Raw genomic sequence first — 57,671 nt, 5'->3', positions numbered from 1 at the left:
GGGAGGGGCGTGGCAGTACGGGAGTTCACGCTCGCCACCGGCCGCGCCGACTACGTCCTGTACGTGGACGGGAAAATCGTCGGCGTGGTCGAGGCCAAGCGCGAGGGCGACCATCTCTCCAGTGCCGTCGAGCAGAACGACCGCTACGCGGCCGGTGTACTCAAGGAGCACCGCCTCGCCGTCTGGCACGAGGCCGAACCCTTCGCCTTCCGCTACGCCACGACCGGCACCGAGACCTATTTCATCAACCGCCTCGACCCGGACGCCCGCTCTCGCGAGGTCTTCTCCTTCCACCGTCCCGAAACGGTCGCGGCGTGGATGCGCCGCACTGAGGAGACGCCCGACGCCCCGACCTTTCGGGCGGCCCTGCGCCGGCTGCCGACGCTGGAGCCGAACGGGCTGCGCCTCGCCCAGGTCGACGCGATCACCGGCCTCGAGGACTCCCTGGCACACGACCGGGCGCGGGCACTGATCCAGATGGCGACCGGCGCGGGCAAGACCTTCACGGCTGTGGCACAGACGTACCGGCTGCTCAAGCACGCCAAGGCCCGCCGCATCCTCTTCCTCGTCGACCGCAACAATCTGGGCAAGCAGGCCTTCGACGAGTTCCGGAAGTTCACAACGCCCGACGACGGCCGCAGGCTCTCTGACATCTACAACGTCGACCGGCTCGGTGCCGCCGGGCTTCAGGACACCTCGTCGGTCGTCATCTGTACGATCCAGAAAATGTACTCGCTGCTGCGCGGCGAAGCCCTCGTCGACGACGATCCGGCGGACGAGGCCGCGGACAGCCTGGCCTACGAGGACACCTACGCCACGGACCAGCCCATCGAGGTCTCCTACAACCCATCCGTTCCGATCGAGTCCTTCGACCTGATCATCGTGGACGAGTGCCATCGCTCGATCTACGGCCTGTGGCGGGGCGTGCTGGAGTACTTTGACGCCCATCTGGTCGGCCTCACCGCCACCCCCACGCTCCAGACGCTCGGGTTCTTCGGCCGCAACCTAGTCTCCGAGTACACCTATCCGCAGGCTGTCGCAGACGGCGTCAACGTCGACTTCGATGTCGTACGCATGCGGACCGACCTGCGGGAGAGGGGCGCCGCGACAATCGAGTCGGGAACGACGGTGCGAGTCAAGGACCGCAAGACGCGGCGGCAGCGCTACCAGGAGCTCGACGACGACTTCACATACTCGACGCGCCAGATCGGCCGGTCGGTGGTCACGGTGGACGAGATCCGGGGTGTGCTCACCGCGTACCGGGACAACTGGCGACGCTGGTTCCCCGGCCGGAGTGAACTACCCAAGACCCTCATCTTCACAGTTGGCGAAGATCACGCAGAGGATGTCCTCGCCCAAGTCAAGGAGGTCTTCGGGCGCGGGGACGAATTCGCCAAGAAGATCACGTACAAGAGCCGGCAGGCGGGTGAGGACCCGGACGAGCTGATCCGCGCCCTGCGGACCTCGCCCCGACTTCGGGTCGCTGTCACCGTCGATATGATCGCCACGGGGACGGATGTGAAGGCCCTGGAGTGCGTGATCTTCCTGCGCGAAGTGCGCAGCGCGGTGCTCTTCGAGCAGATGAAGGGGCGCGGGGCGCGGACCATCGGCCAGACCGAACTGCAAGGGGTCACCCCGGACGCCGATGGATCGGTACGCAAGGACCGCTTCGTGCTGGTGGACGCGGTGGGCGTCACGGACTCGTCCCTGGTCGACGCCAAGCCGCTGGTGCCGGCGGGCGAACGGCAGGTCGCGCTGTCGAAGCTGTTGGACAAGGCCGGTACAAAGTCCATCAATGCCAATGAGGCCGAGATCCTGGCGGGACGACTCGCCCGTCTCAATCAGCAGCTGACAGAGGAGGAACGGGACCAGCTGACGCGGGCGGCCGGTGGGAAAACTCTCTCCGAGATCGCGAGTGCGATCGTCAAGGCCGTCGACCCCGATCGGCAGGAACGGGCTCTGGAAGACGGCGGCCCGGCGGCGGCCCGACAGCTGGTGGAGAACGCGATTGCACCGTTGACGGAGAACCCGGAGCTGCGGCGGCACATCATCGAGATACGCCGTGACAAAGACTACGTTATAGACGAGTTCACGGCCGTGCGGGTGACGGATGTAGACGAGGTCCCCCGGGAGGAGCGTGCGCGGGAGGAGGTCGGCCGCTGGAACAAGCTCCTCAAGGAGGAGCGTGACCGCATCGCCGCGGTCAATATCGCGCTGACCAGCCCGCGTTCGGTGTCCCCTGCGGAGGCGTACACGGCGTTGCAGGAGCTGGCGCTGGAGATCCGGCGCCCGCAGTACGCGTGGACGCCGCATTCCCTCTGGACGTTCTACGAGGACCTGGGCACGGCGGTTCACTACCCGGGCCAGGAAGTGGGCGTCCCGGACCTCATCTCCCTGATCCGGTACGAGCTGGGCGCGGACGATGAGCTGAAGCCGTACCGCGAGACAGTGGAGGAACGTTTTGAAGCGTGGCTGCTGAAGCAACGGCAGGCGGGCGCGGACTTCACGGACGAGCAGCTGTGGTGGCTGCGGGCCATACGTGACGTGGTCGCGAGCGACGTCGGCATCAGCACGGCCGAGTTCAACGCAGAGCCCTTCAAGGGCAAGGGTGGCGGACGCGGCTTCGCGCATGCGTTTCCGAGGCGCGATGTACGGTCCCTGTTGAGTGAGCTGAATCGAGAACTGGCTTGAGTAACGTGGAACTTCCAGTGGGGTGGGCGTGGTCTCGCCTGGGCGACCTCGGCGAGTACATCAATGGACGGGGGTTCAAGAAGGCCGAGTGGTCGGATACTGGTCGCCCGATCATTCGCATCCAGAATCTCACCGGTTCTGGCGCTACTTTTAACCACTATGCAGGCGAGCTCGACAAGCGGCACACTGTCTTTTCTGGTGATCTTCTCGTCTCATGGGCAGCCACTCTTGGCGTATACATCTGGCGAGGGCCAGAGGCCGCCTTGAACCAGCACATTTTCAAGGTCGAGCCATTCATCGACCGTGACTTCCTTCGCTACCTGATCGACTACAAGATTCAGGAGCTTGTGGCGGCTAGTCACGGATCTGGGATGGTGCATGTCACGCGGTCCAAATTCGATGCGCTCGTGGTGGCTATTCCTCCATTGCCTGAGCAGCACCGCATCGTCGAGGCCCTCGAAGACCACCTCTCCCGTCTTGACGCGGCCGTACACATCCTGAGAATCGCACAGAACCGGTCTAGCTTCCTGAAGAAGTCCGTTGTAGAGAAGGCCATGCGGGGCGATCTGGCCCTGCAAAGCGATGAGGATGAGTCGGTCTACGACCTACTCGAGCGGGTAGAGTCCGACATCCTGCTTGCCGCCGATAGAAAGCGCCGCAAAGTCGTAGCTCCCGCCACACTGAGCGTGTATGCGAATCCACCATCGCACTGGTCTGTGCAGCCGCTCGGCGCGCTCTGTCACAATATCGAGTACGGAACGTCAGCCAAGGCGCACACCGATCCCGTCGATGGTGACGTACCCGTCCTACGCATGGGCAACATTCAAGACAGCCGCCTGGATTTGCGGAATCTGAAGTATCTACCAGGCGAGCACTCAGAAGCCGCGAAGCTACTCCTCCAGGACGGAGATCTGCTTTTTAATCGCACCAACAGCGCCGAGCTTGTCGGGAAATCAGCCGTCTACCGATCCGTCATGGGACCTGCTACCTTCGCCTCTTATCTCATCCGCTGCCAGCTCGCACATGGCGTCGAGCCAGAGTGGGTGAACCTATGCATTAACAGTCCCGAAGGGCGTCGCTATGTTGCATCGGTCGCCGCTCAGCAGGTCGGACAGGCGAACGTGAACGGCGCCAAGTTGGCTGCCTTCCCAATTCCGCTACCACCACATGGTGAGCAGCTCAGGATTCTCACTGAGTTGCGCGATTGGGACGAGACCGTGGATCGCACCACGAAAGTCACCGGTCGCGCTCTCCACCGCTCCGTTCACTTGAGGCAAGCCCTCCTCCACCGCGCTTTCGCTGGCAAGCTCGTTCCCCAGGACCCGCTCGACGAACCCGCTTCCGTCCTCCTCGACCGCATCCGCGCCAAGCGTGAAGCGCAGGACAGCGCCCACAAGCGCGCGCGCCGTCCCCGCAAGGCAGAGTCCGCGCTACCGCCGCCCTCTGCCTCAGCCCCAATCCCGACTACCGCCGTTCAGCAGGAGTTCGAGCTATGACCCCCGCAACCCCCGCCCAGGCGAACGCGCAGACCAACACGCTGGTCGCCAAGCTCTGGAACTACTGCAACGTCCTCCGCGACAATGGCCTGTCCACCATCGAGTACGTCGAGCAGCTCTCGTATCTGCTCTTCCTCAAGATGGCCGATGAGATCGCGAGCGACCCGTTCACCGAGGCCGAGGCCCGCACCGTCGTACCAGCCGCGTACGACTGGCAGTCCCTGGCGTCCAAGAAGGGCATCGAACTCGAAGTCCACTACCGCGAGATTCTCACCAAGCTCGCCAAGAACCCCGGCACCACCCTCGGCAGGATCTTCGCCAAATCCCAGAACCGCATCACTGAGCCCGCCCTCCTCGAAAAACTGGTCGTCGATCTGATCGGCAAGGAGGACTGGACCATCCAGGGAACCGACCTCAAGGGCGACGCCTACGAGGGTTTGCTCGCCAAGGGGGCGGAGGACACCAAGACCGGCGCCGGCCAGTACTTCACGCCCCGCGCACTCATCGACGCCATGGTTGACGTGATGCAGCCGCAGCCGACCGACACCATCACCGACCCCGCCTGCGGCACCGGGGGCTTCCTGATCGCCGCGCATAGCTACATTCGCAAGCACCGCATGCGGGACCTTTCCCGCGAGCAGCGTCTCGCGCTCGGCTCGGGCAAGATCTGGGGCAACGAGTTGGTAACCGGCACCGCCCGCCTCGCCGCGATGAACATGCTGCTGCACGGCATCGGTGACGCGGACGGCCCCAGTCTCATCACCGTGGGCGACGCTCTTGCCGAGAGGCCCGACCGGCATGCCTCTCTGGTCCTCGCCAACCCGCCCTTCGGCAAGAAGTCCGCGATCACCGTCATCGGCACGGACGGCAAGGCCGAGAAGGAAGATATCTCCTACGAGCGTGACGACTTCCGCGCCACCACCACCAACAAGCAGCTCAACTTCCTTCAGCACATTATGTCGCTGATGGAGATGAACGGCCGTGCCGCCGTCGTTCTCCCCGACAACGTCCTGTTCGAGGGCGGCGCGGGCGAGAAGGTCCGCCGCCGTCTACTCGAAGAATTCGACCTGCACACGATCCTCCGGCTTCCTACCGGCATCTTCTATGCGGGCGGAGTCAAGGCGAATGTTCTGTTCTTCGAGAAGAAGCCGCCGCGCTCCGGCGGTGCGCCCAACACCTCGAAGCTCTGGGTCTACGACTTCCGCACCGGCAAGCACTTCACCCTCAAGCACCACCCGCTCCGCCGCGCGGATCTGGAGGAGTTCGTCGAGGCGTATCTCCCGGGCAAGCCGCGTACGGAGCGAGTGGAGTGGGAGCGCTTCAAGTGCTTCGACTACGACGAGCTGATCGCCCGGGACAAGGTCAACCTCGACATCACCTGGATGAAGGATCCGGCGCTCGACGACGCCGACAGCCTGCTGTCGCCCGAGGTGATCGCCCAAGAGATCGTCGAGGATCTCCAGGCCGCGCTAAGCGAGTTCGCCGCGATCGCCGAGGCGCTCGGCGGCGAGGTTCCGGCCGACACCAACACAATCCAGCCAACCGCAACCGACTGATCCCCAAAAATGTTGCCCCTCCCCCGCTCGCGCCGGAAACCTTGGTGTCGACGTACAACAGCACGGCGAGACGGGGCATTCGTTGGCGATTCCGCATCCGCAGACACGTGAGTTCCAGGCGTTCAGGACCAACCTCGAGTACGCCCGGAAGATGATCCTCGCCGGCCAAAGTCTGGCCGCCTTCCAGTCCCCCGTCTTCGACATCGGCGACTTCTACCGCGCCGCCTGGGTACAAGCGGTCTCCGCGATCGACCACTGGTTCCACGAGGAGCTGTATCGCAGAGTCGCGGACCTGGCCGCCCAGGACAGTCCCGGCATGCCGTACCAGCTGACGAAGTTCGAGCTGCCACTGGCCAAGGTCGAGGACCTGCGGCGGGGCACCACCACGCTCGCCGACGCCGTGTCCGAGCACGTCAAGGCGAAATGGGCCAACGCCTCGCTGCAGAACCCGCGCAAGATCAGCGAGGCGCTGAAGCTGGTGACGGAGGAGGACATCTGGGCCAAGGCCGCCGTGCAGCTCAACGCCTGGAACCACGATCGGACTTCGCTTACAGCGCAGTCACTGAAGAAGCAGTACGTGGCGATCATGGAGCGCCGCAACAAGATCGCCCATGACGCGGACCTGCTGGACGGCGACCTCAAGCGCCGCCGCCCGATCACCGATGCGGATGTGACTGACGCGATCGACTGGATCGAGCGCATAGCGCTCGCCATCGCGAGTGTTCTCGGGTGACGGTGGTCGTCATCAACCAAATTCCGGACGCCCAGACTTGGTCAGTGCTCACTGCGGAGTAGGCTCGGCCCTCCTCATTCTCGAGACCCTTATCCGAAAGTCACGGGTAGGTAAGGGCCCTCATATGGTGGTGCGCCTCCGGAGACGGACTGTGTAGCCCCTCCACTGAGTGACAACGGGGAACTAGCGAGCCCCAGTGGTTACCAGCCCCTTGCACTTTCCTTCCAGGGCCGTTCCCCGGACATCAGACTGGACGGAAGCCGTCGGCCTTCACCTGCGCCACGAACGAGGACCACGCCTCCGTAGAGAAGACGAGTGCGGCGCCCTGCGGGTCCTTCGAGTCCCGGACGGGGACTGCGCCTGGAAGGCCGACGGCGATCTCGATGCAGGCACCGCCGTTCTCGCCGCTGTACGTGCTCTTGTGCCAGACGACACCAGAGATGTTGTGTATGTCGATCACGGATTCAGTTCCTTCATGACGGACGCGATCAGATCGGTCGACTCACGGGGCGGCAGAGCGACAGCCCTCAACAGATCATAGGTTCGATTTGCCTCCGCGACAGCCTCCGGTTCGCCCAGCAAGTAGTCCTCGTAGAGGCCATGTTCAAGGAGCACGTCCGGACCCTCAGCGAACGACAGCGTGTTGAAGGACGCCCTCAGCGAGGGATGCTCTTCTACGTTGAAGGGGACGACCTGGACAATGATTCGGGGAATCTCGGCAGCCTCAAGCAGGCGGCCGAGCTGCGCGCGCATGACACCCGGTCCCCCGATGCTCCGGCGCAGCAATGTCTCATCCAGGATCGTCCACAGCTGGGGCGGGTCGTCCCGGGTCAGGATTCGTTGGCGATGCATACGCGCGAAGAGCAACTGCTCAAGACAATCCGGTCGTCCGCTCTTGAGGACAGCGCGTGCATAGTCCTCCGTCTGGAGCAGCCCTGGCACGAGTTGGTTCTCGAACCACTGCAGGCCGGTGGCCTGTTCCTCGAGCTCGATGTACGGCCGGAACCACGCCGGGTAGGCATTCTTGATCACCACTGGCCACAGGCGTGCGAAGAAGCCATCAGTGCCGAGTGCCGCATCGAAGGCGACTGCTAGGTCGTCCTTGGGGACACGCTTCGCCGATTCGATCTTGCTCAACAGGGATGGCGCGCAGTGCACCTCCTTCGCCAGCTCCGTCTGCGACAGCCCAGCCAACTCACGCCGCAACCGCAGCTCCGCGCCGAAGAAGGCGAGCGTGGACGTGGTCGGATCGAACATGGGATCAAGTTCGTTCTCAGCAGCCACCGTTGGGCCTCCGGTCTTGACAGCCGCTCCGTCACAGCTGCACCCCTGTTGAGGGTAGCGCCGCTGCGCAACGCTGTTGACACGGAACGTAATTGACCACGTGCAAGTGGCGCGTGGCATGCACCAGGGAAAGGCGCACACGCCCATGACGACGACTGGCCAGCGCATCGCGGCAGCCGAGAGGATCAGAGCGGCGGAAGAGGCTCGCGACGAGTTGCGCTCAGCGCTCGCCGGGGTCGGCGTGAAACTGCCGTCGCTGCGTATCGATCTGCCGTCGTGCACGGGTGACCGTCCCCGGCCGCTCGTCGACCTCGGGCGCTGCAACGTCGAAACGGCCGTCGCTCTGGCCGCGGCTCTGCGGGGTTGCGAGCCGTGACGGCGATCGAGGCCGGTGCGATCGTGATGGACACCGCCAAGTGCGCGGTGGCTGTACGCGCGGCCAACGGCGACTTCCTGCATCTGGTGCGGCCCAGCGGCATCTCCTGGGAGGCCAGAGCGAGCGATGTCCGCCCAGCGACGGATGCCGAAGCGCTGAGCGTCAAGGTTGCCATCGCCAACCGCAACAGCCAAGGGAAATGGGGCCGGTGAGCCCGTGCCCCATCACCCACCCCCGATAACGCCCGCTCCCCTGCCGGACCTGGCCCGGGGCCCCCGACCATGCGCCACCCTCGGCAGGGGAGCGGGCCCAAGCGCCACCTCGTAACACCACCCATGGCGACCGATTCGGGTCAAGGGTCGCACCGCATCACCACCCGCACGACACGGCAACAGGACGGACGTTTATGACTGCCACTGCACCCAGCCGTCCCACCATGAAGCATCGCGGCGAGCCAGCCAATGGGCTTCGCTCGCAGCTGCTATCTCGGGATCGAGCTTGCCCAGGGTGACGCTTGATGCCTCCACTACCAGTCGGACATGCTTTCGCTGACGATCCAGTACTCGTACTCCTCCGTTGTTACAGCGCAGAGTGTCTGCCTGTCTGGCGACAGTGCGATGAACTCGATCCCCCCCTGGTCGTCGGTCAGCGCGGAAACATCGATTTCTGGCGTACGCCGCACCCTGACCCAGCCGACTTGCGAACATCCTGTCGTTACCGCTGTGATGAGGAATTCGCCATTAGTCGAGAATACGCCGGCTGATTCAGCCTGTGATTGCCAGACGGTGTTTACGGACTCGCGGCCAACGTGATCTCTGGGTGCTTTCGCTTTGGGTGAAATATTAATGTTGGCCACCACTGTCCATGCATCGTCGACGGTGGGGCCCGGCTGGTTCCCCTGGATTTCAAGGACTTCGAGTCGGCTTGATTGGAGCTTTCTGATCAGAATTTCCGCTGGGATCCCCATTATTCATCCTTGTAGAAGAAGTGGTGATCGCCGCCAGGTTTGTTGATGGCTCGGTAGCGTTCCATGGACTTGTATCCATCGCTGGAGTTGTCCCAGCCAAAGTTTACGAGGCTGCGCGTCTGGTCTTCCAACGTGCTTCCCTTTGGAGACCCGGCATGGAAGTGAAGGCCCGCTGGATCGTGCGTATGCTCGACGATTACGCGCGACCCGTTCGGTGTTTCGAACTGACGGAAGTTACCCCAATGTGTTGGGTCTGGGGCGTAGACATGCCCCGGCATGTTCTTGAGGGTCTTGTCCCCCATAACGACCCATTCGGCGTCCGGCGTCGCTCCGTAAGGCACTCCGGCCGCTTCGAAGGCTGCCCGCTCCGCGTCTCCCCGTGCGTCGAAGGGATTTCCTTGCTCACCCTTCGGACATGGTGAGAGACCGAGAGGGTCGGACCAGGTGTGGGGGTTGTGGACGTAGGTTGCGGGGTTGGGATCGGGAGCCAATCCCAGGGGGTCGGGGGTGGTGTAGCGGGCGGTTTCGGGGTCGTAGTGGCGGTGGAAATTGTAATGGAGGCCGGTTTCGGGGTCGGCGTATTGGCCGGGGAAGCGGAGGGGGGTGTGGGCGATGCTGGTGGGGTGCCAGGTGGTGGTGCCCCAGAGGGTGGTGTGGGTGCGCCAGGCTATGTCGCCGTTTTCGGTGAGGAGTTCACGTGGGGTGCCGATGAGGTCGGTGACTATGGCGAAGAATCGTTCGTCGACTTCGGTGTCGGTGAGCTGTTTACTCTCGCGCTGGGCTAGCGGCTGCAGGCCGTTGTGGTCCCAGGTGAGTGTGGTGGTGCCGGTGGTCTGTTCGCAGAGGGTGGTGCCGTCCCAGGTGAAGTCGGTTTGGGAGAGGACGGTTTCGCCGTCTTCGGCGAGTTGCTGTTTGGCGATCCGGCGGCCGAGGGGGTCGTAGAGGTAGCGCCAGTGCTGCCCGTCGGGGGTGGTGCAGGTGGTCAGACGGTCTTCGGCGTCCCAGGTGTAGCGCCAGGTGTCCGGCTTGCGCGAGAGGCGGGACTTTTGGCGCAGGGTGGTACGGCCGGCAGCGTCGTATTCGTAACGGACGTGTCCGGCTGTTTGGATGCGGGTGCCGGTATAGGTGCGCGGGCCCACTGATTCCTGTGGCCAGGGGGCGGACAAGGTGGCATCGGTTTGGTTGCCTGCCTCGTCGTAGGCGTAGCGCTCGGTCCAGCCGTGGGCGTGGACGGCGGTGACGCGGCCTGAGCGGTCGAGGTCGAAGCGCTGGGTGCCGCCGAGCTGGTCGTGGATGTCGGTGAGGTGGCCGTCGGCGCGGTAGGAGTAGCTGCGGCCCTGGATGCGGCGGCCGTCGGAGCCCATCACCTGCTGGTCGGTGAGGCGACCCAGTGCGTCAAAGGCGCTGGTGATGCTGATTTGGCCGAAGTGGCGGGTCAGTTCATGGCCTACCGCATCGAAGGCGAAGGCCAGCTCGTGCCCACCGGCGTTGATCGCGATCCGGCGGCCTAGTTCGTCGTAGCGCCAGGTGCTGATCGCGCCGGTGGGAGTGGTCCGGCTGGTGCGGCGGCCCAGCTGATCGTAGTCGTAGGTGATGGTGCGGCCGTTGACGGTTTCGGAGCGAAGGCGGCCGTAGCGGTCCCGGAGTTGGGTGAGGGTGGCGTCCGGGCCGATCGCTTCGGTCAGGGCGTCGGAGTAGTCGTACGCGTAGGTGGTGATGGCTCCGGCGCTGTCCTTGCGGGTTAGCTGGCCGAGTGCATTGCGTTCGTAGCTGATCTGCTGACCGAGGGCGTTGGTGCGGGTGGTGAGGCGGCCGGCGGGGTCGTGGGTGTAGGTGAGGGTGCGGTTGTCGAAGTCGGTCTCGGATATGAGGTGGCCGGCCGGGTCGTACTGGTAGTCCCAGGTCAGGCCCTGAGGGTTGGTGACGTGGGTGAGGCGGAGTTCGGTGTCGTGGGTGAACTCGTAGCGCGCCCCGTCGGGGCCGGTGCGGGCGGCGAGTTGGTCGAAGTGGGTGTACTCGAAGCGTGTGACCTGGCCGAGCTGGTCGGTGTGGGTGGTGCAGTTGCCTTCGCCGTCATAGGTCCATGTCTCTCCCGTCCCGTCGGGGGCGATCCGGGCGGCGAGCTTGCCCTCGGCCGTCCACACCAGGTGGGTGGTCTCGCCGAGTGGGTCGGTGACGGAGGTGACGCGGCCGAAGGCGTCGCGGCGGTACCAGGTCACCGCGCCGAGCGGGTCAGTGACGGAGACCGGCAGACCGGCCTCGTTGCAGTCGATACGCGTGGTGTTGCCCAGCGGGTCGGTGACCGCGATCAGGTGGCCGCGCGGGCTGTAGGTGAAGTGTGTGGTGTTGCCGTCCGGGGTGGTAAGCGAGGTGCGGTTGCCGTGGGCGTCGAAGGCCTGCTCGGTGATGTTGCCGTCGTAGCCCACCAGGCGTATGGGCAGGCCGAGTTCGTTGTACTCGGCGGTGGTCTGCCGCCCGTCGGGACGGGTTACGGCAGTGAGGTTGCCATGCTCGTCGTAGGTGAAGTGGGTCGTTGCGCCGAGGGGGTCGGTGCGGGAGAGCAGCCGGTTGTAGCGGTCACGCTCGAAGCGGGTGACCGCGCCCAGCGGGTCGATCTCGGCGACCACTTGGGAACGCTCGTTGATCAGGTAACGGGAGGTGCGGCCAAGCGAATCCGTGATGGTGGTGACGCGGTGGCCGGTCTCGGGATCGGTGGCGTCGTAGGAGAAGGCTGAGCGCAGATGGCCTTCCGTACCGGACTGGAAGACACAGCGGTCCTGCTCGTCGTAGACGTACTCGAAGCGGCTGTTGTTGGTGTCCGTCCAGGACGTGATGCGGCCTTGTTCGTCGCAGCCGAAACGCAGGGGTCGGCCGGAGGAGTTGGTGACGGACGTGAGGTGGCCGTCGGTGTAGCCGTAGCGCACCAGCAGCTGCTCGCCCAGGTACAGGGCGGTGATCCGGCCGTCCTCGGTGGTGAGGTTGAGCTGCTGGCCGCTGCTGTGGGTGATGGCGGTGGGGGTGCCGTCGAGATCGTGGTCGAAGGCGATCCAGTTGCCGTTGCGGTCGTCGATCTGCTCGAGCAGCGCCAACTCGTCGCTGTGGTCAGTGAAGTGCCAGGTCCGGCCCGCGTCGGGGTCGGTGACGGTGTAGCCGCCTGCCGGGTCGCGGTCCAACGGCCAGCGCTGCCCCTCCACCGGCAGGACGGGAACACCGGGCGCGGGGTGCGGGTAGGCCAGCAGCGAGCGGTCCTCCCGTACGAAGATCACGCCCTGGGCGTCGATCAACAGCCGCTGGTCGATGGTGGACGCCCAGCACGGACCGAACCAGCCGCCCGAGCGGAACGACGATTCAAAGGTGCGGGAGAAGACCAACGGCAGCACACCAGGTAGCGCCACATCCCGCTGCTCCAGCAGCATCCGCCCCGTGGCTACATCGACCGGATCCCCCTCACACCTCTTGACGCCCCTCTCCTGCGCCTCCGCCTCCGGCTTGTTCCCCACTGCGTCTCGCGCCTGTCTGCCCGGCGCGGATTCGGCGAGTTCCTTCCCGCCCTTCATCGCGCCGCGCAGGCCGCCGCGCACAGCGCCTGCGCCCTTGGTGCCGAGCAGTTCGGGGATCAAACGGCCGGCGAACTCCGAGGGATCCTTCTTGATCGCATCGGCGATCTGGCCCGGGATCTTCTCCGGGTGGCGGGCAGTGGTGACCAGGCCAGCCGCCATCAGGTTCACGTTCTGCGCGTACTCGGCCGGGTGGGTGAGGTTGTACAGGGACATCGGGTTGGTCGAACGGGCGAAGGAAACGATGCCCGCCCCGCCCTTGACCACCCCGCCCAGCAGGTGCGTGCCCTCCACGATCTGCGCGCCGGTAAGGTCCAACAGCTCTATCTCGGCCCGGTCCCAGCCCGACGGCTCGGCCGGGGCGTGCTCCAGCGCAGCTCGAACCTTCCGCGCGGCGTCGGCGCCCGCGTCGTTGCGCTGCCTGCGGGCCTCCGCGAGGATCCGGGCCGCCTCCTCGATGTCAGCCTTGCCCGGATCGGTGAACGCACCCGGCCTTGGCCCCGGGTCATCCCCGGCCTCCAGCGTCGCGTTGTACGCGTCGACCTTGGCGTTGTACGCGTCCACCGCCTGCTTCGAGGCCTTCGTCCCGGACGCGTACAACTCGATGGCTTCCCGCGCCTGCCCCTGCGCCCACTTGACCGTGTCCGCGTACGCATCCAGCGCCCTGGCGGCGTCCTCGCAGGCATCCGCCGCGTGCAGCCACTTCTTCGGGTGCACCCCGAACTTCTCGCGGAAGGCGTCTGCGGCCTTGCCCTGCCAGTGACCCGCATCCAGCTTGCGCAGACCCTGTCCGACCCGCTCGAATGCCCGCTGGAAATCACGCAGATGCCGGATGCTCTCGGCCAGTGCCGACAGCTTGCCGTGGACCAGCTCCTCGGGCTGATTCGTCTCGCCGAGCTGCTGCTCGCCGACCGAGGCACCCAGGTCGGAGGCGACACCATCGCCGAAGTCCTGAACAGCATCGGCCGCGCCCTCCGCGCCGACCAGGTCCAGGCCGTCCCCGACCACATCAGTGGTGGCGTCGACCGCCTCGCCCAGACCCTGCTTCGCCCCGTCCCACGCGTCCCCGAGCGCGCCGAACACCATCAGCCCTGAACCCCGTCCTCGTCGTCGTCGGCCAGCGCCGCATCCCACCCAGCCTGGGTGTTCGCTGCGGACCGCTGGAAGGACTCGGCGCTGTAGTCAGCGTCCGACCCGTGCCCGGAATCCCAGATCTCGCCCCAGGAGCGCGCGGTGGTCTCTTCCTCCGTCGCGTGCGGATTGCCGAACATCGCATTACCCGCGACCTTCACCGTGCCCGACACGTACTCCTCGTTCTCGTGGTACACCCCCGCCGCCAGGCCCAACTCCTTGGCGAACTGGTTGCCCTCGGCCATCAGGCCGCGCACCCCCCACTCCCAGCGGTCACAGAACTCGCCCAGCACCGACGTGAGCCCCTGATGCCCCACCTCAAGGCCCGACAACGCGATCTCGGAAAAGCCCCGGCCCATACTGGCCGAGCCCACCATGCCCAGCTCCTTCAACTCCGCCAACGCCGCGTCGATGCCCTTCGCCACCTGCGCCAGAGCATCCGGATCCGCCTCGAAACCCCCGCTCACGCCACCACACCCCCCATACCCGGCGCGTCCACCGCGACCGCGTCCGGCACGATCCCCGCAACCGGCGGAAACAACACCGCATCCACCCCGTCCGCGACATCCACCGCCACCCCACACGGCACACCCACCGCCGGGATCACCGCATCCAACAACCGCGCACCCAGAATCCGGCGGTACGCCCACTCCCGGCCGCCCTCACCCCGCGCCGCAGCCCACCGGGCCAACGCCCCCTCATCGGTGAACGCGTAAATCCAGCGCAAGCCCGCCGACTCCGCCGACCACAAACCATCCCCGTCAACCAGCGGCACCAACACCGCCGTACGCCGAAACTCCCCCAGCAACACCGCGAACTCACGCCGAGCGCTTGCTATTTCCCCGTCCTCGTCCCGGTCAGCCGCCATGCCAGCACGATCCCAGCCCACGATTCCCCACCGCAACGCGCGACACGCACCCCGAGTCATGTCACGCCTCACACGACCAACAGGCAGGCCTGAACACGTCGTTCGATCCCCATGCAGAAGCCCGCGCTGATCATCCGAAGCCGACCCGCTCCAGCCAGAAGTCGAGCAGCTGCACGTCGCCAAGGATCTCAATGCCCTCGCCGCGGGCGGGGCGCCGCCGGTAGATGATCAGAAGCAGGTCGATCAGTGGACCGCGCACGGCGACGGCAGCCTTCTCATGTGCGCGACGCCAGACGATGGCGTCGCCGGTGAGGTCGATCACCCACTCCGCTGCCGCGTCCGGTGCGGTGTCGGTGGCGTGGAAGTGCAGCGTGCGGCCCGGACCGAGCAGGTCGCGCATCCAAGGGTGGATCTCGAAATGCATCGGCAGCGAACCGAGCTCCATCCACTCGTCAACGGCGTCGAGGGCAACCTCCTCGTCGACGGTGAACTCCGCGCCGACGGCCAAGGTTGCGTCGGTCCGATGGATGACCGTCTCGTGCGCAAAACGGCGGGCGAAGAACTCCGCGGTCCGTCCGGGGATCGGGGTCCACACCTCCGCACCGGGCCCGGCGGCGCGCAGCGTGTCCCCCAGTTGCGCGGCGCCCTCGGCGAGCCAGGGGCCGAGCACGGCGGGGTCCTCGTCGACGTAGCCGGAGAGGTCGCGGAAATGGTCGTCGGGAAGGGGCCGCGTCGCCCGGGTCCGTACGATCGTCTCGGCCCAGCGGTGGCCGCAGCCGAGATGCCGCAATAGTTGACCGACGTTCCAGCCGGGGCAGGAGGGCACGGGGGCCGTCAGGTCCGCGCCCTCGATGCGGGACCTGAGCAGGTCGGTCTGCGCGACGATCTCGGCACAGTAGCGGGCGTGGCTCAAGAGAGTCATGACGCCACGGTAAGGCGCACCGCTGACAGAATGGACGCCCGGAGGGCACTGCAGATCATGCTGCGACGTGTCCCGGTCGGCACGTTGATCACGCCTAGACGAGTAGTTCCGATGTGATCAGTGGTCATAGGCGATCAGTGAGCCGGGGGACTGCCGCGCCGGTCAGATTGTTGTGCCAGATGCCGACGGCCATCGCGAGCACACGCTGCTTGTTCGCGTAGCACAGCGACCGGGCCTCCGAGTGGTACCCGAGCAGGGCCTGGGCCACAGCAAGACAGACGAGTTCGGAGTCACTGAGCAGCGGCGGTCGACCGAGGCACCGGGTTCCTCCAATTTCGTCGTCGATCTTCACGTAGCGTGCGGTCAGGAGGGTGCTCAGGTCTGTCGTCACACACGGATCTTGGACGCCCTCTGCCCGCTCCGGAGGCCAAACCGCAGAGCCACGGGTCGTTGCGCTCGGCGGGACTGCGTAGCCATTGCAGAATCGAGGTCGGCACCCCAGGTGGAGGCCGCAGTGAAGTGCCCTGACATGTCGCGCGGTGCGCGTCTGACCGCCCATAGTGCCGTCTCCACATCCCTGGCCTTGTGCAGTGATCGCGCCCTGCGCGAGCTCGTGGACACGGCCGTGCCGATCGGATCAGGCATCGGCGGGAAGTCGGCCCTGATGGAGGTCGCCGGAACCCCGGTCTTCGTGAAGCGGGTGCCCCTCACGGACTTGGAGATGCAACCTGAGCACGTCCGGTCCACGGCGAATCTGTTCGAGCTGCCCGTCTTCTGCCAGTACGGCGTCGGCACCATCGGCGGGCCGGGCTTCGGGGCCTGGAGAGAGCTCGCCGTGCACACCATGACGACGAACTGGGTGCTCGCGGCGGAACACGAGGGCTTCCCCCTGATGTACCACTGGCGGGTGCTGCCGGACTCGACGCCCCTGCCCGAGGAACTGGCCGACGTCGAACGGGCTGTTGCCTACTGGGGAGGCGGATCGCAAGTGCGCCGCCGGATCGAGGCTCTCCAGCAGTCCTCGGCGAGCGTCGCGCTGTTCCTGGAGTACATCCCGCAGAACCTGCACCAGTGGCTGGGCACTCAGGTCGAAGCAGGAGACCAAACCGCCAACCGAGCCTGCGCCATGGTGGAGAGGGAACTGGCAGCCGGCACCTCGTTCATGAACAGCCGCGGGCTCCTTCACTTCGACGCGCACTTCGAGAACATCCTGACCGACGGCCGGCGCCTCTACTTCGCGGACTACGGCCTCGCCTTTTCCTCCCAGTTCGAGCTGTCGCAGGACGAGGCCGACTTCTTCGACCGGCACCAGACCTACGACCGCTGTTACACCGCCACATATCTGGTGAACTGGCTGGTCACCGCTCTGTACGGATACCAGAGGGAGGACCGGGAGAGCCGCTACGCGCTGGTGCGCGCCTACGCAGAGGGCAAGCGCCCCACAGGAATCCCAGAGGAGGCCGCGGCGATCCTCGCCCGGCACGCGCCGATCGCCGCGGTGATGTCCGACTTCAACCGCAAGCTCCAGCGCCAGAGCAGGCAGACTCCATACCCGCTGGAGGAGATCCGCCAGCTTGGCGGGATGTACAGCTCCTCCATTTGCTGACGCACGCCTGGAGGCCAGCACTCGACATGGATCAGTCACCCTACGTCGGCCTCCAGCAGCACCCCAGGGCACGACGCTGGCCCGACCACGCGCGCATGCGACATCAAACCCGCGCAACAGCTCGGACAACGGAACTACTCGTCTAGCTATCCACGTACAGGCAGAAGGGGTGCCCTGCCGGATCGAGCATCACCCTGACGTTCTCCTGAGGCTGGTGGTCGGCTTCCTCAGCACCGAGTTCGAGCGCGTGCGCGACGGCGGCGTGCAGGTCGACGACTTCGAAGTCGAGGTGCATCGTGATCCGCTGGGCGCCCTCTTGGGCGGGCCAGACAGGACGTACGTACCCGTCCGAGATCTGGAAACCGAGGTACGCCACGCCCTCCGGCGGTGCGATGGCCGCCCCCTCAGCGTCTTCCTTGGCGATCTCCCACCCCAGCAGGTTCGAGTAGAACCGCGCGAGCGCGTGGGGATCGGGAGCCTCCAGTACGACCCCCCACCAGTCATGTCTCGACATCCGGGGAGTGCCCTGGTCGTGGCTGGCTCGTCCGCGCATGCAGACAGTGTGCCACCCCGCGTGTGCTGTCGCCGCCCGGCGAATCTGGTGCGTGGTCGAGGGTCACCGCTCTGTCCCCGCCCCCCACACGACTCTCCCAGCGGGTCCTCGGCGAGGCGGACCGGGTCTGCCAGCGCTGCCTCGTACGCGGGGCGGGCGAAGACGTACGGGCCCTTGGGAAGCTCACCGTGAGAAGATCCCTTCGCTGTGTGCGCTGGTTCCGACCGCGGAGGTCATGATGTTCGCGATATCCCTGGGCGAGGACGGCGCGGAGATGCGCCCGCTCGAGCCGTGGCGGGCCGAGGAGTTCCTGGCCCACATGGACCGAGGACGGGAGTTCGTCGGGCAGTACATCGTGTTGCCGGACTTCGTCACGGATCTGGAGTCATGCCGCTCGTTCCTCCACTCGTACGCGGAAAAGGTCGCGGCCGACGCCGGGCGGATCTACGGCATCTGGACGGGCGGCAAGTTGGTCGGCGGAGTCCTCTTCCGGACGATGGACGTCGAGCAGGGCACCGCCGAGGCGGGCTGCTGGCTGGAGCCATCAGCGGTGGGCCAGGGTCTGGTGACCAGGGCGGCGCGTGTGATCATCGATTGGGCCGTTGAGGAGCGGGGCATCCACCGCGTGGAGTGGCAGGTCTCGGCGGCGAATGAGGCCAGCATCGCGGTGGCCCGTCGACTGGGGATGGCGAAGGACGGCGTGCTGCGGGAGAGCTACCTATACCGGGGGACGCGGCACGACATGGAGGTCTGGTCGGTGCTGGCGCCGGAGTGGCGGGCGGCCAAGCAGGCGTCTTACAACGGCTGAACCCGAAGCCTACGCCCTCGGCCCGCTACATCTTCTTGCTCGTCAGAGGCAGCCGGCAGGCCGGCTCATCGGGTCAGCCGTGGTCAATCATGGCGGCGCGGACAGAGTGCCCCGGAGTCCTCGCGCAGCGCGGGCGTACTCCTCGCCAGTCGCGATGATCCACTCTCCGGCTGAGGGACAGCCGAAGTTGCGTTCGTAGACGGTCGTGTAGCGGCTGGCGTCTGGCAGATGAACGGTCATTTCGAAGGGCTTGCCCTCGGGACGGCTGAGCACCATCGCTACTCTGCTGCCGCCCCGCTGGCATCCTCCAGGTCCTCGGTGACCAGTCCCCGGCTCATCTGCTCCTGGCCGTCGGCGCCGCTCTCGCCGCCACCGCCGCCGCACTCACCACGCGTTACGGACGCCTGGTGCTGTCGTCATTACGCGGCACCTCCACCCGCCGACGATGAGTTCAGCGCTTCCAGCCTCCGTGTTTCGGTTCTGCCTGCAGACTCCGACCCGCCTGCGTGTTCGCCGGGAAGGCGATCTGCGGTGACCCGGAGACCGTGCACGGCATCGTGGTGACCGGGAAGTCGCAGGCGGACAACGACGGTGCGGCGCCGCCGATGCCGTCATTCCACCCAAGCCCACGGGTGCGCACGGGAATGGAGCCGTGCCGTGCCGCTGCACGGGTGGAGCATCCCGCCTCGGCGGTTCAGTTCCGATGGCCGTGTCGGGGTGTACGCCCCCGTCAGGGCGTACGGCGGCGCAGCAGCCAGAAGGCGGCTGCGGTGGCGAGTGCGGCGAGCGCGAGGACGATGCCGGTCTCGACGAGCTGGATCGGCCAGTAGTGCGCGGCGGGATGGACCTCGGCATAGAAGTCCGTGACGCCGTTCTGGGCCATGCACTTCTTCAGGTCGCTGGGGTGCTCGGTTCCGAAACAGGCGAGGTCGTTGACCCGCTTGCCGGAGGCGGTGACCATGGCCAGGTCGAACTGCTGGGCGCTGTTAGGGACGGAGACCGCCTTCTCGCCGGTCCATATGGCCTTCGGCCACAGCTCGGACCGGTATCTGTCGCCGAGGAAGTAGACGAGCAGAGTGACGAAGAAGGCCAGGCCCAGTGCGGGCAGTGCGCGGCGCATGAGAAGGCCGGCGAGGGCACCGATAGCCAGGCCGAGGAGGACGTAAGCGACGCCGGCCGTGCCGGTTGCGTGGAAGAAGTCGTTCTCGTACCACTGATTGACCAGGGCCTTGTCGCCCGACGACCACACCCACCTCAAGAGCAGCGACAGCAGCGCCGTGCCGGTGGTGAACAGCAGCGCGGGGACAGCCAGCTTGGCGGCGAGCCATCGGGCCGGCGTGACGGACTGGGTCCAGGCGAGGGCGGCGGTGCCGCTCTCCAGCTCGCGGCCGATGAGCGCGCCGCCCGCATAGGCGGCGACGGCGAAGGGCAGGTAGGCGATCACGGCGGCGGCGAGGCCGAGCAGCGGAGTGTAGTCGGACACGACGTCGTGGATCGATCCGCACGGCGGGAGACCGCCGCCCGTGCCGCAGGGTCCGTTTGCCAGCTCGGCCTCCTCGCCCATCCGGTACAGCCAGAGGAGTCCGCCGATGCCGGCGGCGACGAAAGCGGTCCAGATCCACAGCGGCGCACGATGCACTCGCAGCACCGACCAGGTCAGACCGCGAGGGCCGCGAGGGCCGCGAGAGACAAGGGTCGGTGCGGTCATACGGCGGCCTCCTGCCGGGTTGCGGGCGTGGCGCTCTCGGTGAGCAGCGCGGGGGCGCCGGGGTTGCGCAGATGGGCGAGGAGCAGCTCCTCCAGGGTGGGTTCCTCGACGAGCCAGGCGCCGGTGTCGATTTCGCCGTGGGGGCGGACCAGTGCGGTACGGCCGCGGCCCGTGACCCGCTCCTCGACGATGATGTGGGGACCGAAGTCCTGGTTCGTTCCGGTGATCAGGGTGTGCGCGGCAAGGATGTCCTCGCATCCGCCCGCGAGGCGGATGCGTCCGCCGCCGAGCAGCAGGAGGTCGTCGCAGGAGTCCTCCAGCTCGGCGATGACATGCGAGGACATCACGATGGTGGTGCCGTGCTCCACGGCCTGGGCCATCAGCGTGCCGGTCAGCTGGTGGCGGGCGAGCGGATCGAGGTCGGCCATCGGCTCGTCCAGCAGGAGCAGTTCGGATCGCTTGCCGAAGGCGAGGGCGAGCGCGACCCGGGTGCGCTGGCCGCCGGAGAGGGTACGGATCTTCGCTCCGGGGGCCAGTCCGCTGTCATACGCGATCCGCTCGGCGGCGGCCTGGTCCCAGCGGCCCGGGTTCAGCTCGGCGCCGAGTCGCAGGGTCGAGTCGACGGTGAGCTGCGGGTACAGCGGCTTGTTCTGGGCGACATACGCGACGCGCTCACGCGACTCGATCGGCCTTGCCCCCAGCACCCGTACCGTCCCCTCGGTCGGCCGGAGCAGCCCGGCCGCGAGCGCGAGCAGGGTGCTTTTTCCCGCGCCGTTCGGCCCGACGAGCGCGCAGATCCGGCCGGTTGGCAGCCGGAAGGAGCAGTCCCGCAGGACGTGCTCGCGGCGGCGCGCGTACCTCATGCCGAGCCCGACCGCCTCAAGTGCGGCCGTTTCCTTGCTCATTGCTCCCCCTCGGGAAACTCCTGATCCAGTACGGAGTGGAACAGTGCGGCGGCGTCCTCGCGATCGAGTCCCCCCGCGCGGGCCCGCCTCATCCAGTCGGCCAGCTCCGTGCCGAGCGGCGAGCCGGCGGGTGCCCCGCCCAGTGACTTCTGTACGAACGTGCCGAGGCCGCGCCGGGCTTCGACCAGACCCTCCCGCTCCAGCTCGCGGTAGGCCTTCAGCACGGTGTTCGGGTTGATGGCTGTCGCCTCGACCACCTCGCGGGCAGTGGGCAGCCGGTCGCCGGGCTCCAGCAGCCCGAGCCTCAGGGCCTGCTTGGTCTGCTGGACGATCTGGAGGTACGTGGCCACGCCGCTGCGGCGGTCGATCCGGAACTCGACCAAGCACTAACACCCTTTCATTAATCAAGTAGTGAAAGGGTGATGTAAACGAGGAGTAGTGTCAATACCCGGTCCCTCTGCGTCCATCCGGCCCGCGTCGGCCCGGCCCCGCGTGGGGGAGCTCGTGTTACGCCTGGTGGTCAGGCGAGGTCAACAGGCCGTCACCCACGGAGCGTTCCCGTCAGGGCCCCCACCGGGTCCTCGTCCGCCGGGCCCTCCGGCCACCAGTCGTCCCGGCCCTTGTCCGAGCGGTACGGGTACCAGCGGCCGTCCTGCCAATAGCGGAGCTGAATGACGCGCGACGGGTCGGTGAGGTGATTGCGCCAGATGGACATGCGGGGCAGGCCCGCGGCGGCCAAGGCGCTGCGGGCGCGGTCGAAGTCGCCGGCCGGGGGGTCCCAGGGAGTTTCGAGTACGGCCAGGCCTTCCGGGCCGCCCTGGCGCCAGGCGGCGGCCGCCCGGGCGAGGTCCTGGGGGGTGTGACCCGTGCTCTCGGCCAGGCGCGAGAAGAGCGGGGAGAAACTGCGGCGGCCGGAGAGGTGGGGGTGGGTGGCGGCGAGGCGGACAGCGTCATGCCATGGCGGGAGTGCCGCGAAGGGGTTCGCGCCAGTGGCCCCGATGCTCAGGAAAGTGCGGGCGCGGGACGACGCGTCGATGGCCAGGAATTCGAGCGCTTCCGCGGCCGGGGCGCCGTCCAGCTCCGGGAACACGGGCGGATGGGCGGGTGCGGTGGGCGGGGCGAAAGGCGTGGGGAGCGGCGGACGGTCCATTGGGGACAGGGCCTCGCGGGCGCTGACGCCCGCCACGGCGGTCTCGGTCTTGGCCGGCTTCTCGCAGGCGGCCCGAGCCGCATTGCGGCGGGCGAGTTCGTCGAGGAGTTCGCCTTCGTCCCGGCCGCGCATCAGCAGGAGGACGAAGGGGTCGGCGTCCAGGAGCCGGGCCGTCTGGTAGCACAGGGCCGCGGCGTGCTTGCACGGGTGCCCGTGGTCGGGGCAGGAGCAATCAGGGTCCAGGTCGCCCGGTCCCGGCAGGAGGTGGACGCCTGCCGTCTCCGCCGCCTCGACGAGGGCGCGCGGCATGTCCTTGTCCAGGAGCGCGGCGATGTGGGCAGGTTGCGCGGACACGGCGTCGAGGAAGGTGTTCCAGTCCTGCTCGGAGAGGACCTGGAGGCGGATTGCGGTGCGGTACGGGCGCGGGCGGCTGCCGCGGACTGCCGCCGCGATACGGCCCGGGGTGACCGTGATCGCGTCGACGTACCCGCCGCGCGCGTACGTGCGGCCGCGCGAGAGGCGGCCCGGGTCCAGCGAGGTCTCCTCCAGCGCCTGCACCCACGCATTGCCCCACCAGGACTCCGCGAACGGCCCACGGCTGCCGGGTCGCGGGGGAATGGGCGGAAACGTGCGGCGGCCCGTCATGACGTCCTCCGCAGAGCGACGAGGTCGGCGAGCTCCGCATCGCTCAGTTCGGTGAGCGCCGCCTCGCCGCCGTCGCCGAGGACAGCATCGGCAAGGGCGCGCTTGGAGTCGAGCAGCAGTGCAATGCGGTCCTCGACCGTCCCTTCGGCGATCAGCCGGTGCACCTGCACCGGCTGGGTCTGCCCGATGCGGTACGCGCGGTCGGTGGCCTGCTCCTCGACGGCCGGGTTCCACCAGCGGTCGTAGTGGATCACATGCCCCGCGCGGGTGAGGTTGAGGCCCGTCCCGGCCGCCTTCAAGGAGAGGAGGAAGACGGGGACCTGGCCGGACTGGAAGCGGTCGACCATCGTCTCGCGCCGGTCCACGGGTGTGCCGCCGTGGAGGAGTTGGGCCGGGATGCCCCGGCCGGCGAGGTGTTTCTCGATCAGGCGCGCCATCTCCACGTACTGCGTGAAGACCAGAACCGCACTGTCCTCCGCGAGGATCGTGTCCAGCAGTTCGTCGAGGAGCTCGAGCTTGCCGGAGCGGGCCGTCGTGAGCCCCGGGGCGGTCTCCTTCAGATACTGCGCCGGGTGGTTGCAGATCTGCTTCAGCGCGGTGAGCAGTTTCATCACCAGGCCGCGGCGGGCGATGCCTTCCGCCGCCTCGATCCGGGCAAGGGTCTCGCGTACGACGGCTTCGTACAACGCGGTCTGTTCGCGGCCGAGCGCGACGGGGTGGTCGGTCTCGGTCTTAGGCGGCAGCTCGGGGGCGATGCCCGGGTCCGACTTCTTGCGGCGCAGCAGGAAGGGCCGTACGAGACGGGCGAGGCGCTCGGTCGCCTGCTGGTCCTCGCCGCCCTCGACCACGCGCGCGTGCCGCGCGCGGAAGGCCTTCAAGGGGCCGAGGAGTCCGGGGGTGGTCCAGTCGAGGAGGGCCCAGAGCTCGGAGAGGTTGTTCTCGACGGGCGTGCCGGTGAGGGCGACCCGCGCGGGTGCCCTGATGGTGCGCAGGGCTTTTGCCGTCGAGGAGTGGGGGTTCTTCACATGTTGGGCCTCGTCGGCGACGACCAATCCCCAGGTCCGGTCGGCCAGTTCGGTGGCACTTCTGCGCATCGTGCCGTACGTCGTGAGGACGAAACCGCCCGCCTGGCCCTTCAGGGAGCGGTCGGTGCCGTGGAAGCGGCGTACGGGGACGCCTGGCGCGAAGCGTTCGATCTCGCGTTGCCAGTTGCCGAGCAGGGAGGCCGGGCAGACCACCAGGGTCGGCGCCGGGTGGCAGCGGTGCAGGTGGAGGGCGATCAGGGTGATCGTCTTGCCGAGGCCCATATCGTCGGCGAGACAGCCGCCGAGGCCGAGAGAGGTCATCAGGTCGAGCCAGGCGAGGCCGCGCAGCTGGTAGTCGCGCAGCGTGGCGTGCAGTCCGTCCGGCTGGGCGACGACGGGCGGCGCATCGGCGGTGAGGCGGGTACGGAGCTCGGCCAGCGCACCCACCGGTACCGCCTCGACGCTCTCGCCGTCCACCTCTGCCGTGCCGGTCAGCGCCACCGACAGGGCGTCCACCGGGTCCAGCAGGCCGAGTTCGCGCTTGCGGGCCTTGCGCACGAGGGCGGGGTCCACCAGCACCCACTGGTCGCGCAGCCGTACGACGGGACGGTGCGCCTCGGCGAGGGCATCCATCTCCGACTCCGTGAGCGGCTCGCCGCCGAGAGCCAACTGCCAGCGGAACTGGAGGAGTTGCCCGGTCTCGAAGAAGCCGAAGCCGTCGGCGGCGGAACCGGGCCCGGGGCGTACGACGGCGGTGGCGGTCAGTTCGCGCGCCAGCTCCTTGGGCCAGTGAACGGCGACTCCTGCCGCGCCGAGCCGGTTTGCGGCCTGGCCGAGCAGCTCGTACAGCTCCTCCTCGGTCAGCGGCAGCACATCCGGCACGGGCCGCTCCAGCAGGCGGGCGAGCGGCGGCCAGATGCGGGCCGCGCGGCGCAGTGCGAGCAGGGTGTCGATCCGCGCGCGCGGCCCGAAGTGATCTGCTCCGGCCCACAGCGCGGCCGCGTCGGTGATCAGGGTCGGGTCGGCGAGGCTGTGGACCTGGACGACCGCGGCCGCGGCCCCCTGCTCGCCCTCCCCCGCGTCGAAGATGTCGTACGGAGAGAGGTCCAGCCGCAGCGAGATCCGGACTCCTGTATCCATCCCCGCCGCCACCTCGGCGGCCCACTCGCGTGCGCGGGGCAGCCGCTGCGGCTCGCTCGCGGCGAAGGGTGCGCCGACCGCGTGCGAGGCTGCAGGCGTACGGGGGAGGGCATCCACGACCGCATCGAGGAAGGCCCTGACCAGCCCCTCCGGGTGGGGCAGCTGCAGAGGCTTGCGGCCCGGGACGGGCACGGCGTGAGCCTCGGGGGGCATGGCCTCGGCGATGGCACGCAGATGCGCGACGTCCTCGGCGTCCAGTGGCCCAGCCCGCCAGGCGTCGATGTCCCCCGCGGTCAGTCCGGGGAGGAGCCGGCCGCGGGCGGCAAGGTGCAGGGCATGCAGGGCCGCCGCGCCCCAGCAGGCGGCGGCGAGATGGGCAGCAGGGTCGTGCCGGGCACGAGCCAGCAGCGGTACGGCAACGGCGACGGGCAGCAGCAGGGCGGGGACGATGCGGCTGCGCACTCCGGTGCCGTGGGGGCGTACGACGGTCAGCTCGTCGGCGGCGCCGGGTGGCGCTGTGCCGTCGGGTCGCCAGAAGGCGATTTTCCCGTGCCGCGGCGGCTCGTCCGGCAGAAAGACCGCGGCGCAGTCCTCCAGGGCGTCAGCCGGAGGCAGGTGTGTTCGTGCCACCCGGCTCCCCCCTTGTAGCGTGCTGCCGTCCCGTGCGGGTCTGCGAGTCTACGGCCGCCCCGCGAGAACCCCTGCCCCGCCGTATCGCACCGCCCTGGTCCGAGGGCCCGCTCCCCTTCGAACTCGGCGACGACGTCTGGTCCGCCTCGGCCATCGGGCGGCGCTGAGCAGCAGCCTCGCGCCCCGTCGGCCCGGGGCCGACGGGTGCCGCGCGGAGGTCATGAGGAGTTCGCACCGGAGGGGAGCGACGAGGCCGGACGGACGACGTGCGCCCGGTCCAGCACCCGCCGTGGAACGCCGAGGTGCACGGCTGAGCCCCGGCCGCCGCGGCGGCATCGCCCCTGAGCTCCAGCGGTTCGGCGGACGCCGCAAGCCGCGGCCCGGGCACAAGGGCTGGAGGCCCCCTGTGCCCGGGCGCGGACGGCGGTTCAGGCCAGAGCTAGAAGCTGTAGCACTGGACGGAATCGAGGAGCTTCTTGCAGTCGACTTCCGTCTTCGCGGTGCCGGTCTGTCCCTTGTCGTCGGAGACCGTCAGCATCACCGTGTACTTGGCGTCCTTGGACGAATAGGCGTGCTCGACCTTGACGCCGGTGCCACTCGTGCCGTCGCCGAAGTCCCACTTGTAGGTCATCGGCATGCCCTCCGGGTCAGTGGAACCACTGGCGTCGAAGGTGCACTTGGGCTGGGCGATGCAGCTGTTGCCGCCGATGCTCGCCGTGGGCGCTACGTTGCCGGCCTTGAACTGCTGCCGGGTCTTGTGCGTCTTGCCCTCGTTGTCGGTGACGGTGAGGCTCACCGAGTAGTAACCGGACTTCGCGTAGGTGTGCGAGACCATCTTGCCCGATCCGGTTTTGCCGTCGCCGAATTCCCAGGCGTACGAGGCGATCGTGCCGTCCGCGTCGGTCGAGCCACTGCCGTCGAAGCTGCAGGTCGCCTGGTCGTTGGAGCAACTTGCGGTGATCTTCGCGGTGGGAGCGCCCGGGTCCTTCGGCTTGGGCGGGAAAATCTGGGTGTTGGACAGGTCCAGCAGCGGCTCCTTGGCATTGTCAGGGGCCGTGTCCGTCCAGTTGGAATTGCCTTCCGCGACGAGGGTGTCCCGGATAGCGAGCACCTCGGCCCGGTTCGTCGGCTTGTTGCCGTTGGTGGTCAGCCAGGCCGCAGCGCCCGCAGCGTGCGGGGCCGCCTGCGAGGTGCCGGAGAAGTTGGAGTAGCCGCCGTTCTTGTACGCCGACTTGATGCAGTCGCCCGGCGCAATCAGATCGACGATCGTGCCCCAGTTGCTGTAGTCCGACAGGGTGTCGTCCTTGTTCTTGTTGTTCTGGTTGCACCAGCCGAAGCCGCCACCCGTGCCGCCCGGCTTGCCGTCGCTGTCGGAGAGCGAGGACACCGTGATCGCGTCGGGCACATTCGCCGGCGACTGGTCCTTGGCGTCCTTCTTGCTGTTGCCGGCCGATGCGGTGACGATGATGCCCTTGGCTATCGCCCCGTTGACCGCGTCGTTCACGGCCTGCACGGTGCCGTTGAAGCCGAGGCTCAGGTTCGCCACCTCGATTTCGTCGGCGTGCTTCGCCACCCAGTCGAGGCCTGCGATGATGCCGGTCTGGTTGCCGCTGCCGCTCTGGTTGAGCACCTTCACCGACCACAGCCGGGCGCCCGGCGCGACGCCGACGTACCCGATGCCGTTGTCCAGCGAGCCGGCGATACCGGCCACATTGCTGCCGTGCCCATTGTCGTCGTCGCCGGTGTTGTCAGCACACGTAGCGGTGTTGAGACAGTTGGTGCGCTGAACCACGTTGAGGTCGGGGTGGTCGAAGTCGATACCGGTGTCCAGTACGGCCACATCGGCGTCGACCCGCTCGTCCTTGCCGTCACCGACCTTGAGACCGGGGTTGTCCGCGGTGAAGGTCCGCCGCACACCGTTCGCCGTCTCCTGCGCGGTGATGTGCGCCACGCGGTCGGGCTCGACGTACGCCACTTGCGGATCGGCGCGCAGGGCACGCACATCCGCCGGCGTCAGCTTCGCCGAGAACCCGCTCAGCGCGGTCGTGTAGATGTGACCGATCGAGGTGGCCCGGTGGTTACCAGCGAACTGTCGCGCGAACGTCTTCGCGCTCTCGCCGCCGGGCCGCAGAACGACGATGTAGCCGCTTGTCTCCGCTGCCTTTTCGGGGGGTGTCGCGGCCCAGGATGCGGGCCCGGTCGATGCCGTTAACAGGGCGGTTAGGGCCGCCCCGAGCAGGAGCTTCCTCATGGTGACTCCTCGAGTTGTGGGGACCGCGGCCGACCTCTTGAGGGGGGTGAGCGGAGTGGTAACGTGGTCGGCCGCTGAAACGAAATGTACGGCCCGTGGACGTCAACAGCACTGTCGGAATACCGTACTCGTCGGGATTCCGACATCGGATGACGGTGAAGCAGATGGGCGAACAACAGCAGCCGGTAGGGACGCCGGCCGGTGGGGTGCTCGCCCCGCTCGGCGTCTCACCGGCCGACGAGATGCTGTACCGGGTGCTGCTGCGCCACCCCCAGGCGACGCTCGCCGATCTCGCGCACGCCGTCGGCTGGCAGGCCGCACGGGTGCGTCGGCACCTGAACTCGCTAGAGTCGCTGGGCCTGCTGACCCGTACCCCGAGCCGCCCGGTCCGCTACACGCCGGCAGCTCCGGAGACCGCGGTGGAGGTCTTGGCCCTGCAGCGGCAGAAGGATCTGGAACGGGCGCGGATCGGGGCCGCTCTGCTCGCCGAGGAGTTCCGGATCGCGGACGACAACTCCTCCCCGGTCACCGTCGTACGGGGCCGGCAGGCGATCCAACAGCGGTTCTTCCAGGCGCAGCAGGCCACCCGCCGCGAGGTCTTCATCATCGACCGCCCGCCGTACGTCTCCGATCCGGCGCACCGGCAGGTGCAGATCCAGAACGAGCAGCTGAGCCGGGGCGTCCTGTACCGGACGATCTACGACCAGTCCTCGCTGGACACCCCGGAGAAACTCGCCAAGGTCCGCACGCTGGCCGCCCGGGGCGAGGAGAGCCGGGTGCTGGCCGACGTGCCCCTGAAGCTCGTCATCAGCGACCGGAGCCTCGCCCTGGTCCCGTTCGTCCTGCCGACCGAGCAGGAGGTGCTGGTGCTGCAGGGCTCGGCGCTACTCGACGGACTGGTCACGCTGTTCGAGCTGCTGTGGCAGCAAGCCGTACCGCTGTGGTCGCGGGACAGGCGGCAACCCGCCAAGCGGTTCACCGCCGACGACGAGCAGCTCCTCGCGCTGGCGGCCGCGGGCCTCACCGACGAGACGATCGCCCGGCGTCTCGGTGTCGCGCAGCGTACGGTTGAACGGCGGATGCGCCGGGTGATGGACCAACTCAACGCGCAGACGCGGTTCCAGGCCGGACTTCAGGCGGCCCAGCTGGGGATTCTCGGCGACCCGCAGGTATGACGCAGACTTCAGGGGTGCGCGTCAGGTGACCTCTTGCCAGAGCGCCGGGGTGTTGGGCGGCTCCCATCCGGTCTGGGAGGTGTGGGCCTGCAGACACCGATAGTTGCGGCCGTCGTAGGAGACTTGGGCGTCGACGGTGTACGGGGTGCCGGGAGCCCAGGCGGGGTACGTGTCCTGCGGCGGCTCCGTGGGGGTGGGCTCGGAGCTGGTCGCCACGTCGGCGTACGTGGTGCCGACCTTGAGGTCGTCGAGGTGGTTGTCGACGCTGCTCGCATCGGCGCCGTACACCCCCCACTTCGGGTCGTTGATGTCGTCCCAGGTCCGGGCGGCCCAGCGCTGCGAGCCGTTGGTGAACGTCTGCTTGGCGCCGTTGAGCCACAGCTCCACCCAGCCGCCGGTCGTCTGATCCGAGAGGTGCAGGCCCAGGACGATGTGATTCCAGTTGGTGGCCGTGATCGTCTTGGACCAGGGCGTGTGGACCACGTTGTTCGGCTGGCGCTGGAGCATCGTCAGCTTGCCGTCGACCATCTTGAGCACCACAGGCCAGTTCTGGATGTGGTTCCCGTAGGACTTCCACTGGAAGACGGCGTGGTTGTTCACCGGGTTGGAGAGCCTGAAGGACCAGCCGAGGTAGTACGTCCTGCCGTTGACGAAGTGGTACTTCTGACCGTTGTTCGCGATGCCACGACTCTCACAACGCTCGAGGCCGGCGGGCTTCCGGAAGCGGAATATCTTGCCGCGCGAGTCGTCGCTCACCACGGTGACGCTCCCCGGAGAGGCACAGTTGCTGCCGATCAGGGCAAAGACACCCGTGCCCTTGGAGGCATCGCCGTCCCAGACCACCGAGGCCTTCGCCGTACCGGGGACGAACAGCACCAAGGCCATGGCCAACGGGGCTGCCATCGCGGTCCATCTACGCATGTCATCTCCTTCCCGTTCGTGGGGGGCGGCCGTGAAGAAGGTTGTAGCCATGAGTAAAGAGTGTTTCCGCGCGGCCAACAGCCCGCGCGGCGTGGCGGAAAACCGACGTGTCGCCGAACCGCCACCCCGTCGGTCGGCACCGACACCGGCGCCGGAAGCGCGGGAACCGGCGTCACAGCCCGCGCGACGGATGGCCGAGATTCAACCCCTCACGCGCGGACCCTGATTCCGTGCTCAGATACCGGCGCGCGCTGTCCGCTCACCGGACGTTCCGGTGGACAGCACGCCGGCCGGGTAGTCGGGCTGATCAGAGGTGGGGACTACGGGGCCGCGTCAGCCGCTCTCGCCGAAGCGGGCCGCCCTGACGAAGTCCGGGCGGGGATCGAGGGCGGCGGCGAGGCGGAAGTGGCGGGTGGCCTCGTCTCGGCGGTTGGCGCGCTCGAGCGTGCGCGCCAGGGCGAAGTGGACGAAGGCGTTGTCCGGTTCCCGCTCCACGATGAGCCGGAATTCACGCTCGGCGGAGCGGAGTTGGGCTGCCGCGAAGTAGGCACGCCCCCGCAAGATCCGGGCGGCTCCACTTTCGGGGTGGGCGGCGATGACCGAGTCGAGCAGCTTGATCGCACCCCGCGGATCCCGCGCAGCCAGTAGCTGCTCCGCGGCGCGGAAGTCGATCACGTTCGTCTCCGGGGTGCGCTCCGGCACGGTCGTCTCCTCAGCGAGCTCGGCGCGACGGTACGACTCGTCGCCGCGATCGGCACAACAACGGCGTCCGGGAGAGCATTCCCATCCGATCACGATCGCGCACATGACACAGTGTGCGCTCTGCCGAACAGCCGTCGAAGCCGGGGAGGCCCTTGTGGTCCCGCCTCGGCCCCTGTGGCGCATATCCCACGCCCCGACTCCTTGACGCGCAAGTAAAGGGACGTAAACATTCCGTTTCACCCCGACCTGCGTGCGGCCGCCGGGAGGCCCGCAGCCGCGTAAGGAATGCCATGCGTCGCCGCTCCCTCGCCGTGCTCCTCGCCTCGGCGGTCACCGCTGTGACCGCCATCGCCGCGCCCGCCGTCGGCGATCCCGTGGACGTGTCCCCGCCCGGAGCGAACAACTGGTCCTGCAAGCCGAGCGCAGAACACCCCGATCCGGTCGTGCTCGTCCACGGGACGTTCGAGAACATGGCGAAGAACTGGAGCACCCTGGCGCCGAAGCTCGCCGACGCCGGCTTCTGTGTCTTCGCACTCAACTACGGGAACGACGCGACCGGGCCCGTGGCGGACTCCGCACGCGAACTCCGGCCGTTCTTGGATGCCGTACTCGGCGCCACCGGGGCGCACAAAGTGGACATCGTCGGGCACAGCCAGGGCGGCATGATGCCGCGCTACTACATCAAGTTCCTGCAGGGGGCGGCGAAGGTCGACGATCTGGTCGGCATCGTGCCGTCCAACCACGGCACAGACAACCCGCTGGCACCCGTGACGGGAGCCACCATCTGTCCGGCCTGCGCGGACCAGCAGGCCGGCTCCCCCTTCCTGACCGAGCTCAACGCCGGCGGGGACACCGTGCCGGGTCCGGACTACACCGTCGTCACGACCAAGAACGACGAGGTCGTCACGCCCTACACCAGCGCCTTCCTCGACGGTCCGGAACGGCAGGTCACCAACATCACCCTGCAGGACCGGTGCCCGCTGGACCCGATCGAGCACGACCAGACCCCCAACGACCCCGTGGTCGCCCAGTGGGTGATCAACGCACTGCACCGCAAGGGCCCGGCCGACCCCGGCTTCTCGCCGCAGTGCGTAGCGTGAGCTGACCCACGGTCCGCAGCCCCCGTGGCGGACCGCCGCAGAGCTGTCGGCCGTCAGCCGCGCACAGCGCCCGCCCGCTCGCGCAGCTCCTCCCACACCTTCCTGACCTGCGGTTCCAGGGCGTCCAGCGGACCGTCGTTGTCGATCACCACATCCGCGACCGCCAGCCGCTGCTCGCGCGTCGCCTGCGCGGACATACGGGAGCGGGCCTCGGACTCGGACATGCCGCGCAACCGGACCAGACGGTCGAGCTGTGTCTGCGGGGACGCGTCCACGACCACCACCAGGTCGTACAGCGGGGCCAGGCCGTTCTCGGCGAGCAGCGGCACGTCGTGGACGACGATCGCGTCGTCGCCCGCCGACGCCTCCAGTTCGGCCGAGCGCGCGCCCACGAGCGGGTGCACGATGGCATTCAGCGCCCGCAGCCGCTCGGGGTCGTTGAAGACGATGCCGCCGAGCTTGGGGCGGTCGAGCCGGCCGGCCTCGTCGAGGACCTCCGGGCCGAACTCCGCGACGACCGCCGCCAGTCCGGGTGTCCCGGGCTCCACGACCTCCCGGGCGATCCTGTCCGCGTCCACGATCACGGCGCCGTACGAGGCGAGCAGCCGCGACACCTCGCTCTTGCCCGCTCCGATTCCGCCCGTCAGGCCCACCTTCAGCATGCGGTCAGACTATCCCTCGCCGGGATGGCCGCTGCCGCGGTCGGGGCAGACGCATGGCTCACACGCAGGCCCGAATCCCGGCCCGCAACCACCGCCCCCGGTCAGTCATCCCCTCGCCGGGGTGGCCGCCGCTGCCGCGGTCGGGGCAGGCGCATGGCTCACACGCAGGCCCGCGTCCCGGTCCGGAACCGCCTGGCCCCGGTTAGCCGCTGTCGCCCTCGCGCTCCGCGAGGAAGCGCTCGAACTCCTGGCCCAGCTCATCAGCGGACGGCAGTTGCATGGGCTCGGCGACGAGATTGCCGCGCGTCTGGGCGCCTGCCGCCGCGTCGTACTGGTTTTCCAGACCGCGGACGAGAGCCACGAGCTCCTCATCGCCCTCCCCGATCTGACGCTCGATCTCGCTCTGGGTCCGGTGCGCCTCCGTGCGCAGCGCATGCGCGATGCTCGGCAGCACCAGGCCGGTCGCGGCCGTGATCGCCTCCAGCACGGTGAGCGCGGCGTCGGGGTACGGCGAGCGAGCGATGTAGTGCGGTACGTGCGCGGCGACGCCGAGGACGTCGTGGCCCGCCTCGGCGAGGCGGAACTCGACGAGGGACTCGGCGCTGCCCGGCACCTGTGCTTCGTCGAAGAGGGGCTGGTGACCGGGCATGAGGTCGAGACGGTTCCCGTGCGGCGTGATCCCGACGGGACGGGTGTGCGGAACGCCCATGGGAATGCCGTGGAAGTTCACGGAGAGGCGGACGCCGAGCCGCTCGACGATCTGTCGTACGGCGGCTGCGAAGCGCTCCCACTCCACATCCGGCTCGGGCCCGGAAAGCAGCAGGAACGGCGCACCGGTGGCGTCCTGGAGGAGGTTCACCTCGAGCTTCGGCTGGTCGTACGCCGTCCAGCGGTCACGCTCGAAGGTCAGCACGGGGCGGCGGGCACGGTAGTCGACGAGCCGGTCGACGTCGAAACGGGCCACGGTCTGGCCGGGCAGCCCCCCGAGCAGCCGCTCCACGAGCTGCTCACCGGTGTCACCGGCGTCGATGTACCCGTCGAAGTGGTAGAGCATGACAAGCCCCGCCGTGTCCTGAGCCAGTGCCACGTCGGCCACGGCAAGCCCTTTGGGGTCCCATGCGTAGAGATCCTGCGGATCGAGCACCGTTAACGCGCCTCCCTCATTTCGTATACGCCAACGCACCCCGCCCCATGGGCATTCCCGGGCCGCGGCCACAGACCCCAAGTCGGCGCGCAGCAACGGATGGAGCGGCCCGTAGGGCCTCGGTTGAGGGTGGTGGTGGGAGACGGGCGGGCGTTACGGACCGTCAGCTGGGCGGGCTTCACCATAGGGTTGACGAGTCCATGGCAGGCATCTACCTTCACCACTCCTGGTGTTCATATTTAAGGCCGGAGTTCACATAGGAGAACAACTCTCGGGCATCCTCGTCCGGCAGGAAGGCACGCCATGCATTCCCCCACACATCGCCGCCACTCACGCCGCACGCTGGTCACCGCGCCGCTCGCCGCAGCACTCGCCACGGGCACCCTGCTCACCGCAGGCGCGGTCACAGACGGCGCACCGGCCCGCGCCACCGAGGTCATTCACGTATCCAATCCGGCGCAGCTCAAGAGCGCCCTCGCCGCCGCCGAGCCCGGCGACAACATCCAGCTCGCCGACGGCACGTACAGCGGGAACTTCAAGACGACGGCCGACGGCAGGTCGTCGTCCCGGATCACCCTCATCGGCTCCTCGAAGGCCGTGCTGACAGCGGGCGGCGGCTACGGGCTGCACCTCAACGAAGCGTCGTACTGGACGGTGAAAGGCATCACCGTCACCGGCGGCCAGAAGGGGATCATGATGGACGGCGCGAACGGCGTCGTCATCGACTCCGTCACTGTCCACGGCCTCGACATGGAGGGCGTGCACTTCCGAAAGTCCAGCAAGGACGGCGTTATCAAGAACTCGAGGATCTACGACACGGGCAACAACAACCGCGGCATGGGCGAGGGCGTGTACGTCGGCACGGCCAACACGCTCGCCGACAAGAGCGACAACGTGCGGATTCTCGACAACACCATCGGACCGGACGTCGGCGGCGAGGCCATCGACCTCAAAGAGGGCACGACCGGCGGCGTGGTCTCCGGCAACACCTTCGACGGGCGTGGCCTGACCGGCAACAACTACGACGACTCATGGATCGACGTGAAGGGCAACAACTACGTCGTCGAGAACAACACGGGGAAGAACACCACGAACAACGGCTTCGAAGTGCACACGCAGAAGCCCGGCTGGGGCTGCGGCACGGTCTTCCGCGGAAATCGCGCGGATCTCAACGGGGCGACCGGCTCCGGCCGCTACGCGATCTACGTCTTCAACTACAGCCCGTCGTGCAAGACGACGGTGAGTCGCAGCAACACGCTCACAGGAGGCCGAGGCCTGGTGAACCCGGGCGTCCCAGTCGACGACTGACCCCGCGATTGCGGCGCGGCTCTCCCCACCCACCGGGGGCGCGCCCGCGCAGCCGACGGCGCTAGGCGCTCGCCATGACGCACAAGGCCCATCCCCATCCAGGGGTGGGCCTCGTGTTATCCGCCACGCCTAGCGACGAGCGGGCGGTCGCCACCGCACGACGGTGCACGGGCCGCGGGCCGCCCCCGGCAACGCACAAGGCCCGCCCCCATTGGGGGCGGGCCTTGTTATCGGCTATCGCCTAGCGGCTGGGGGCACCTCCCAGCGTTAGCTGGGGGACTTCAGCTCTGGCCGCCGGCCAGCTTCTCGCGGAGCGCGGCCAGGGCCTCGTCCGACGCCAGGGCGCCGGAGTTGTCCTGGGCCTCCGAGGAGTACGAGCCTGCGCCGGGGGCGCCACCCTGCGGGGCGGCCTGCCCGGCCTCGGCCGCGGCCTCGGCGTCGGCCTCGCGGGACTTGATGACCTGCGCCTGGTGCTGCTCGAAGCGCTGCTGCGCCTCGGCGTACTGGTGCTCCCACTCCTCGCGCTGCTTCTCGTAGCCGGGCAGCCAGTCGTTGGCCTCCGGGTCGAAGCCCTCGGGGTAGATGTAGTTGCCCTGGTCGTCGTACGAGGCGGCCATGCCGTACAGGGTCGGGTCGAACTCGACCGAGCTCGGCTCGGCGCCGAAGGCCTCGTTGGCCTGCTTCAGCGAGAGGCTGATGCGGCGACGCTCGAGGTCGATGTCGATGACCTTGACGAAGATCTCGTCGTTGACCTGGACGACCTGCTCCGGGATCTCCACGTGGCGCTCGGCCAGCTCGGAGATGTGGACCAGGCCCTCGATGCCCTCGTCGACGCGGACGAACGCACCGAACGGCACGAGCTTGGTGACCTTACCCGGGACGACCTGACCGATCTGGTGGGTCCGGGCGAACTGCTGCCACGGGTCCTCCTGGGTCGCCTTGAGCGACAGGGAGACGCGCTCGCGGTCCATGTCGACGTCCAGGACCTCGACCGTAACCTCCTGGCCGACCTCGACGACCTCGGACGGGTGGTCGATGTGCTTCCAGGACAGCTCGGAGACGTGGACCAGACCGTCGACGCCACCCAGGTCCACGAAGGCACCGAAGTTGACGATGGAGGAGACGACGCCGGAGCGCACCTGGCCCTTCTGGAGGGTGGTGAGGAAGGTCTGACGGACCTCGCTCTGGGTCTGCTCCAGCCAGGCGCGGCGGGACAGGACCACGTTGTTGCGGTTCTTGTCCAGCTCGATGATCTTCGCCTCGAGCTCCTTGCCCACGTAGGGCTGCAGGTCACGGACGCGGCGCATCTCGACCAGGGAGGCGGGGAGGAAGCCGCGGAGGCCGATGTCGAGGATGAGACCACCCTTGACGACCTCGATGACGGTACCGGTGACGATGCCGTCCTCTTCCTTGATCTTCTCGATCGTGCCCCAGGCCCGCTCGTACTGAGCGCGCTTCTTGGACAGGATCAGACGGCCTTCCTTGTCCTCCTTCTGGAGGACCAGGGCCTCGATCTCGTCGCCGACGGCCACGACCTCGTTCGGGTCGACGTCGTGCTTGATCGACAGCTCTCGGGAGGGGATGACGCCCTCGGTCTTGTAGCCGATGTCGAGCAGGACCTCGTCCCGGTCGACCTTCACGATGACGCCGTCGACGATGTCGCCGTCGTTGAAGTACTTGATCGTCTCGTCGATCGCGGCGAGGAAGGCTTCCTCGTTACCGATGTCGTTGACCGCTACCTGCTTGGTGGTCGCGGTGGTCTCGGTGCTGCTCGTCATGTGGGAAAGGGCTCCGGTACGGACATGAGTCGTAGGTACTGCTCACGCCGGGAGCCCGTTATCGCACCGCCGAAGCCGGACAGCCAGGAGACGCAATCCTTCCGCAGGTCGGAAATGCGCCTCGACAACCGAGGGGACATACAACAGATGCGAGCGCAGCCTGCTCGGTCCGAGGTGCGCAGGCCCGCAGCGCAACTTGTAGCATACGGGGGCAGCCGGGCATGGTCAATGCGCGAAGAGCGCACCTGGGGACGAACGCCCCAGATCCCGGCAAAACGCAATCGCGCAACGCACCGTGCGGCTACGCCGCCCGGTGTCACTGCAGCTACAGGTTCGAGCGAAGACTACGACGACAGGCGCGATGAACCAAGAGGACGACACCGCGGCGACTCGGCGTGACACAGGGGACACGGAGAGCAGCAGAGCGAGCCGGGGCTGGTGGGACCGCAACGCCGACGCGTACCAGCGGGAGCACGGGGGCTTCCTGGGGGACGACCGCTTCGTCTGGGGCCCGGAGGGGCTCGACGAGGAGGAGGCGGGGCTGCTCGGGTCGGCGGAGGACCTGAAGGGCCGGGACGTCCTGGAGATCGGGGCGGGCGCGGCGCAGTGCTCGCGCTGGCTCGCGGGGCGTGGCGCGCGGCCGGTGGCGCTGGACCTCTCGCACCGGCAGTTGCAGCACGCCCTGCGGATCGGCAGCGGGGCGGCGGTCGTGCGACTGGTCCAGGCCGACGCCACCGCTCTGCCCTTCGCGGACGGCTCCTTCGACCTGGCGTGCTCCGCCTACGGAGCGATTCCGTTCGTGGCCGATCCGGTACGGGTGATGCGGGAGGTCCGGCGGGTGCTGCGGCCCGGCGGGCGCTGGGTCTTCTCCGTCACCCATCCCATCCGCTGGGCGTTCCCCGACGAGCCGGGGCCGGAAGGCCTGTCGGTGGCCGCCTCGTACTTCGACCGGACGCCGTACGTGGAGCAGGACGAGCAGGGGCGCGCGGTGTACGTGGAGCACCACAGGACGCTCGGCGACCGGGTGCGGGACGTGGTGGCGGCCGGCTTCCGTCTGGTCGACCTCGTCGAACCGGAGTGGCCGGCCTGGAACAGCCAGGAGTGGGGCGGCTGGTCCCCGCTGCGCGGGAATCTGATCCCGGGCACGGCGATCTTCGTCTGCGTGCGGGACTGACGCGACCGAGGGCGCGCCTCAGGGCGCCGTGCCGCGGAGGCCCGGGCGCGGGGGGCCGGGCGCGGGGGGCCGCGGCGCTCGGGCCGCGCGCCCGTGCCCCCGTCAGGGACCGACCGACAGGGCGTGCGGGCGATGGTCGCCGTCCGGCGCGGCAGGCCGCGGACGGCGGCTGCGCGCCTCGAGCACGAGGGCGAGGGTGAGCACTCCGGCACCCAGAGCGGCGAGCCCCCATGGCAGGTACGACGTCATCAGCAGCACCAGCTGCCGCTGGCCCGCCACCAGGTCGACGGTGTGATCGATGTAGTCCTCGCGCATCTTCACGTGCCCCGCGAACGCGGTCACCCTGTCCCTGCCGCCGAGCAGCGTGCCGCCCCGCAGCTCCTCCTTGTGGATCTCCTGGCCGTTGACGGGTGCGCCGGTGACGGGCTCGACCCAGAACATGCGCTTGGTGGTGTACCAGCGAGTCGTGCCGGTCCGCGCGACCGATGCGGCGGTGACCCCCTTGAGGGGCAGCTTCTTCGGCATCCTGACTTGGGTCCAGGGGATGGTCTGCTCGAAGTAGTAGACCTCCAGGCCGCGGAAGTTCCGGGTGCCCCGGTAGTGGATGGGTGCGGACGTACGGGTCTGAGCGTCGAAGTAGGTGTAGTCCCGCTGCTCGGTGAGGAAGGGCCACTTGAACTCGATGCCCTCGCGCCGGACCCGGTCGCCGTCGACGTGCTCACCGTCGGCGTGCACGGGCGCCTGGGTGTGGGCGTCGAAGATGTAGCGCTCGGGGATCTGGGAGACCATCTTCCCGTCCGGGCCCACGACGTGGGACAGGCCGTCCCAGACCACGACGTCCCGGCCCGCGCTCCGTTCGATCTTCTCGGAAGCCTCGACGTCGCCCTTGAGCGTCTGGACGATGGTGACCTCGGAGACCTTCTTCGGCTGCATCGTCGCGTAGTCGAGCAGGGTGGCGTTCTCCGCTTCGAGGACCATCTCCTGGTACTGACTCGGCGGGATCTTCACGAGCCGCGGAAAGGCGTACCAGCGCAGGAGCGGGGACAGCGCGGTGAGGAAGACCGCGACGGCGAGCAGGACCAGGCTCGCCGTGCGGCGCATACCGCCGTTTCGAGAGGTGCGTTGACCGGGACCGGGGTGCCCGGCCGGGGTTTCGGGTTCGGCCGAGGGCCCGGAGGCCTGCTGCGGCAGCTGCGGATGGCGTTTTCCCCTGGGCACGGCGGGACACATCGCGGAGGTCCTCCCCTACGGGTGCTCGGGGACGGTGGTCAGCAGCGGCTTCGGGGAGGTCTCGCCGCTGGGAGCGCCGATCGCGGTCAGGGTGAGGACGAGCGCAAGGGCGGCCGCCAGCCCGACGGCGGCGGCTGCGAGAGCGCGCATGGTCGACCTCCCGTTGGAGAGACGGCGGCTGCCTGATGATTTCGTGATGGGTCGTCAGGGCTGGGGCACCGTAGCAACGGGTGGCGCAGATGAGAACACGTCGCACCGCTCCTCCGCCCGTCCAGGGGAGGGCGGAGGAGCGGTGTCTGATACGGGATCCGCGGCTACGGGGCGTCGGACGCCTTCTCCGTGACCGTCAGCTCGATGGTCAGCGTCGTGCCGTCGGCGGTGGCGAGGCGGAGCAGGAAGGTGCCCGCATGGGTGTCGGTGAAGATCTTCGGCAGCTTCAGGAGTCCGTCGGCGTTGGTCTTGAGACCGTTGAGGGTACGGACCGGCTTGTCCTCGTCGTCCTTGAAGTACGGGCCCTTGTCGTTCTCCGCCGGCTTCTCCGCATCGGAGGTGATCATGGTCGCGGTCACCGCGACACCGGCTGCCGGCTTGCCCTGGTAGGTCGCCTTGACCTCGACCGGATCGGCGAATTCGCTGCCGGTCTCGGCCTTCAGCTGCTCATCGCTGGTACGGGTCAGCGCGTCGGCCTTCGGGTCGGGCGCCGGGCGCGCCTTGACGGTTGCGGCGAAGTCGACGGCGGGCACGTTCCGGCCCACGACCGTGGCCCGGATGGTGAACGAGCCGGCCTTCTCGCCCGCGAGCAGCTTCGGCGCGAGGGCTGTGCCGTCGCGGCCGGTGACGACGGTGACGCGGGTCGCGTCGCCGGGGAAGCGCGCCTGAGTCTCACCGCGGATCTCGTACTGGACGCGCGCTCCCTCGACGGCCTTGCCTCCCACGCCCTTCGCCCGCACCCGGGGCGGCTCGGTGAACTCGCCGCCCGCCGTGGCCGTCAGCTCCTGTGCGCTCACGCGGTCGAGGTCGGTGACGACGGGGGCCGGGGTGGGCTCGCCCGGTTTGCTGGGATCGCTTGGGGTGTCCGGCTTGCTCGGCTGGGTGGGCGTTTCGATCTCGCCGTTCCCGGTCTTCGGAGGCAGGGTGCCCGGCTTGCCGCCTCGGCCGTCTCCCGGCAGGCTGTCGGCCGCCCCCTTGCCCTTGCCGCCCTTCGGGCCTCCCCTGGGATCGTCCCCGCCGTTCGGGCCCGTGCCGACGGGCAGCACACCCGTGCCGTCGGGCACCTCGTGCGTGCCCCTCTTGTAGTACTCGAACCAGGACAGCACCGTCCGCAGATACTGCCGCGAGTAGTTGTAGCCGAGGATGGCGCGGTCGAGGTCGGCCCGGACCGACAGGTCGCGGCCGCCCGCGCACAGATAACGGCCGGCGGCGAGCGCGGCGTCGTACACGTTGTTGGGGTTCTTCTCACCGTCGCTGTTGCCGTCCGCGCCCCAGTTCGCCCAGGTGGAGGGGATGAACTGCATGGGACCGACGGCGCGGTCGTAGCTGCTGTCCCCGTCGTACGCCCCGCTGTCCGTGTCGGAGATCTTCGCGAAGCGGCCGCCGTTGAGCTGTGGGCCGAGGATCGGGGTGAGCGTGGTCCCCTCGGTGTCCACCCGACCGCCGCGCGCCTGGCCGGACTCGACCTTGCCGATGGCGGCGAGCAGCTCCCAGCGGAGGTTGCAACCCGGGTTGCTCTCGGCCAGGGCCGCCGCGGCCTTCTTGTAGGCGTCGAGGACGGTCGCCGGTATGCCGGCCTCGGCGGTGCCGGGGCCGACCGGCAGGTCTATGGAAGTCTCGGGCTTGCCGGGGGTGTTGAGCGGTGGCAAGTCCGTGTAGTACGGGGAGCCGCCGTCGATGGGTGGCTCGGTATCCGGTGTCGAATCGCCGGTCCGGCCGTCGGAGCGGGTGTCCACCAGGTCGGGAGCCTGGGATGCGGTCAGGGCGGCCATGGCGATTGCCGCCACCGCTGTCGTGGCCGCTCCCCTGCGCAGCCGCCGGCCGAATTGCGCGGCCATACCTTCGTCCTCCCCTTTGGATCGGGCAGAGGATCCGCCCCGCCCCGGCGTGCCCGCGTGCCCCACAAATGCAATAACGCTCTTGACACTACGGCACCTTCGCGCCCCGAGTCATCGGGGGGCGAACAGGATTCCCCACATTCGCACCTGAGCGGAGCCGAATGCCGCTCCCCGGCGTCCTTGATGAGGGATCCCATCGACCACACCTGGACTTAACGGACTTAAGGGAGCGCATGCCGTTCACGCTCAGCCATGCCGCTGCCGTACTGCCGGCGCTGCGCCGGGACGGCACGGCGCGGGGGCCGTTGGTCACCTCGGCGCTCGTCGCGGGCTCGTTCTCGCCCGATATGACGTACTTCGCCGACACGGTACTTCCCGGGGCCATGCTGTACGGCGACGTCACCCACTCCCCCGCCGGTGTGCTGACCGTGGACGTCGTCGTGACGGCGGCGCTGGTCGGGTGCTGGCTGGTGCTGCGCGAGCCCCTGGTGGCGCTGCTGCCCCGGGCCTGGCAGGGGCGGGCGTACGGCCTGGTACGCGGACAGTCCTGGCGGGACCGGGCCATCGCACCGCTGGCCTTCTGGTTCTGGGTGTCGGCGGTGCTCGGCGCGGCCACGCACATGGTCTGGGACGCCTTCACGCACCTGGACCGCTGGGGGATGCGGCTGCTGCCGGTGCTCGGCGAGGTCGTCGCCGGATTCCCGCTCTATCTGTACGCACAGTACGGCGGTTCACTGCTCGCGCTGCTGGTGATCGGCGCGTTCCTCGTCTCGGCGGTGCGGAGGCTGCCGGCGGACGCCTCGGCGCCGGCAGCCGTGCCCGCCCTCGCGGCGCGCGAACGGCTGCTCGCCGTGGCCTGGCTCGGCCTGTGCATCCTCGCCGGTGCGGTGCACCGCTGCGTGCGCTCGTACGCGATCCTCGTCGAATACGGCGCCTCGCCGCTCGAGTTCATCCCTACGGTGATGTTCGGCGCGGGCGCGGGCCTCGCCCTCGGACTCCCGCTTTACGCGGCGGCAGTCCCACAACGGGGCTAGGTCCTGTCCGGTCGGTCAGGACCTAGTGCGCGGCTGACTCCCAATCCGCGCCGGAGCCGATGGAGACATCGAGGGGTGCCCGTAGCTCGACCGCGGCGCTCATCTCGCGGCGCACCAGCTCCTGCACCGCGGCCCGCTCGCCGGGGGCGACCTCCAGCACGATCTCGTCGTGCACCTGGAGCAGCATCCGCGAGCGCAGCCGCTCGCGGGTCAGCTCCTTGTCGACCCGGAGCATCGCGATCTTCACGATGTCCGCCGCGGTGCCCTGGATCGGTGCGTTGAGGGCCATGCGCTCGGCCATCTCGCGGCGCTGCCGGTTGTCGCTGTTGAGGTCCGGGAGGTAGCGGCGGCGGCCGAGCATCGTTTCGGTGTAGCCGGTGGCGCGCGCCTCGTCGACGACCCGGCGCAGATAGTCGCGGACGCCGCCGAACCGCTCGAAGTACGTGTCCATCAGCTTGCGGGCCTCGTCGGGCGAGATGCTCAGCTGCTGGGAGAGGCCGAAGGCGGACAGCCCGTACGCCAGGCCGTACGACATCGCCTTGATCTTGCGGCGCATCTCCGCGTCGACCCCGGTCTTCGGTACCGAGAAGACCTGGGAGGCGACGGTCGTGTGCAGGTCCTCGCCGGAGGTGAACGCCTCGATCAAGCCCTCGTCCTCGGAGAGATGGGCCATCACGCGCAGCTCGATCTGGCTGTAGTCGGCGGTGAGCAGTGACTCGAAGCCCTCGCCGACGACGAAGCCCCGTCGGATGGCCCGTCCCTCGTCCGTACGCACCGGGATGTTCTGCAGGTTCGGGTCGGTGGAGGAGAGCCGGCCGGTCGCCGCGACCGTCTGGTTGAAGGTGGTGTGGATGCGTCCATCGGGGGCGATCGTCTTGATCAGGCCCTCGACGGTGGAGCGCAGCCGGGCCTGCTCGCGGTGCCGCAGCATGATCACGGGCAGTTCGTGGTCGGTCTGGGCGGCCAGCCAGGCCAGCGCATCGGCGTCCGTGGTGTAACCGGTCTTGGTCTTCTTGGTCTTCGGCAGACCCAGCTCGCCGAAGAACACCTCCTGCAGCTGCTTGGGCGAGCCGAGGTTGAACTCATGGCCGACGGCGGCGTGCGCCTCCTTTATGGCCTGCTGCACCGCTCCGGCGAACTGCAGCTCCATACGCTCGAGCCAGTCGCGGTCCGCGGCGATGCCCGCTCGCTCCATCCGGGCGAGCATGGCCGAGACGGGAAGCTCCACCGTGCGCAGCAGGTCCGCGGCGCCGACCTCCGCGAGCCGCCCGGTGAACGCCTCGCCCAGGTCCAGGACCGTTCGGGCCTGGACCATCAACGCGTCCTTCTCCGCCTGCTCCTCCATCCCGAAGGCGAGCTGGCCGTCGGCGGAGGCCGGGGCGAGCTCACGGCCCAGGTACTCCACCGACAGCGCGTCGAGCGCGAAGGAGCGACGGCCCGGTTTGACGAGATAGGCCGCGAGGGCCGTGTCCATGGTGACGCCCGCGACGTCCCAGCCGTGCTCGGCGAAGACCCGCATCACGCCCTTGGCGTTGTGCAGCACCTTGGGCCGGTCCGCGTCGGCGATCCAGGCGGCGAACGCCTGCTCGTCCGCTTCGTCGAGCTCGGCCGGGTCGAACCAGGCGGCCGGTCCGGAGGCGAGCGCCAAGGCGATCTCGCTGACGCTTCCGCTGCCCAGAGCCCAGGCGTCGACCGTCGCCAGACCGATCGGCTCGGTGCCGTGCCGCGCCAGCCAGGGTGCGAGCTCGCCCGCACCGAGCACCTCACCGTCGACCTCGACGCCCGCGGCGGGTGTCTCCACCTCGGTGACCTCGCCCGGGTCGGCGGCCATCAGGCGGTCCCGGAAGTTCTGGTGGCGGAACTCCAGGGCGTCGAGGATCACGGAGAGCGCCGGCCGGTCGTACGGAGCACGCTGGAGCGCCCCCGGGCCGACGGGCAGCTCGACGTCCCGCACCAGCTCCGTCAGCTGCCGGTTGAGCTTGACCGCTGCCAGATGCTCGCGAAGCTTGTCCCCGACCTTGCCCTTGACCTCGTCGACCCGCTCCACGAGCTCCTTGAAGGAGCCGAACTGGTTGATCCACTTCGCGGCGGTCTTCTCTCCGACGCCCGGGATACCGGGGAGGTTGTCGGACGGATCGCCGCGCAGCGCCGCGAAGTCCGGGTACTGCTGTGGGGTGAGACCGTACTTCTCCTTGACCTTCTCGGGGGTGAACCGGGTCAGCTCGGAGACGCCCTTGGTCGGATAGAGGACCGTGACATGGTCGCTGACCAGTTGGAACGTATCGCGGTCGCCGGTGACGATCAGCACCTCGAAGCCCTGGGCCTCGGCCTGGGTGGCGAGGGTGGCGATCACGTCGTCCGCCTCGTACCCCTCCACCGCGAAGCGGGAGACGTTCATCGCGTCGAGCAGCTCACCGATCAGCTCGACCTGGCCCTTGAACTCGTCCGGAGCCTTGGAACGGTTCGCCTTGTAGTCGGCGAACTCCTCCGAGCGCCAGGTCTTGCGGGAGACGTCGAAAGCGACCGCGAGATGGGTGGGCTGCTCGTCGCGGAGCGTGTTCGCCAGCATCGACGTGAAGCCGTAGATCGCGTTCGTGGTCTGGCCCGTCGTGGTGCTGAAGTTCTCCGCGGGCAGCGCGAAGAACGCCCGGTACGCCAGGGAATGCCCGTCCAGCAGGAGCAGTCGGGGGCGGTCTCCCGGCCCGGCGGCGGGGGAGGTCGCTGCGGTCTTCTTCGATGCGTTCTCAGCCACGTCCCCGATCCTGCCACGTATCACTGACACCCGGTTGTGGGAGGAACGAGTGCCCACACCACAGCGTGGAAGAATGAGCGACATGGCCAGAAAGCCCCCCGCAGGGGATCCCGTGCAGGATGCGCCGGACGTCACCGCGCCACCGCGGGCCGCCGCCGGACTGCCCGCCATCGGCCACACCCTCCGCGTCGCCCAGCAGCAGATGGGCGTGCGGCGCACCGCGCTGACCCTTCTCAAGGTCAACCAGAAGGACGGCTTCGACTGCCCCGGCTGCGCCTGGCCGGAGCCGGACCACCGCCACACGGCGGAGTTCTGCGAGAACGGTGCGAAGGCCGTCGCCGAAGAGGCGACGCTGCGCCGCGTCACCCGGGACTTCTTCGCCGCGCACCCCGTCTCCGACCTGGCCACCCGTAGCGGCTACTGGCTGGGGCAGCAGGGCCGCATCACCCAGCCGATGTACCTGGCCGAAGGCGCCGACCATTACGAACCGGTGCCCTGGGACCGGGCCTTCGACATCATCGCCGAGGAGTTGCACGCGCTCGGCTCCCCCGACGAAGCCGTCTTCTACACCTCGGGGCGCACCAGCAACGAAGCCGCCTTCCTCTACCAGCTGTTCGCCCGCGAGTTCGGCACCAACAACCTCCCCGACTGCTCCAACCTGTGCCATGAGTCCTCCGGCTCGGCCCTCACCGAGACCCTCGGCGTCGGCAAGGGCAGCGTGCTGCTGGAGGACCTCTACCGCGCGGACCTGATCATCGTGGCCGGTCAGAACCCGGGCACGAACCACCCGCGGATGCTGTCCGCGCTGGAGCAGGCCAAGGCGGGCGGCGCACGGATCATCACGGTGAACCCGCTGCCCGAGGCCGGGATGGAGCGGTTCAAGAACCCGCAGACCGCACGCGGTCTCACCGGCGGCGGCACCGCTCTCACCGACCTGTTCCTGCAGATCAGGCTCGGCGGCGACCAGGCCCTCTTCCGCACGCTGAACCGGCTGATCCTCGAAGCGTCGACCAGCGCCTCCGGCGCGGGCCAGGGCGCGGTCGACGAGGAGTTCATCGCCGAGCACACCCACGGCTTCGAGGAGTTCGCCGCCGCGGCCCGGGCGCAGGACTGGGACGAGACGCTCCGCGCCACCGGCCTTGACCGGGACGGCATCGACCGGGCCCTGCGCATGATCCTTGACTCCCGGCGCATCGTCGTCTGCTGGGCCATGGGTCTCACCCAGCACAAGCACGCCGTGGCCACCATCAAGGAGGTCGTCAACTTCCTCCTCCTGCGCGGGAACATCGGCCGCCCCGGTGCCGGCGTGTGCCCGGTCCGTGGCCACAGCAATGTGCAGGGCGACCGCACCATGGGCATCTTCGAACGTCCGGCGCCCGCCTTCCTCGACGCCCTGGAAAAGGAGTTCGGCTTCGCTCCCCCGCGCGAGCACGGCCTGGACGTCGTACGGTCCATCCGCGCGCTGCGCGACGGTACGGCGAAGGTCTTCTTCGCCATGGGCGGGAACTTCGTCGCCGCCTCCCCCGACACCGCCGTGACCGAGGCGGCCATGCGCCGCGCCCGGCTCACTGTCCACGTCTCCACCAAGCTCAACCGGTCGCACGTGGTGACCGGGGCCCGCGCCCTCATCCTGCCCACCCTCGGGCGCACCGAGCGTGACCTCCAGGTCCGCCCGGACGGGACGAGCAGCGGGCAGTTCGTCACCGTCGAGGACTCGATGGGCATGGTGCACGCCTCGCGCGGACGGCTCGAGCCCGCGAGCCCCCAGCTGCTCTCCGAACCGGCCATCGTGTGCCGCATGGCCCGGCGCGTGCTCGGCGCGGGCAGCCGCACGCCGTGGGAGGAGTTCGAGCAGGACTACGCCCGCATCCGCGACCGCATCTCCCGCGTCGTGCCCGGCTTCGAGGACTTCGAGGCGAAGGTCCGGCAGCCCGGCGGCTTCACCCTTCCGCACGCCCCGCGCGACGAACGCCGCTTCCCGACCGCCACCGGCAAGGCCAACTTCACCGCCGCACCCGTCGAATACCCCCGCGTTCCGGAGGGCCGGCTGCTGCTGCAGACGCTGCGCTCGCACGACCAGTACAACACCACGATCTACGGCCTCGACGACCGCTACCGCGGCATCAGGAACGGCCGCCGCGTCGTCCTCGTCCACCCGGACGACGCCCGGGCGCTCGGCTTCGCCGACGGCTCCTACACCGACCTGGTCGGCGAGTGGGAGGACGGCACCGAGCGGCGTGCCCCCGGGTTCCGCGTGGTGCACTACCCCACCGCCCGGGGCTGTGCGGCCGCCTACTACCCGGAGACCAACGTCCTGGTCCCGCTCGACGCCACCGCCGACACCAGCAACACGCCCTCCGGTAAATCCCTGGTCGTACGCCTGGAGCGACCCACCCCCGGGAGTGGGCTCACAGCGCGCACCTGATAAGACGGTGCACACTGCAACGACCACAGCGTTGTGCCGCGAGATGCCGATCGGAGCCGGACCCCATGGGTGAGCAGAGCAGCACCAAGTTCCCTCAGGAGATCCTCGACGAGTGGGCCGGGCTCGGCCTCGATCTCCCCGCGCTGTTCTCCGCCGGCCATCTCGGCGGCCGGATGGGCCTGGAGGTTCTGGAGGCGTCGCCCGAGCGCGTCGTGGGCACCCTTCCCGTCGAGGGCAACACCCAGCCGTACGGGCTGCTGCACGGCGGGGCCTCCGCTGTCCTGGCCGAGACCCTCGGCTCCGTCGGCGCCATGCTGCACGCCGGTCCCGGCAAGCTGGCCGTCGGCGTCGACCTCAACTGCACCCACCACCGCGGCATCCGCTCCGGCCTGGTGACCGCTGTCGCCACCCCCGTCCACCGCGGCCGCACCACCGCCACGTACGAGATCGTGATCACCGACGAGCAGGACCGGCGCATCTGCACCGCCCGCCTCACGTGCCTGCTCCGCGAGGTGGCCCAGGAGGGCCCGGCGGACTAGCGTGCCCGTATGACGCCTGCGCCGAGCACCACTCGGAGCCGGACGGCCGTCGCCGGGTGTCTCCTGGCGGCGGCCATCGCCGTGTCGGGGTGCAGCGGGCCGGAACCGGCCGCGCGGCGGCCGAGCACCGACGCCCCCGCGCCGCGGACCACGTCACCGGAGGAGCTGTGCACCGTCCTGGTGACGTACTGGGCGAAGGTGATGCTCGTGAACGGCCGGGGCGCCGGGCTCGACTGGGAGCAGAAGGGGCTCTCGACGGTGCAGCGGGACATCCTCGACGATGTGGTCGCCGCGGCCCGCGCGGAGCGCGAGCGGGCTGGTGATTCCGCCGCCAGTGATGTGATAGACCATCAGGCGCGACAGCGCTGTGTAGCCGATGCGCGCAAGCCCGGTTCCCCCGCGGACAACGGTGGTTCCGATTTCCGGTGACAGACAGCCGAGTTCGTCCGGTATGGGTACACCCGCCACAGGAGCCTCCTCCGCCTTCTGTAACGCTGCGTAATACTCGCGCCATGCGAGAAGGTCGCGCACACCTCCGTGGCCCGCGCATGCAACTTGTCTGCGTGAACGCCGTCCGCCGCTTTCCACCCGATGTGACCCTCCGCCGTGCGCCACTTCTTAGCGGAGCTGCAGCTTCTCACCATATGGACAATGAGCTTTAGCCCGATTTGCCCGAAATACATGCTTCTTGTCGCTACGACGACACCCCTCCACGACCTGGGTCATAACAAGAAAGTCACATCATGGCTTCCACTCTGCCCCAGGCCCCCGCACGCGCTTAGAGTCACCGCCAGTCACCGCGCCGCCGGATGGCACCCCGAAGCCTCACAGCTCAGCCACAAGATGAGCCGGCAGACATCCGGCACCGCGACACGGTCGCCTCAGGAGAGGGGCCGCGCCAGGGAGAGGACACATCTCGTGCGACACCGTTCCTTGCTCATATTCACCACAGCGATCACGGCAGGGGCCCTCACCCTCACCGCATGTGGATCGCGCGACGACAGCAGTAACGGCGGAGGCGGTGGAGACAAGACGACCGTCGTGATCGGTGTCGACGCTCCGCTGACCGGTTCGCTGTCCGCCCTCGGCCAGGGCATCAAGAACTCCGTCGACCTCGCCGCCAAGACGGCCAACAAGAACAACGAGGTCGACGGCATCACCTTCAAGGTGGAAGCCCTCGACGACCAGGCGGTCCCGGCCTCCGGCCAGCAGAACGCCACCAAGCTCGTCGGCAACGAGGACGTGGTCGCCGCCGTCGGTCCGCTGAACTCCGGCGTCGCCCAGTCTATGCAGAGCGTCTTCGAGAAGGCCGGCGTCGCGCTGGTCTCCCCCGCCAACACCAACCCGGCGCTCAGCCAGGGCGACGCCTGGGCCAAGGGCGACCTCAGCCGCCCCTTCAAGACCTACTTCCGCACCGCGACCACCGACGTCATCCAGGGCCGCTTCGCCGCGCAGTACCTGTACAAGGACGCGAAGAAGAAGAAGGTCTTCGTCATCGACGACAAGCAGACCTACGGCGCCGGCCTCGCCGCGATCTTCGCCCAGGAGTTCAAGCGCCTCGGCGGCAAGGTCGTCGGCACCGACCACGTGACCGTCAAGGAGACCGACTTCTCCAGCGTCGCGGACAAGGTCAAGAACTCCAAGGCCGAGGCCGTCTACTACGGCGGCCAGTACCCCGAGGGCGGCCTCCTCTCCGACCAGGTCAAGAAGGCCGGCGCGGAGATCCCGCTCTTCGGCGGCGACGGCCTCTACGACCCGGAGTTCATCAAGGCCTCCGGCGAGAGCAACGACGGCGACCTGGCCACATCGGTCGGCTACCCCGTTGAGCAGCTCGACTCCGCCGGGAGCTTCATCAAGGACTACGAGGCGGCCGGTTACAAGGACCCGTACGCGGCGTACGGCGGCTACTCCTACGACGCCGCCTGGGCCATCATCCAGGCCGTCAAGGCAGTCGCCGAGGAGAACGACGGCAAGCTCCCCGAGGACGCCCGCGCCAAGGTCACCGAGGCCCTGAACGACGTCTCCTTCGACGGCGTCACCGGCAAGGTCGCGTTCGACCAGTACGGCGACACCACCAACAAGCAGATGACCGTGTACGAGGTCACGAAGGGCGCTTGGAAGGACGTCAAGAGCGCGACGTTCAAGGAGTAACCCCGGACACCTCCACCCCAACCATCTGAATTACGCCGCGCGAGGGCGCAAACAGCGCCCTCGCGCGGTCTCACATCCGACACGCTCATCGGAGGCCCTGCGGTGCACGAACTGCCGCAACAGCTGGCCAACGGCCTGGCCCTCGGTACCCTCTACGGCCTCATCGCCATCGGGTACACCATGGTCTACGGCATCGTCCAGCTCATCAACTTCGCCCATGGCGAGATCTTCATGATCGGGGGCTTCGGCGCCCTCACCGTCTTCATCTGGCTGCCCAGCGGAACTTCCCTCTGGATGGCCATACCCCTCATGCTCATCGGTGGTGCGCTCGCCTCGATCGCCGTATCCATCGCCGCCGAGCGCTTCGCCTACCGCCCGCTCCGCGGCGCACCACGGCTGGCGCCCCTGATCACCGCGATCGGCCTGTCCATTGCGCTCCAGCAGCTGATCTGGGCGTTCTACCCGGACGCCAAGAAGGCCCGCCCCTTCCCCCAGATCGAGGGCAAGTCGTTCGAGATCTTCGAGCACCTGCACATCCAGCGCGGTGACGCCTTCCTCTTCATCGCCGCACCGCTGTGCATGCTCGCCCTTGGGTTCTTCGTCTCCAAGAGCCGCACCGGCCGGGCCATGCAGGCCACCGCCCAGGACCGCGACACCGCCAAGCTCATGGGCATCAACACCGACCGCATCATCGTGATGGCCTTCGCCATCGGCGCCGTCTTCGCCGCGGTCGCCGCGGTCGCCCACGGCCTCCGCTTCGGCCAGGTCCAGTTCGAGATGGGCTTCATCGCCGGCCTCAAGGCCTTCACCGCGGCCGTCCTCGGCGGCATCGGCAACATCTACGGCGCCATGCTCGGCGGAGTCGTCCTCGGTCTCGCCGAAGCCATGTCCATCCACTACATCCAGGAGATCCCCGGGATGCAGCAGCTGGGCGGCGGCGCCTGGGCCAACGTCTGGGCCTTCGTACTTCTCATCCTCGTCCTCCTGGTCAGGCCACAAGGCCTGCTCGGTGAGCGCGTAGCGGATCGGGCGTGAGGCCGATGAGCACTGAGACCACCACCCGTACCATCGCCCCCTCCGGCAGCACCGACAAGCGCGGCACCGCACTGCGCGCCCTCACCGCCGCCGGCGGGATCGCCACCGTCGCGAGCACCTTCCTCGCCTGGACCTGGACCGCCGAGTTCCCCGGCGACCTCACCGTCACCGGCTACCCCGGCGGCCTCCAGGTCCTCACCCTCGTCGCCGGGCTCCTCACCACCGTCTACGCGCTCGCCGCCCTCGACATCCGAGGCCTGCGCTGGCTCGTCCCCGCAGGCGGCACCCAGGCGCTGCGGCTGCTCGCCCTCGGCGGCCTCACCACCACCTGGTTCACCGTCATCGCCATCTCGGTCGAACTCGGCGGACTGGCCAACCTCGAGCCCGGCGGCTACATCGCCGCACTCGTCTCGGCGGTCCCCGTCGTCACGGCCTTCCTGCTGCCCGACGACGCCCGCGCCGCCGCCCCCGCGAAGGAACTCCCCTCCTGGGCCGAGATCCTCATCATCATCGCCGCCTTCGGCGTCGGCATGTTCGCCTTCACCTACGGCATCGCCACCGCCTACGCCGAACTCTTCACCGGCTACCTCTTCACCGTCGGATTCGCCGTCGCGGCACTCCTCAAGGCCGGTGTCGTCGCGCGCCTCGGCCGCCTCACCGCCAAGTACCGGGCGGTGACCCTCACCGCGGCCTTCGCCGCGGCGGCCGCCTTCCCCTTCACCCAGAACAACGACCAGTACACCCTGGTCGCGGTCAACATCCTGATCTTCGCGACCGTCGCTCTGGGCCTCAACGTCGTCGTCGGCCTCGCCGGACTCCTCGACCTCGGATACGTCGCCTTCCTCGGCGTCGGCGCCTACACCGCCGCCCTCGTCTCCGGATCGACCGCCTCCGTCCTCGACATCCACTTCCCCTTCTGGGCCGCCGTCCTCGCCGGAGCCATCGCCTCGCTCGTCTTCGGCGTCGTCATCGGCGCTCCGACCCTGCGACTGCGCGGCGACTACCTCGCCATCGTCACCCTCGGCTTCGGAGAGATCTTCCGCATCGCCATGGGCAACCTCGACGGCGCATCCGGCCCGCACATCACCAACGGCCCCAACGGCATCCCCAACATCCCCGACCTCGTGATCTTCGGATACGACTTCGGGGAGCCCCACAGCATCGGCGGATTCGAGGTCGCGGCCTTCGCGAACTACTTCCTGCTGATGCTGCTGGTCACCGCGCTGGTCGTGTTGGTCTTCAGCCGGGCCGGCAACTCCCGCATCGGACGCGCCTGGGTCGCCATCCGCGAAGACGAGACCGCCGCCACCGCCATGGGCATCAACGGCTTCCGCGTCAAGCTCATCGCCTTCGCCCTCGGCGCCACCCTCGCCGGAGTCGCCGGCACCGTCCAGGCGCACGTCCAGTACACCGTGGTCCCGGAGATGTACCAGTTCGCCGGCCCCGTCCCGCCCAACTCGGCCTTCCTCCTGGCGGCCGTCATCCTCGGCGGCATGGGCACGGTCACCGGTCCGCTCCTGGGCGCCTCGCTCCTCTACCTCATCCCCGCGAAGCTGCAGTTCCTCCAGGACTACCAGCTCCTCTTCTTCGGCATCGCGCTCATCCTGCTGATGCGCTACCGCCCCGAGGGCCTGATCCCCGACCGCAGGAAGCAGCTCGAGTTCCACGAGACCGGACAGCTCGACGTGCCCAAGGACCAAGGCCTGCCAGCAGGCGCCGTCGGCGTCACGAAGGCGGAGGCCTGACCGATATGACCACCACCACCGAGATCACCCCGGTCAACAGCACCAACGGCCAGCCCGTACTCAGCGCGACCGGCGTCACCATGCGATTCGGCGGCCTCACCGCCGTACAGTCCGTCGACCTCGAGGTCCGCCCCGGCGAGATCGTCGGCCTGATCGGCCCCAACGGCGCCGGGAAGACCACCTTCTTCAACTGCCTGACCGGGCTCTACGTGCCCACCGAGGGCAAGGTCCGCTACAAGGGCAGCGTGCTGCCCTCCAAGCCCCACCTGGTCACCAAGGCGGGCGTCGCCCGGACCTTCCAGAACATCCGGCTCTTCGCCAACATGACCGTCCTGGAAAACGTCCTCGTCGGCCGCCACACCCGCACCAAGGAAGGCCTCTGGTCCGCCCTGCTGCGCGGCCCCGGCTTCAAGAAGGCGGAGAAGGCCTCCGAGGAACGAGCCCTGGAACTCCTCGAGTTCACCGGACTCGCCGCGAAGAAGGACCACCTCGCCCGCAACCTCCCCTACGGCGAGCAGCGCAAGCTCGAGATCGCCCGAGCCCTCGCCAGCGACCCCGGCCTGCTGCTCCTCGACGAACCCACCGCGGGAATGAACCCCCAGGAGACCCGGGCCACCGAAGAGCTCGTCTTCGCGATCCGGCACCAGGGCACCGCCGTCCTCGTCATCGAGCACGACATGCGGTTCATCTTCAACCTCTGTGATCGGGTCGCCGTACTCGTCCAGGGCCAGAAGCTCGTCGAGGGCACCTCGGAGGAGGTCCAGGGGGACGAGCGCGTCATCGCCGCCTACCTCGGCACGCCGTTCGAGGGCGCGCCGGGCGACGAGGAGGTCGCCGAGGTCGAGGCGGCGGAGCGAGCGGCGGAGGCCGCCGAGCCGGTCCAGGCCGACGAGCCCGGCCAGCCCGCGGCGCCGGCTGCGAAACCGGAGTCCGAGGACAGGGCACCCGCCACCGCCGACGACGATGCGGCCCCCAGCACCAACGCCCGTAAGGAGGGCGACCAGTGACCGCACTGCTCGAAGTCGAGGACCTGCGGGTCGCCTACGGCAAGATCGAAGCCGTCAAGGGCATCTCGTTCAGTGTCGAGGCCGGCCAGGTCGTCACCCTCATCGGGACGAACGGCGCAGGCAAGACCACCACCCTGCGCACCATCTCGGGCCTCCTCAAGCCGCTCGCCGGCACGATCCGGTTCGACGGCAAGCCGCTGAACGGAACCCCCGCCCACAAGATCGTCGCGCTGGGCCTGGCCCACTCGCCCGAGGGACGGCACATCTTCCCCCGGCTGACGATCGCGGAGAACCTCCAGCTCGGTGCCTTCCTCCGGAACGACGGCGGAGGCATCAAGAAGGACATCGAGAAGGCGTACGACCTCTTCCCCATCCTCGGCGAACGCCGAAACCAGGCAGCGGGCACGCTCTCCGGCGGCGAGCAGCAGATGCTGGCGATGGGGCGGGCGCTGATGTCCCAGCCGAAGTTGCTGATGCTCGACGAGCCCTCCATGGGCCTCTCGCCGATCATGATGCAGAAGATCATGGACACGATCTCCGAGCTGAAGGCGCAGGGCACGACGATTCTGCTGGTCGAGCAGAACGCGCAGGCGGCCCTGTCGCTGGCCGACCATGGCCATGTGATGGAGATCGGCAAGATCGCTCTGTCCGGAAGCGGACAGGACCTGCTCCACGACGAGTCCGTCCGCAAGGCCTACCTGGGCGAGGACTGACCGCGAACGCCGAAGGGCCCGCACCGGCGTCGTCCGGTGCGGGCCCTTCGTATGCCCAGGTGCGGCACCCGGCTACGTGCCCTGCTTCTTCTCCTCGGCGTCCTCGATGACCGCCTCGGCGACCTGCTGCATGGACAACCGGCGGTCCATCGACGTCTTCTGGATCCACCGGAAGGCGGCGGGCTCGGTCAGGCCGTACTGCGTCTGCAGGATGCTCTTCGCCCGGTCGACGAGCTTGCGGGTCTCCAGACGCAGGGTGAGATCCGCGACCTCCTTCTCCAGCGCCTTCAGCTGGGTGAAGCGGGAGACGGCCATCTCGATGGCCGGCACGACATCGCTCTTGCTGAACGGCTTCACGAGGTACGCCATGGCCCCCGCGTCCCGGGCCCGCTCCACCAGCTCGCGCTGCGAGAAGGCGGTGAGCATCAGTACGGGTGCGATGCTCTCCTCGCCGATCTTCTCGGCCGCGGAGATGCCGTCGAGAATCGGCATCTTCACGTCGAGGATGACCAGATCGGGCCGGTGCTCACGAGCCAGTTCGACGGCCTTCTGGCCGTCCCCGGCCTCACCGACGACCGTGTAGCCCTCCTCCTCGAGCATCTCCTTGAGATCGAGGCGGATGAGGGCCTCGTCCTCGGCGATCACAACGCGGGGGGTCTGCGGCGGGACGTGCGACTGCTCGTCGTCGACGGGCGGCTCGGGCTCGGCGGCGCTCACGGGACTCCTCGTTCCAGGCAGGTGGTGCCCCATGAGCCTACCTAGCTCCTGTATGTTTGATGTGCGGCGCATCTCCGCTAACCTTCACTTCGAAGGAAGCCCCGGTAGTCCAGCGGGAGAGACACGGTGCTCAAACCACCGACAGCGTGGGTTCGAATCCCACCCGGGGCACTTACCTTCACTTCCTAGGTTCGCTACAGGTTGGCGATCTTCACTCGGCTCGGTGAACGCTTCTTCGAATCGGCTCGCGACGGCAAAGATCCTGCCAAATTCGCGGCCATGTACGATCTTGCAACGCGCAAGCGTGTCCTCGCCCTTGTCGACCAAGGACGCAGCCTCAACTCTGTGAGCAAGCAGACGGGGATATCCCGGGCCGCGATCCGAGACTGGCAAGTAAGAATCGAGCCCATCTCGCGTGCGACGGAGTGCCCGAGGTGTTCGCCGGATCCGCAACTACCGGAGCCCACTGACACCTACGCATACCTGCTCGGTCTATACCTCGGTGACGGCTGCCTCAGCGCTCAGTCGCGCGGTGGCTACGCCTTACGCATCTCATGCGCAGACGCCTGGCCCGGGCTCATCAATGCCTGCCGCGAGGCCATAAGGAGCGTCAGGCCGATGAATAGCGTGTGCCTCGTCCAGAACCAGGGCTGTGTCATGGTGACCAGTTACAGCCGACACTGGCCGTGCCTGTTTCCCCAGCACGGTCCAGGCAAGAAGCACGAGCGACCAATCGTCCTCGAGCCCTGGCAGCAACGGATCGTGGACACGCACCCGTGGGAGTTCATCCGCGGGCTCATCCACTCGGACGGCTGCCGGATCACCAACTGGACCGAGAAGACCGTGGGCGGCGAACGCAAGCGCTACGAATACCCCAGGTACTTCTTCACCAACAAGTCCGACCACATCCGACGTCTCTACGCAGACACACTCGACTACCTCGGTGTCGAGTGGAGACAGACGAACGCCTGGAGCATCTCTGTCGCCAAGTGCGGTTCCGTTGCCCTCATGGACGCGCACGTCGGGCCGAAGTACTGACCCGCGGGCCCGTCGCGCACACGGGTACGCGGCGGGTCGTTACTTCTGGAAGTCGTCCTCGCCGATGTGGTGGACGCGGACCAGGTTCGTCGAGCCGGGGACGCCGGGTGGGGAGCCCGCCGTGATGACGACGAGGTCGCCCTTCTGGCAGCGGCCGATCTTCAGAAGCTGCTCGTCGACCTGCTGGACCATCTCGTCCGTGGAGCCCACCTTCGGGCCGAGGAAGGTCTCCACGCCCCAGGTGAGGTTGAGCTGGGAGCGGGTCGCCGGCTCGGGGGTGAAGGCGAGGAGGGGGATCGGGGAGCGGTAGCGGGAGAGGCGGCGGACCGTGTCGCCGGACTGGGTGCAGGCGACCAGGAACTTCGCGCCGAGGAAGTCGCCCATCTCCGCCGCCGCGCGGGCCACCGCGCCGCCCTGGGTGCGGGGTTTGCTGCGCTCGGTCAGCGGCGGGAGCCCCTTCGCCAGCATGTCCTCCTCGGCGGCGGCGACGATACGGCCCATGGTCTTGACCGTCTCGACCGGGTACTTGCCGATGCTGGTCTCGCCGGACAGCATCACGGCGTCCGAGCCGTCCATCACCGCGTTGGCGACGTCGGAGGCCTCGGCGCGGGTGGGCCGGGATGCGTCGATCATCGAGTCGAGCATCTGGGTCGCCACGATGACGGGCTTCGCCATGCGCTTGGCCAGCTTGATGGCGCGCTTCTGGACCATGGGCACGGATTCCAGGGGCATTTCGACGCCGAGGTCGCCGCGGGCGACCATGATGCCGTCGAAGGCGTCGACGATGGCGTCGAGGTTGTCCACCGCCTGGGGCTTCTCGATCTTCGCGAGGACCGGGAGCCGGCGGCCTTCCTCGTCCATGATGCGGTGCACGTCGTCGATGTCGCGGCCGCTGCGGACGAAGGAGAGGGCGATGATGTCCGCACCGGTGCGAAGCGCCCAGCGCAGGTCTTCGACGTCCTTCTCGGAGAGGGCGGGGACGGAGACGGCGACGCCGGGGAGGTTGAGGCCTTTGTGGTCGGAGACGAGGCCGCCTTCGATGACCATGGTGTGGACGCGGGGGCCGTCGACCTTCGTGACTTCGAGGGTGACGCGTCCGTCGTCGACGAGGATGCGTTCGCCGCGGGTGAGGTCGGCGGCGAGGCCCTGGTAGGTGGTGCCGCAGATATGGCGAGTTCCCTCGATGTCTTCGGTGGTGATGGTGAACTCGTCGCCCCGTTCAAGGAGTACGGGGCCTTCGAGGAATCGGCCGAGGCGGATCTTCGGGCCTT

General features: G+C 68.4%; 47 protein-coding genes, 1 tRNA gene and 1 pseudogene (2 of these 49 running past the window's edge). 23 read left to right on the top strand and 26 right to left on the bottom strand.

The window, feature by feature from the left end:
* The 4 genes from ACTWQI_RS10360 to ACTWQI_RS10345 form a co-directional block, all read left to right on the top strand.
* On the top strand, window positions 1-2,691 hold the 3' portion of the coding sequence (locus ACTWQI_RS10360; RefSeq protein WP_443269488.1) for a type I restriction endonuclease subunit R. 870 nt of this gene lie to the left of the window's left edge; the window shows 2,691 of its 3,561 coding nt (coding positions 871-3,561); its start codon lies off the left edge, out of view; it ends in the stop codon at window positions 2,689-2,691.
* 5 nt (window positions 2,692-2,696) lie between these two features.
* Complete coding sequence (locus tag ACTWQI_RS10355) at window positions 2,697-4,187, top strand: restriction endonuclease subunit S (RefSeq protein ID WP_443269487.1); 1,491 nt, start codon at window positions 2,697-2,699, stop codon at window positions 4,185-4,187.
* Window positions 4,184-5,743: a type I restriction-modification system subunit M gene (locus ACTWQI_RS10350; RefSeq protein WP_443269486.1), complete on the top strand. Its 1,560-nt coding sequence runs from the start codon at window positions 4,184-4,186 to the stop codon at window positions 5,741-5,743. Before ACTWQI_RS10355 ends, ACTWQI_RS10350 begins: the two co-directional genes overlap by 4 nt.
* A gap of 82 nt (window positions 5,744-5,825) precedes the next feature.
* Complete coding sequence (locus ACTWQI_RS10345; protein ID WP_443269485.1) at window positions 5,826-6,476, top strand: hypothetical protein; 651 nt, start codon at window positions 5,826-5,828, stop codon at window positions 6,474-6,476.
* A 244-nt stretch (window positions 6,477-6,720) separates the two neighbouring features.
* Here ACTWQI_RS10345 and ACTWQI_RS10340 read toward each other — a convergent pair whose 3' ends face one another.
* Together ACTWQI_RS10340 and ACTWQI_RS10335 are read right to left on the bottom strand one after the other, a co-directional pair.
* Window positions 6,721-6,936, bottom strand: a complete 216-nt coding sequence (locus ACTWQI_RS10340; RefSeq protein ID WP_443269484.1) for a DUF397 domain-containing protein — start codon at window positions 6,934-6,936, stop codon at window positions 6,721-6,723.
* Complete coding sequence (locus ACTWQI_RS10335; RefSeq protein ID WP_443269483.1) at window positions 6,933-7,760, bottom strand: helix-turn-helix domain-containing protein; 828 nt, start codon at window positions 7,758-7,760, stop codon at window positions 6,933-6,935. Before ACTWQI_RS10335 ends, ACTWQI_RS10340 begins: the two co-directional genes overlap by 4 nt.
* A 145-nt stretch (window positions 7,761-7,905) precedes the next feature.
* Here ACTWQI_RS10335 and ACTWQI_RS10330 point away from each other — a divergent pair, with 145 nt between their 5' ends.
* A complete protein-coding gene (locus ACTWQI_RS10330) occupies window positions 7,906-8,136 on the top strand; it encodes a hypothetical protein (RefSeq protein ID WP_443269482.1) in 231 nt (76 codons plus the stop codon).
* Window positions 8,133-8,348, top strand: coding sequence for a hypothetical protein (locus ACTWQI_RS10325; RefSeq protein ID WP_443269481.1), 216 nt, complete (start codon window positions 8,133-8,135; stop codon window positions 8,346-8,348). The genes ACTWQI_RS10330 and ACTWQI_RS10325 overlap by 4 nt, the downstream gene beginning before the upstream one ends.
* Window positions 8,349-8,662: 314 nt before the next feature.
* Here ACTWQI_RS10325 and ACTWQI_RS10320 read toward each other — a convergent pair whose 3' ends face one another.
* From ACTWQI_RS10320 to ACTWQI_RS10295, 6 genes and pseudogenes are all read right to left on the bottom strand, one after another.
* Window positions 8,663-9,103 (bottom strand): hypothetical protein, encoded by a 441-nt coding sequence (locus ACTWQI_RS10320; RefSeq protein WP_443269480.1) that lies wholly within the window; start codon window positions 9,101-9,103, stop codon window positions 8,663-8,665.
* Window positions 9,103-13,746, bottom strand: coding sequence for a putative T7SS-secreted protein (locus ACTWQI_RS10315; protein ID WP_443269479.1), 4,644 nt, complete (start codon window positions 13,744-13,746; stop codon window positions 9,103-9,105). Before ACTWQI_RS10315 ends, ACTWQI_RS10320 begins: the two co-directional genes overlap by 1 nt.
* Window positions 13,746-14,258: a hypothetical protein gene (locus ACTWQI_RS10310; protein WP_443269478.1), complete on the bottom strand. Its 513-nt coding sequence runs from the start codon at window positions 14,256-14,258 to the stop codon at window positions 13,746-13,748. Before ACTWQI_RS10310 ends, ACTWQI_RS10315 begins: the two co-directional genes overlap by 1 nt.
* Window positions 14,255-14,659 carry an SseB family protein gene (locus ACTWQI_RS10305; RefSeq protein ID WP_443269477.1) on the bottom strand — a complete coding sequence of 135 codons (405 nt, stop codon included), beginning with the start codon at window positions 14,657-14,659 and terminating at the stop codon, window positions 14,255-14,257. Before ACTWQI_RS10305 ends, ACTWQI_RS10310 begins: the two co-directional genes overlap by 4 nt.
* 130 nt (window positions 14,660-14,789) lie before the next feature.
* Window positions 14,790-15,581 carry a maleylpyruvate isomerase family mycothiol-dependent enzyme gene (locus tag ACTWQI_RS10300; RefSeq protein WP_443269476.1) on the bottom strand — a complete coding sequence of 264 codons (792 nt, stop codon included), beginning with the start codon at window positions 15,579-15,581 and terminating at the stop codon, window positions 14,790-14,792.
* Between the two features lie 211 nt (window positions 15,582-15,792).
* Window positions 15,793-15,972: pseudogene (locus tag ACTWQI_RS10295) on the bottom strand (IS982 family transposase); the annotation flags it as partial.
* Between the two features lie 138 nt (window positions 15,973-16,110).
* Here ACTWQI_RS10295 and ACTWQI_RS10290 point away from each other — a divergent pair.
* Window positions 16,111-17,187: a protein kinase family protein gene (locus tag ACTWQI_RS10290; RefSeq protein WP_443269637.1), complete on the top strand. Its 1,077-nt coding sequence runs from the start codon at window positions 16,111-16,113 to the stop codon at window positions 17,185-17,187.
* Between the two features lie 142 nt (window positions 17,188-17,329).
* On the opposite strand, the gene ACTWQI_RS10285 is transcribed toward ACTWQI_RS10290, so the two are convergent.
* On the bottom strand, window positions 17,330-17,740 hold the full coding sequence (locus ACTWQI_RS10285; protein ID WP_443269475.1) for a VOC family protein: 411 nt from the start codon (window positions 17,738-17,740) through the stop codon (window positions 17,330-17,332).
* A 238-nt stretch (window positions 17,741-17,978) separates the two neighbouring features.
* On the opposite strand from ACTWQI_RS10285, the gene ACTWQI_RS10280 reads away from it, so the two are divergent.
* Window positions 17,979-18,548, top strand: coding sequence for a GNAT family N-acetyltransferase (locus tag ACTWQI_RS10280; protein ID WP_443269474.1), 570 nt, complete (start codon window positions 17,979-17,981; stop codon window positions 18,546-18,548).
* Between the two features lie 730 nt (window positions 18,549-19,278).
* Here ACTWQI_RS10280 and ACTWQI_RS10275 read toward each other — a convergent pair.
* The 6 genes from ACTWQI_RS10275 to ACTWQI_RS10250 form a co-directional block, all read right to left on the bottom strand.
* Window positions 19,279-20,256: a hypothetical protein gene (locus tag ACTWQI_RS10275; protein WP_443269473.1), complete on the bottom strand. Its 978-nt coding sequence runs from the start codon at window positions 20,254-20,256 to the stop codon at window positions 19,279-19,281.
* Window positions 20,253-21,161: an ABC transporter ATP-binding protein gene (locus tag ACTWQI_RS10270; RefSeq protein ID WP_443269472.1), complete on the bottom strand. Its 909-nt coding sequence runs from the start codon at window positions 21,159-21,161 to the stop codon at window positions 20,253-20,255. The genes ACTWQI_RS10275 and ACTWQI_RS10270 overlap by 4 nt, the downstream gene beginning before the upstream one ends.
* Window positions 21,158-21,544 carry a GntR family transcriptional regulator gene (locus ACTWQI_RS10265; protein WP_443269471.1) on the bottom strand — a complete coding sequence of 129 codons (387 nt, stop codon included), beginning with the start codon at window positions 21,542-21,544 and terminating at the stop codon, window positions 21,158-21,160. The genes ACTWQI_RS10270 and ACTWQI_RS10265 overlap by 4 nt, the downstream gene beginning before the upstream one ends.
* Window positions 21,545-21,702: 158 nt before the next feature.
* Window positions 21,703-22,956 carry an SWIM zinc finger family protein gene (locus ACTWQI_RS10260; RefSeq protein WP_443269470.1) on the bottom strand — a complete coding sequence of 418 codons (1,254 nt, stop codon included), beginning with the start codon at window positions 22,954-22,956 and terminating at the stop codon, window positions 21,703-21,705.
* Window positions 22,953-25,751, bottom strand: a complete 2,799-nt coding sequence (locus tag ACTWQI_RS10255) for an SNF2-related protein (RefSeq protein ID WP_443269469.1) — start codon at window positions 25,749-25,751, stop codon at window positions 22,953-22,955. Before ACTWQI_RS10255 ends, ACTWQI_RS10260 begins: the two co-directional genes overlap by 4 nt.
* Window positions 25,752-26,190: 439 nt before the next feature.
* Complete coding sequence (locus tag ACTWQI_RS10250; RefSeq protein WP_443269468.1) at window positions 26,191-28,002, bottom strand: PKD domain-containing protein; 1,812 nt, start codon at window positions 28,000-28,002, stop codon at window positions 26,191-26,193.
* A 149-nt stretch (window positions 28,003-28,151) separates the two neighbouring features.
* On the opposite strand from ACTWQI_RS10250, the gene ACTWQI_RS10245 reads away from it, so the two are divergent.
* Complete coding sequence (locus ACTWQI_RS10245) at window positions 28,152-29,177, top strand: helix-turn-helix domain-containing protein (protein ID WP_443269467.1); 1,026 nt, start codon at window positions 28,152-28,154, stop codon at window positions 29,175-29,177.
* Window positions 29,178-29,198: 21 nt separating this feature from the next.
* On the opposite strand, the gene ACTWQI_RS10240 is transcribed toward ACTWQI_RS10245, so the two are convergent.
* On the bottom strand, window positions 29,199-30,098 hold the full coding sequence (locus ACTWQI_RS10240; RefSeq protein ID WP_443269466.1) for a carbohydrate-binding protein: 900 nt from the start codon (window positions 30,096-30,098) through the stop codon (window positions 29,199-29,201).
* 333 nt (window positions 30,099-30,431) lie between these two features.
* A complete protein-coding gene (locus tag ACTWQI_RS10235) occupies window positions 30,432-30,800 on the bottom strand; it encodes a tetratricopeptide repeat protein (RefSeq protein WP_443269465.1) in 369 nt (122 codons plus the stop codon).
* Between the two features lie 290 nt (window positions 30,801-31,090).
* Between ACTWQI_RS10235 and ACTWQI_RS10230 the strand changes: the two genes are divergently transcribed.
* On the top strand, window positions 31,091-31,900 hold the full coding sequence (locus tag ACTWQI_RS10230) for an alpha/beta fold hydrolase (protein ID WP_443269464.1): 810 nt from the start codon (window positions 31,091-31,093) through the stop codon (window positions 31,898-31,900).
* 53 nt (window positions 31,901-31,953) lie between these two features.
* Here the strand turns inward: ACTWQI_RS10230 and coaE are convergent, their stop codons facing one another.
* Together coaE and ACTWQI_RS10220 are read right to left on the bottom strand one after the other, a co-directional pair.
* Window positions 31,954-32,562 (bottom strand): dephospho-CoA kinase, encoded by a 609-nt coding sequence (coaE, locus tag ACTWQI_RS10225; protein WP_443269463.1) that lies wholly within the window; start codon window positions 32,560-32,562, stop codon window positions 31,954-31,956.
* A gap of 202 nt (window positions 32,563-32,764) precedes the next feature.
* Window positions 32,765-33,706: a PAC2 family protein gene (locus ACTWQI_RS10220; RefSeq protein WP_443269462.1), complete on the bottom strand. Its 942-nt coding sequence runs from the start codon at window positions 33,704-33,706 to the stop codon at window positions 32,765-32,767.
* A 303-nt stretch (window positions 33,707-34,009) separates the two neighbouring features.
* Between ACTWQI_RS10220 and ACTWQI_RS10215 the strand changes: the two genes are divergently transcribed.
* Complete coding sequence (locus tag ACTWQI_RS10215) at window positions 34,010-35,014, top strand: right-handed parallel beta-helix repeat-containing protein (RefSeq protein ID WP_443269461.1); 1,005 nt, start codon at window positions 34,010-34,012, stop codon at window positions 35,012-35,014.
* Between the two features lie 281 nt (window positions 35,015-35,295).
* Here the strand turns inward: ACTWQI_RS10215 and rpsA are convergent, their stop codons facing one another.
* Entirely contained in the window at window positions 35,296-36,792 is a 1,497-nt protein-coding gene (gene rpsA, locus ACTWQI_RS10210; protein ID WP_443269460.1) for a 30S ribosomal protein S1, read from the bottom strand.
* Between the two features lie 361 nt (window positions 36,793-37,153).
* Between rpsA and ACTWQI_RS10205 the strand changes: the two genes are divergently transcribed.
* Window positions 37,154-37,966, top strand: a complete 813-nt coding sequence (locus tag ACTWQI_RS10205) for a class I SAM-dependent methyltransferase (protein ID WP_443269459.1) — start codon at window positions 37,154-37,156, stop codon at window positions 37,964-37,966.
* A 102-nt stretch (window positions 37,967-38,068) separates the two neighbouring features.
* On the opposite strand, the gene ACTWQI_RS10200 is transcribed toward ACTWQI_RS10205, so the two are convergent.
* The 3 genes from ACTWQI_RS10200 to ACTWQI_RS10190 form a co-directional block, all read right to left on the bottom strand.
* Entirely contained in the window at window positions 38,069-39,067 is a 999-nt protein-coding gene (locus ACTWQI_RS10200) for a DUF3068 domain-containing protein (protein ID WP_443269458.1), read from the bottom strand.
* Window positions 39,068-39,211: 144 nt separating this feature from the next.
* Window positions 39,212-39,346, bottom strand: coding sequence for an SPW_0924 family protein (locus ACTWQI_RS10195; RefSeq protein WP_443269457.1), 135 nt, complete (start codon window positions 39,344-39,346; stop codon window positions 39,212-39,214).
* A 164-nt stretch (window positions 39,347-39,510) separates the two neighbouring features.
* Window positions 39,511-41,244, bottom strand: coding sequence for a lytic murein transglycosylase (locus ACTWQI_RS10190; protein ID WP_443269456.1), 1,734 nt, complete (start codon window positions 41,242-41,244; stop codon window positions 39,511-39,513).
* A 233-nt stretch (window positions 41,245-41,477) separates the two neighbouring features.
* Here ACTWQI_RS10190 and ACTWQI_RS10185 point away from each other — a divergent pair, with 233 nt between their 5' ends.
* Window positions 41,478-42,278 carry a DUF4184 family protein gene (locus tag ACTWQI_RS10185; protein ID WP_443269455.1) on the top strand — a complete coding sequence of 267 codons (801 nt, stop codon included), beginning with the start codon at window positions 41,478-41,480 and terminating at the stop codon, window positions 42,276-42,278.
* Window positions 42,279-42,300: 22 nt separating this feature from the next.
* Here ACTWQI_RS10185 and polA read toward each other — a convergent pair whose 3' ends face one another.
* Window positions 42,301-45,030: a DNA polymerase I gene (polA, locus tag ACTWQI_RS10180; protein WP_443269454.1), complete on the bottom strand. Its 2,730-nt coding sequence runs from the start codon at window positions 45,028-45,030 to the stop codon at window positions 42,301-42,303.
* Window positions 45,031-45,112: 82 nt separating this feature from the next.
* Here polA and ACTWQI_RS10175 point away from each other — a divergent pair, with 82 nt between their 5' ends.
* From ACTWQI_RS10175 to ACTWQI_RS10140, 8 genes are all read left to right on the top strand, one after another.
* The gene (locus ACTWQI_RS10175; protein WP_443269453.1) at window positions 45,113-47,455 is read left to right on the top strand and encodes an FdhF/YdeP family oxidoreductase; all 2,343 of its coding nucleotides are present in this window, start codon (window positions 45,113-45,115) and stop codon (window positions 47,453-47,455) included.
* Between the two features lie 65 nt (window positions 47,456-47,520).
* Window positions 47,521-47,994: a PaaI family thioesterase gene (locus ACTWQI_RS10170; protein WP_443269452.1), complete on the top strand. Its 474-nt coding sequence runs from the start codon at window positions 47,521-47,523 to the stop codon at window positions 47,992-47,994.
* A 9-nt stretch (window positions 47,995-48,003) separates the two neighbouring features.
* Complete coding sequence (locus ACTWQI_RS10165; RefSeq protein ID WP_443269451.1) at window positions 48,004-48,423, top strand: hypothetical protein; 420 nt, start codon at window positions 48,004-48,006, stop codon at window positions 48,421-48,423.
* Between the two features lie 489 nt (window positions 48,424-48,912).
* A complete protein-coding gene (locus tag ACTWQI_RS10160; protein WP_443269450.1) occupies window positions 48,913-50,145 on the top strand; it encodes a branched-chain amino acid ABC transporter substrate-binding protein in 1,233 nt (410 codons plus the stop codon).
* A gap of 102 nt (window positions 50,146-50,247) precedes the next feature.
* Window positions 50,248-51,180 carry a branched-chain amino acid ABC transporter permease gene (locus tag ACTWQI_RS10155; protein ID WP_443269449.1) on the top strand — a complete coding sequence of 311 codons (933 nt, stop codon included), beginning with the start codon at window positions 50,248-50,250 and terminating at the stop codon, window positions 51,178-51,180.
* Between the two features lie 5 nt (window positions 51,181-51,185).
* Window positions 51,186-52,925, top strand: a complete 1,740-nt coding sequence (locus ACTWQI_RS10150) for a branched-chain amino acid ABC transporter permease (protein WP_443269448.1) — start codon at window positions 51,186-51,188, stop codon at window positions 52,923-52,925.
* The gene (locus ACTWQI_RS10145) at window positions 52,922-53,932 is read left to right on the top strand and encodes an ABC transporter ATP-binding protein (protein WP_443269636.1); all 1,011 of its coding nucleotides are present in this window, start codon (window positions 52,922-52,924) and stop codon (window positions 53,930-53,932) included. The genes ACTWQI_RS10150 and ACTWQI_RS10145 overlap by 4 nt, the downstream gene beginning before the upstream one ends.
* Entirely contained in the window at window positions 53,929-54,645 is a 717-nt protein-coding gene (locus ACTWQI_RS10140; protein ID WP_443269447.1) for an ABC transporter ATP-binding protein, read from the top strand. Before ACTWQI_RS10145 ends, ACTWQI_RS10140 begins: the two co-directional genes overlap by 4 nt.
* Before the next feature lie 72 nt (window positions 54,646-54,717).
* On the opposite strand, the gene ACTWQI_RS10135 is transcribed toward ACTWQI_RS10140, so the two are convergent.
* On the bottom strand, window positions 54,718-55,362 hold the full coding sequence (locus tag ACTWQI_RS10135) for an ANTAR domain-containing response regulator (RefSeq protein WP_443269446.1): 645 nt from the start codon (window positions 55,360-55,362) through the stop codon (window positions 54,718-54,720).
* Window positions 55,363-55,460: 98 nt separating this feature from the next.
* Here ACTWQI_RS10135 and ACTWQI_RS10130 point away from each other — a divergent pair.
* Both ACTWQI_RS10130 and ACTWQI_RS10125 read left to right on the top strand, forming a co-directional pair.
* Window positions 55,461-55,533, top strand: a tRNA-Leu gene (locus ACTWQI_RS10130).
* 108 nt (window positions 55,534-55,641) lie between these two features.
* Window positions 55,642-56,400, top strand: coding sequence for a transcriptional regulator (locus tag ACTWQI_RS10125; protein ID WP_443269635.1), 759 nt, complete (start codon window positions 55,642-55,644; stop codon window positions 56,398-56,400).
* 39 nt (window positions 56,401-56,439) lie between these two features.
* Here ACTWQI_RS10125 and pyk read toward each other — a convergent pair whose 3' ends face one another.
* Window positions 56,440-57,671, bottom strand: the 3' portion of a protein-coding gene (gene pyk / locus ACTWQI_RS10120; protein WP_443269445.1) for a pyruvate kinase. The gene runs 202 nt beyond the window's last position; the window shows 1,232 of its 1,434 coding nt (coding positions 203-1,434); its start codon lies off the right edge, out of view; it ends in the stop codon at window positions 56,440-56,442.

Origin of the sequence: Streptomyces sp. KR80, assembly GCF_052245555.1 — a bacterium.
Classification (GTDB): Bacteria; Actinomycetota; Actinomycetes; order Streptomycetales; family Streptomycetaceae; genus Streptomyces.
Note: the sequence above shows the minus strand (reverse complement) of the source record. Positions and strands in the feature narration are given on the sequence as shown.

What these genes read in the sequence shown, in the direction of transcription:
- ACTWQI_RS10350 (WP_443269486.1), top strand. Translation starts at nt 4,184, where the DNA reads ATGACCCCCGCAACCCCCGCCCAGGCGAACGCGCAGACCAACACGCTG.
- ACTWQI_RS10330 (WP_443269482.1), top strand. Translation starts at nt 7,906, where the DNA reads ATGACGACGACTGGCCAGCGCATCGCGGCAGCCGAGAGGATCAGAGCG.
- ACTWQI_RS10320 (WP_443269480.1), bottom strand. Translation starts at nt 9,103, where the DNA reads ATGGGGATCCCAGCGGAAATTCTGATCAGAAAGCTCCAATCAAGCCGA.
- ACTWQI_RS10315 (WP_443269479.1), bottom strand. Translation starts at nt 13,746, where the DNA reads ATGGTGTTCGGCGCGCTCGGGGACGCGTGGGACGGGGCGAAGCAGGGT.
- ACTWQI_RS10305 (WP_443269477.1), bottom strand. Translation starts at nt 14,659, where the DNA reads ATGGCGGCTGACCGGGACGAGGACGGGGAAATAGCAAGCGCTCGGCGT.
- ACTWQI_RS10300 (WP_443269476.1), bottom strand. Translation starts at nt 15,581, where the DNA reads ATGACTCTCTTGAGCCACGCCCGCTACTGTGCCGAGATCGTCGCGCAG.
- ACTWQI_RS10290 (WP_443269637.1), top strand. Translation starts at nt 16,111, where the DNA reads ATGTCGCGCGGTGCGCGTCTGACCGCCCATAGTGCCGTCTCCACATCC.
- ACTWQI_RS10285 (WP_443269475.1), bottom strand. Translation starts at nt 17,740, where the DNA reads ATGCGCGGACGAGCCAGCCACGACCAGGGCACTCCCCGGATGTCGAGA.
- ACTWQI_RS10280 (WP_443269474.1), top strand. Translation starts at nt 17,979, where the DNA reads ATGTTCGCGATATCCCTGGGCGAGGACGGCGCGGAGATGCGCCCGCTC.
- ACTWQI_RS10275 (WP_443269473.1), bottom strand. Translation starts at nt 20,256, where the DNA reads ATGACCGCACCGACCCTTGTCTCTCGCGGCCCTCGCGGCCCTCGCGGT.
- ACTWQI_RS10270 (WP_443269472.1), bottom strand. Translation starts at nt 21,161, where the DNA reads ATGAGCAAGGAAACGGCCGCACTTGAGGCGGTCGGGCTCGGCATGAGG.
- ACTWQI_RS10260 (WP_443269470.1), bottom strand. Translation starts at nt 22,956, where the DNA reads ATGACGGGCCGCCGCACGTTTCCGCCCATTCCCCCGCGACCCGGCAGC.
- ACTWQI_RS10250 (WP_443269468.1), bottom strand. Translation starts at nt 28,002, where the DNA reads ATGAGGAAGCTCCTGCTCGGGGCGGCCCTAACCGCCCTGTTAACGGCA.
- ACTWQI_RS10245 (WP_443269467.1), top strand. Translation starts at nt 28,152, where the DNA reads ATGACGGTGAAGCAGATGGGCGAACAACAGCAGCCGGTAGGGACGCCG.
- ACTWQI_RS10240 (WP_443269466.1), bottom strand. Translation starts at nt 30,098, where the DNA reads ATGCGTAGATGGACCGCGATGGCAGCCCCGTTGGCCATGGCCTTGGTG.
- ACTWQI_RS10230 (WP_443269464.1), top strand. Translation starts at nt 31,091, where the DNA reads ATGCGTCGCCGCTCCCTCGCCGTGCTCCTCGCCTCGGCGGTCACCGCT.
- coaE (WP_443269463.1), bottom strand. Translation starts at nt 32,562, where the DNA reads ATGCTGAAGGTGGGCCTGACGGGCGGAATCGGAGCGGGCAAGAGCGAG.
- ACTWQI_RS10215 (WP_443269461.1), top strand. Translation starts at nt 34,010, where the DNA reads ATGCATTCCCCCACACATCGCCGCCACTCACGCCGCACGCTGGTCACC.
- rpsA (WP_443269460.1), bottom strand. Translation starts at nt 36,792, where the DNA reads ATGACGAGCAGCACCGAGACCACCGCGACCACCAAGCAGGTAGCGGTC.
- ACTWQI_RS10205 (WP_443269459.1), top strand. Translation starts at nt 37,154, where the DNA reads ATGAACCAAGAGGACGACACCGCGGCGACTCGGCGTGACACAGGGGAC.
- ACTWQI_RS10200 (WP_443269458.1), bottom strand. Translation starts at nt 39,067, where the DNA reads ATGCGCCGCACGGCGAGCCTGGTCCTGCTCGCCGTCGCGGTCTTCCTC.
- ACTWQI_RS10195 (WP_443269457.1), bottom strand. Translation starts at nt 39,346, where the DNA reads ATGCGCGCTCTCGCAGCCGCCGCCGTCGGGCTGGCGGCCGCCCTTGCG.
- ACTWQI_RS10190 (WP_443269456.1), bottom strand. Translation starts at nt 41,244, where the DNA reads ATGGCCGCGCAATTCGGCCGGCGGCTGCGCAGGGGAGCGGCCACGACA.
- ACTWQI_RS10185 (WP_443269455.1), top strand. Translation starts at nt 41,478, where the DNA reads ATGCCGTTCACGCTCAGCCATGCCGCTGCCGTACTGCCGGCGCTGCGC.
- ACTWQI_RS10175 (WP_443269453.1), top strand. Translation starts at nt 45,113, where the DNA reads ATGGCCAGAAAGCCCCCCGCAGGGGATCCCGTGCAGGATGCGCCGGAC.
- ACTWQI_RS10170 (WP_443269452.1), top strand. Translation starts at nt 47,521, where the DNA reads ATGGGTGAGCAGAGCAGCACCAAGTTCCCTCAGGAGATCCTCGACGAG.
- ACTWQI_RS10165 (WP_443269451.1), top strand. Translation starts at nt 48,004, where the DNA reads ATGACGCCTGCGCCGAGCACCACTCGGAGCCGGACGGCCGTCGCCGGG.
- ACTWQI_RS10150 (WP_443269448.1), top strand. Translation starts at nt 51,186, where the DNA reads ATGAGCACTGAGACCACCACCCGTACCATCGCCCCCTCCGGCAGCACC.
- ACTWQI_RS10125 (WP_443269635.1), top strand. Translation starts at nt 55,642, where the DNA reads ATGTACGATCTTGCAACGCGCAAGCGTGTCCTCGCCCTTGTCGACCAA.